Source organism: Frigidibacter albus (assembly GCF_009908165.1).
GTDB lineage: Bacteria > Pseudomonadota > Alphaproteobacteria > Rhodobacterales > Rhodobacteraceae > Frigidibacter > Frigidibacter albus.
The window spans coordinates 222,166-278,537 of sequence record NZ_JAAAUC010000003.1 but is presented as its reverse complement, the minus strand read 5'-3'; the positions used below and the strand labels follow the sequence as shown (position 1 = coordinate 278,537).

The window sequence follows — 56,372 nt, the reverse complement described above, 5'->3', positions numbered from 1 at the left end:
CATCCACAGCCGCATCGACGGGCGCGTGCAGGAGGTGACGGCGGCGCTGCAGGTCGGCAACCTCTATGTCAACCGCAACCAGATCGGCGCCGTGGTCGGCAGCCAGCCCTTTGGCGGCGAGGGGATGTCGGGCACCGGGCCCAAGGCCGGCGGGCCGGACTACCTGCCCCGCTTCACCGCCGCGCCGCGGATCGAGGTGGCGGCCGAGCCCGAGATGAATTTGGTCGCCCCCGAAGCCGAGCCCGCCCTGCAAGCCCGCCTGACCGCCGCCGCCGCCCCGGCTGCCGCGGTCGAGACCCACGCCCTCCCCGGCCCCACCGGCGAGTCCAACCGCCTCTCGCTCCACCCCCGCGCCCCCCTGCTCTGCGCCGGCCCGGGGCCCGAGGCCGCCGCCGCCCAGGCCGCCGCCATCCGCGCCCTCGGCGGCACGGCGGTCGAGGCCCCCGGCACCCTCCCCGAGGCCCTGACCCGGCTGCAAGGCTTCTCCGGCGTGCTCTACTGGGGCCCCGATGCGCAGGCCCGGACGATGACGGAAGCCCTCGCCACCCGCCCCGGCCCGATCCTGCCGCTGATTACCAGCGCCCCCGACCGGGCCCATGCGCTGCTGGAGCGGCATGTGTGCATCGACACGACAGCCTCGGGGGGGAACGCGGAGTTGCTGGTGCAGGCGGGGTGAGGGTGCAACGCAGGCCCCTTCCAAAGTGCTTTTTTGGGCATGAGCCAAACATTTAACTGGCGCGACCCAAGATCACCTTGAAAGCCTCAGCAACTTGGGCAAAAGTTCAGCAGTGAAGTAGTCAAACGACGCTCGACACATCAATAAAACACCACCAGATCGAGGGTTTACATGAAGATTTTGACCGTCTTTAATAACAAGGGTGGCGTCGGGAAAACTACACTCACCTATCACATGGCTCACGCCTTGGCCGAAATAGGTCAGAGAGTGTTGATGATCGATCTCGATCCTCAGTGCAATCTGACTGTCTACTCTTTAAACGAAGGCGTGATTGCAGATATTTGGCTTCCAGAAGATCCATTCATCGATGACTTCAAGACCGCCCGTGAAAAAAGCACGGACAACGCCTTTAGAAACCTAATCTCCAATCCGAGATCAATCCACTTCTCACTCAAGCCCATTGAGGATGGGACGGAGGAGTTGAAATCTCTTCCGCCACCCATTACCCTTAAACGCAATCTTGACCTAATCCCCGGACGGCTCACACTACACACCTTCGAATCTAAGGTTGCGGAAAGGTTCAGCAGCGTCTATTCTGGAGATCCACTTGCAATCCGCACCGCGACGAGTGTTCGCGCGATGGCCGAGGACTACTCTAAAAGTCACGGCTACGACATTGTCATAATAGACACATCACCATCCCTGGGCGCACTCAACAGAAACATTCTCAGCCAAGCAGACGCATTCATTATCCCAGGCAATCCTGATTTATTTTCAGTGTATGGAATACGCAACATTGGGGCCGCGCTCTCACTATGGAAGCGGCAGTACGAAAGCATATTTGCACTCCTCTCTGACGCCAAACGCCACAGCTTCGCCGGCCAATTCGTGCAGTTTCTTGGGTTCACGCTTTACAACGCAAAGCGACTGCAAGGCTCAAAAACCACAAATGATATGGGAATTGCGCAGGCGCACTACAATTACGCAAAGCAAATACCGGATATCATATTCTCAGCCATACCTCCCGGTCAAATGGCCAAAATTTCAGAAAGCAGACTGAGGGAGAGCATTGGAGGAGGCTCGGTAATTCACGGGCATAACACGTTGCCAAGCATGGCACAAAAGTACCATCTACCGATGTGGAGCCTACCTTCTAGCGATCTTCTGGATTCCGAAGATGCCTCCACCATCAGAGGTAATCGAAAGATATACGAAGCCACCCAAGCTTCGTACCAGAAATTTGCAAGTGATGTTGTTGACCGCCTGAGGGCAGTGTAATGACCGATGAGCAGTGGCTGGAATTTTTAAGGGCTTATACCGAAGGAATAGACGATACTGAAATTTTCATGGATGGCATCCATCGTTTCTTTTCGAGTCATCCCAGCGTTCAAGTGAACCGCATTCGCGTAATTCATTCTATTAAGAAGAGGCTAAAGGACAGGGACAGCCTCAGGAAAAAGATCGACAGAAAGAACGAGGAAGGAAGGGGAATAACGCCAGAGAATCTGTTCACTACAGTGACGGATTTGGCGGGTGTGCGCCTGCTCCTTATCTTTCAAGGTGACTTCTCAGTAATTGACGCGGCAATCCGCGCAAAAGTTGCCGCCGGAGATTGGGCTCTGAACGAGACCCCCAAAGCGTTTACTTGGGACCCAGAAGCGTCTCGTTTTTTTGCTGGTTTTGATCTTGAAGTGGTACAAAGAGACACCAGTTATACGAGCGTTCATTACCTAATCAAACCCAGACCCGACGCGTTGGCTTGCTGTGAACTCCAAGTAAGGACCCTTTTCGAGGAAATTTGGGGCGAAATAGATCATCGCATAAACTACCCCGATCCGACAGACGACATTGCTTGCAAAGAGCAACTCATGGTGCTCTCGAAAATCGTTGGCGCCGGAAGCCGCCTTGCCGATTCGATCCAGAGGACACTCCCCAAGGAGAAATAGACCCCAGATAGTGGTCGCTGCGGGTGAAACGATGCGACGGCCAAGCCACCCCTCCCCCCACCCATACGCCTCCCATATCCTTTCCATACGCTTTCCAGCCCCCCTCCCCGACCTTGACGCGGCCCTCCGGACTCGCCACCCTCCCGCCATGTTCCCGATCCGAGACCACAACCCCTCGCGCCATCCGGCCTACGTCACCTGGGCGCTGATCGCGGTGAACGGGACGGTGTTCCTGCAATCCTGGCCGCTGTTTTCCGACGAGGCGGCGCTGCTGGCCTATTGGTCCGACTGGGCGCTGGTCCCCGGATTCATCGCCGAGGGCTATGGCTGGTCCGGCCTCGTGACCTCGATGTTCCTGCATGGCGGGTTGATGCATCTGGCCGGTAACATGCTGTTTCTATGGATATTCGGCGACAATCTGGAAGACGAGATGGGCCATGCCCGCTTCCTCGGCTTCTACCTCGCCTGCGGCATCGCGGCCGGGCTGGCGCATCTGCTGGCCGACCCCTACAGCTACATCCCCACCGTCGGCGCGTCCGGAGCCATCGCCGGGGTGATGGGCGGGTACCTGCTGATGTTCCCCCGCGCCCGCGTCGATGTGCTGGTGATTTTCATCATCTTCTTCAGGGTCTTCCCTGTCCCCGCCTGGGTCATGCTCGGCCTCTGGTTCACCCTGCAGCTCTTCAACGGCACCGCCACCGACCCCGCCACCGGCGGCGTCGCCTACTGGGCCCATGCCGGCGGTTTCGTCGCCGGCCTCGCGCTGGCCCTGCCGCTCTGGCTGCGCCGCGGCGGCCCCCGCTTCTGGTCGCGCACCCGGGGCCTGCCGCCGCACCCCGGCACCGCCTACGCCCCCTCCCGCATCCCAACCGTCAGGCGCCGCAGATGACCCTTCCGCAGATCCGTCCGAACCACCCCGCCAGCTGCCATTGCGGAGCCATCCAGTTCACGGTGACGCTGGTGCCGGAGGGGCTGGCAACCGCCCGCCGCTGCGATTGCTCCTTCTGCCGCCGCCGCGGTGCCATCGCCGTGACCGCGCCGCTGGATGGGGTGAAGATATTGACAGGGCATGACAAACTGACGCTCTACCAGTTCGGCACCAACACCGCGCAGCACCATTTCTGCGCGGTCTGCGGCATCTACATCTACCACCGCCGCCGGTCCAACCCCAATGAGCTGGGGGTGAACGTGGCCTGCCTCGAAGGCCTGAACCCCCGCGATCTGGGCGATGTGGAATGGAGCGACGGGATCAACCACCCGTCGGATGCGCGGCCTTAGGCAGGCTCGCGCAGGATCTTGCACAGCGGCTCATACAGCTCGCCATTGCCGGCGATGATAGAGCCGGATTCGAGCATGTCGCGCCCCTCGCGCACCGGGCCGACAAAGCCGCCCGCTTCCTTGACCAGCAGCAGCCCCGCCGCCATGTCCCAGGAGTTCAGCCCGCGCTCCCAATAGCCATCGTAGCGGCCCGCCGCCACATAGGCGAGGTCCAGCGCCGCCGCGCCCCAGCGGCGCACCCCGGCGCAGACCGGCATCAGGCGGGCCAGATCCTGCAGCGTGGCGGGCAGGGTCGGACGGCCGCCGAAGGGCACGCCGGTGGCAAAGATCGCCTCGATCATGTGCCGGCGCCCCGAAACCCGGATCCGGCTTTCGTTCATCCAGGCGCCCTGGCCCTTCTCGGCCCGGTACATCTCGTCCTTGGCCGGATCGAAGACCACGGCCGACACGATCTCGCCCTTGTGCTCCAGCGCGATCGACACGCACCAATGCGGCAGCCCGTGCAGGAAGTTGGTGGTGCCGTCCAAGGGGTCGACCAGCCAGCGCCGGGTCGGATCCTCGCCCGCCTCCTCGCCGGTCTCCTCGCCGACCCAGCCATAGGAGGGGCGCGCGCCGCGCAGCTCTTCCTTGATGATCCGCTCCGCCTCGCGGTCGGCCTTGGTGACGAAGTCGCCCGGCCCCTTGGCCGAGACCTGCAGGTTCTCGACCTCGCGGAAGTCCTTCACCAGGCTGCGGCCTGCCTTGCGGGCGGCCTTGATCATCAGGTTGAGATTTGCGCTGCCCTGCATGCCGGAAGGCTCCTTTGTTCAAGCGCGGTCCTATACAAGCCGGCGCGGCGAAAGGAAAGGGGCCTCTGCCTTATCCCGCCCGCACAAAGGCACTGCGCCGCGGCAGCAGGATGGTCATCACCCCAAGCGCCGGCAGGCCCGAGCAGATCAGGTAGACGAAGCGGATGCCATGGCTGTCGGCCAGCACCCCCAGCACCGCGGCGGCAATGCCGCCCATGCCGAAGGCGAAGCCAAAGAAGATCCCCGCCACCATCCCCACCCGGCCCGGCACCAGCTCCTGCGCGAACACCACGATGGCGGAAAAGGCCGAGGCGAGGATCAGCCCGATGAAGATCGACAGAACACCGCTGCCGACCAGCCCGACATGCGGCAGCGCCAGCGTGAAGGGCAGCACGCCGAGGATCGACACCCAGATCACCGGCATCGGCCCGAACCGGTCGGCAGCCGGGCCGCCGAGGATCGTGCCCGCTGCAGCGGCGCCCAGGAACAGGAACAGCATCAGCTGCGATTGCTGGGTCCCCAGCCCGAAACTCTCGATCAGGTAGAAGGTGTAATAGCTCGAGATGCTGGCCATGTAGATGTTCTTGGTGAAGGTCAGGAAGGCCAGCACCACCAGCGCCACGATCACCGTCTTGCGCGGCAGGGGCAGCGTGCGGTCGGCCGCGCGCCGGCTTGCCGCCGCCAGCGTGCGCCCGTACCAGCGCCCGACGCGGCCCAGGATGATCATCCCGGCAGCCGCAAGCACGCAAAACAGCGCCACGCTCGGCCGGCCAAGCGGCACCACGATGAACGCCGCCAGCAGCGGCCCCAGCGAGGTTCCGAAATTGCCACCTACCTGAAACACCGATTGCGCCATCCCGAACCGCCCGCCCGAGGCCATCCGCGCCACGCGCGAGGATTCCGGGTGGAAGATCGCCGAGCCGATCCCGATCAGCGCCGCGCCGCAGATCAGCAGCGGGTAGCTGGGCGCGAAGGCCAGCAGCAAGAGGCCGCAGAACGTCAATGCCATTGCCACCGGCAGCGACCAGGGCTGCGGATGCTTGTCGGTGTAGATGCCGATGGCCGGCTGCAGCAGGGATGCCGTCACCTGAAACGCCATCGTCAGCAGCCCGATCTGCCAGTAATCCAGCGCGAAGTCTTCCTTCAGCATCGGATAGAGCGCCGCCAGCAACGACTGCATGATGTCGTTGAGCATGTGGCACAGGCTGATCGCCAGCAGGATCGGGAATACCGTGGCCCCCGCCGCGCCGGGCTGCGGCAAGGGGGGAGCAGAGGGGGAAGCAGCAGTCATGGGATCTCTCGCGGTTCGCGGCGCCCGCAAGGCTTAGACCTCCGCGCCACCCCCGTCACCCGCGCAATTGTACCCGTCACAGCCGGCCAGGCCCCGCTCGGCGCGCCCCTCCCCTTTGCCTTTTCCAAATATCCTCGGGGGGCGCGGGGGGCAGAAGGCCCCCCGCTTCTGGTCAATGGCGCGGGGCAGACGGCCCCCCGGCGCCGGCCACAAGCACACCTGCCGGGTCACCCCCGCTGCAGCTTCAACGGCTCCGTCCGCGCCAGCCGCAGCACATGCGCCATGAACGGCAGCGGCGCATCCACCGCCCGCGTCGCCGCATAGAGCCGCTTGGTCAGCCCGGCCTCCGTCACCTTCCGCGTCACATAATCCGGCTGATACTTCGCCTCGCGCAGCACCCAGTCTGGCAGCACCGCCACCCCGCGGTTCGACGCGACCAGCATCAGGATCACCGCCGTCAGCTCCACCTGCCGCACCGCCCGCGGCTCCACCTTCGCGGGGGTCAGCAGTTGCGCGAACACGTCCAGCCGGCCGCGGTCGACGGGATAGGTGATCAGCGTCTGGTCGCGGAAATCCTCGGCGACCACGAAAGGCTTTTCGGCCAAGGGGTTCTGGGCCGAAGCTATGAAAGTGGGTGAATAGTCGAACAGCGGGTGGAACACCGCCCCCGGCAGATCCTCGGGGTCCGACGAGATCACCAGATCCACCTCTTCCCGCATCAGCGCCGGCAGCGCGCCGAAGGCGAGGCCGGGGCGGATATCGACATCCACCTCGGGCCAGGCGCGGCGGAACTGTTCAAGCACCGGGAACAGCCAGTCGAAGCAGGCATGGCATTCGATGGCGATGTGCAGCCGCCCGGCCCGGCCGGAGCGGAGCCCGCGGAATTCCTCCTCCAGCGCCTCGATCTCGGGCAGGATCCGCTCGGCGGCGCGCAGCATCCGCAGCCCGGCCGCCGACAGCTTCAAGGGCTTGGAGCGGCGCACGAACAGCTCCACCCCCGCCTGCTCCTCGATGCCCTTCACCTGATGGCTGAGGGCCGACTGGGTGATGTTCAGCGTGTCGGCGGCCCGGGCCAGCCCGCCGGTGTCATGGATCGCCTTCAGCGAGCGGAGGTGGCGAAGTTCAAGGTGCATATTGCAATCAAACTCATGTTGATCATTAGGATTATGAATTTGTCTCACTTTGGCGTTCGTGGCACAAGGGGGGCAACAAGAGGATTCCGCACCATGACCACGCCGCGTATCTCGTTCGAATTTTTCCCGCCGCAATCGCTCGACGCCTCGTTCCGGCTGTGGGAGACGGTGCAGGTGCTGGCACCGCTGAAACCGTCTTTCGTTTCGGTGACTTACGGGGCCGGCGGCACCACCCGCAAGCTGACGCATGAGGCGGTGACGACCATCGGCAAGAATTACGGCCTGAACGTCGCCGCGCACCTGACCTGCGTCGATGCCACCCGCGCCGAGACGCTGGAGATCGCGCAATCCTATGCCGATGCCGGCGTGACGGAAATCGTCGCCCTGCGCGGCGACGCGCCCAAGGGTCAGGCCCGCTTCACCCCGCATCCCGAAGGCTTCGCCGATTCGGTGGAGCTGATCGCGGCGCTGGCGGAGACCGGCCGCTTCACCCTGCGCGTCGGCGCCTATCCCGAGCCGCATCCCGAGGCGGCGAACACCGCCGCCGATGTCGCCTGGCTCAAGCGCAAGATCGACGCCGGCGCCAGCAGCGCCGTCACCCAGTTCTTCTTCGAGGCAGAGACCTTCCTGCGCTTCCGCGACGCCTGCGCCGCCGCCGGCATCAATGCCCCGATCATCCCCGGCATCCTGCCGATCGAGAACTGGGATGGTACCAGGCGCTTCGCCGCCCGCTGCGGCACGCAGGTGCCGGCCTGGCTCGACGAGGCCTTCGGCGCCGCCAAGCGCGACGGCCGCGAGGCGCTGCTGTCCACCGCGATCTGCACAGAGCTTTGCGACACGCTGCTGCGCGAGGGGGTAGAGGACCTGCACTTCTATACGCTGAACCGCCCGCAACTGACCCGCGACGTCTGCCACGCGCTTGGGGTGGTGCCGGAGGTGAGCCTGGAGAAGGTGGCGTGAGAAAATAGGCGCACGGGGCGCTCCGCTGGCCCCCTTTTCCGGCTTTGATCCGATGTGATCGGGCGGAAAAAGGCGAGGCACCGCCTCGCCCCGCCCGTGCGGGACCTATCGCCTGGAGCCGCTGGCATCCCGAGACCGAATGAGGACAGCGCCGACCTGGCGGGCGAGAAGCGCCCGCCAGCGGCGGGGCGGGCGCTGGCCGGGCCTTTGAGGCCCGTCCGGTGCCAATTGACCCGGCACGGCGCGGCGAAGGCAATGGCCTTCGCCAAGGACATCGAAGCGACTGAGCTGGACAGAGCTGGACCCCGCCCCCACCCTGCGGCATCCTGAACTCCCCCGACCGGAGAGATGAATGGCGACCGAAGACCCCCCATCCGCCCGCCCCCTGCTCGCCGACATGTCCGGCATCGACCTTCTGCGCGCCATGACGCGGGGCGACGCCGACGCGGCACCGATGGCCGCCACCACCAACATCCGGCTCGATACCGTCGAGCCGGGCCGCGTCAGTTTTCGCGGCACAGCCGAACCTCGCCACTGCAACCCTTTCGGCGCGGTGCATGGCGGCTGGTTCGGGGTGCTGCTCGACAGTGCGCTTGGCTGCGCGGTGCTGAGCCTGGTGCCGCAGGGCCGCTGGTACACCACGCTCGACTATGGCGTGAACCTGACCCGGGCGCTGGCCTCCGGGACCGAGGTGATCTGCACCGCAGAAGTGATGCACTCCGGCCGCACCACCGCCGTCGCCCGCGGCGAGATCCGCGGCGCCCGGGATGGCAAACTTTACGCCACCGGCCAGACCACCTGCCTGATCATGGACCTTAAGGGCTAATGCGCCATCGGCGTCACCCCGCCCGGCAGCCGCAACCGGCGGGCGCGGGGCGACAGCTGCGCGGTCGGGTGCAGCCGCTCTGACGGATCGCTGCCCACCCGGCGCGGGCCGCGTAGCATGAACATCTTGCCGATCCCGCGCCAGCAGCCGACGCTGGGGGCCTCGGCATCCACATCGAAGCGGGAGCGCCACCCCTCGGGCAGCAGCAGGCCGCAGCGTTCCGCCTCGCCCAGCATCCACACCAGCGGGATGTTCGACAGGGGCCGCGCCTTGTGAAATCCGCCCAGTTGGCCGCCAATATCGCCATGGGCGCCGCGGAACCACACCTGCTCCACCCGGCCCGTCCAGCCCTCGGGGCAGTCCCACATCACCGGCTCGAACACCGCGCGGGTTTCATCCAGCGCCAGCGCGTGAAAGCCGTGCCGGATCGCCGGGCCAAGCCGGTGGTTGTGAAAGGCGTGCTGCGGTTCTGTCAGCATCCACAGCAACGGCAGCCGCAGCCCCAGCGCCTTGACCGTATCGAAGGCGCCAACCATCTCGATCTCGGCCGAGGCGTGGCAATAGAGGCTGGCGAAGGTCCGCGACGCAGGGCTGTCGCCGGGCAATTCGTAGTGGCGGAAGGCCTGGCGGATATTGCGCTCTGTCGCCTCGTCATGGCGCAGCAGCCCGACCTGGTCGATGACCCCGGCCAGCGAGCGCACGGCATAGGCACCGCGGGAATAGCCGATCAGGAAGATCCGGTCACCCGGGCGGTAGCGGGTGGCAAGCCAGCCATAGGCGCGGCGGATCTGCCGGTCGATGCCGCGCCCCAGCGCCACATCGCCGACATGCCGCCAGCTGCGCCATTGCACGCCGGCCTCGTAATAGACCATCTGCCGGGCGGGATCGCGCGGCATGTCGCGCAGCAGCTTCCAGATCAGGCCGACATTCGTCTCATCCCCCGTCTCGAGCGAGGACATGGTGCCGTCGAGCAGGATCACATGGTCATAGCGGGGACGGATCGGGCCCGACGGTGCCGCGGGGCCCGTGCTTTCGACGCGCGGACCAAGCCCGAAGAGGTTGAGAAGCCCGTCACGAAGCCATTTCACCTTGACCCTTCGCCTCCATCATCCGCGCCGCAGTTCCAGCAAGGATGGCACAAGGGTGCCGACCCTGCCGCGGTCCATCAAGGATATAGTCGCGGAAGATGGTGTAGGTTCGGTGCCTGCGCGCACAAATCTGGGGCAAATGCGGAGGGTGCCGCGCGGCAGCGAACATGACAAAGGCGGGCGACTACGCGCCCGCCTCTCTGGTCTTGCAGTGCCTTGCTCAGCGCAGGGTCAGCGTCGTCGCCAGCAGCACGTCGCCAAACCCGTTGAAGCGGGTGTTGGTGGCGGTGGAATAGGCGCCCATGCCGTGGAACACGAGGTAGTCGCCTTCTTGCAGGTCGCAGGGCAGCGACAGCTCGCCCGGCAGACGGTCCACCGAATCGCAGGTGGGGCCGAAGACGATGCGCTCGCGCGTGATACCGTCGCGCTTCTGGCCCTCGGTCGAGATCACCTCGGTGCGGTCGATCACGCCGATCATCGGCAGCTCGGTCAGCGCGCCATAGACGCCATCGTTGATGAACACATGCGTATCATCGCGCACCGCCTTGACCTTAGCCGCCAGCGTGAAGGCATCGGCCACCAGCCCGCGCCCCGGCTCGCAGATCAGCGCGGGGCGGTCGGCACCAAACGCCTCGGTCGCCACGCGGTCGATCAGCGCGAAGGTGGCTTCCAGCTGCGGCGTCACCTCGTTCAGCCGGTGCGACGGGAAGCCGCCGCCGACGTTCAGCCGCACGGCCTTGACGCCGGCCTGCGCACAGATCTCGGCGCCCGCACGGATATACGCATCCCAGGCCATCGGATCGGTGCATTGCGTGCCCGGGTGGAAGGTCAGCGACGGCACGAAACCGGCTTCCGCGACCTTTGCCAGCAGCTCCGCCGCAACCTCGACCGTGGCGCCGAACTTGGCACCGAAGTTGTAGGCAGCGCCGGCGACCGGCAGCTTGTAGCGCACCGAAATCTCGCAGCCCGCGGCCGGGACCATCTCGATCAGCTTGGCCAGCTCGGAATGGCTGTCCACCGACCAGGATTTCACATCTGCGCCCACCGCATGGGCAATCTCGGCCCGCGCGCGCACCGGGTTGTTGTAGTGCAGCGCCGCGGTCGGCGCGAGCCGGCGGATCATGTCGATCTCATGCGGCGAGGCGACGTCGAAGCCGCGGATCCCGGCGGCAACGAGGTTCTGCACCACCATCTCATCGGGGTTGGACTTGACCGCATAGGTCACCAGCCCGGGAAAGCCCGCGATGAAGCGCCGCGCGGTCGCTTGCAGGACCGTCGGAGCGAAGAACATGACCGGATTTTCCGGCTTTTGTGCGCGAAGCAGTTCGGACGGATTCGCCCAGATCGTTTTCGAGAGCCCCATCAGCGTGTGCCTTTCTGTGCCAACAGAGCGCAGCCTTCCCCTGCCCTGGAATACCAGTTCGGGACGCTTACGCGTTCAACCAAACCAGGCCAGGTGCGTATGAGCCGCCCTTTTCCTGAAAACGAAGTCTGCGCGATATGGGGCACAGTTTCACCGATCAAAAGAGTAGATTTGTTGTGCATGGTCGTTACAATTCCACATCGTTCGGTCAAAGTGAAGGATGGACCCATGGATGACCTCGATCGCAGCATTCTGGGGCTGCTCAGCGCCGATGCGCGGATTTCTGTGGCGACGCTGGCGCGGCGGCTGAAGGTCGCACGCTCGACCATCCAGGCGCGGCTGGAGCGGCTGGAGACTTCCGGCATCATCGCCGGATACACCGTCAAGCTGGGCGAGGCCGCGCGGCAGGGCCGGATTCGCGCCACCGTGCTGCTGACGATCGAGCCGCGCGCGCAGCCGGCGATCCTGACCCGGCTGAAGGCGATCCCCGAGATCGAGCGGGTCCACACCACCTCTGGCCGGGTCGATCTGCTGCTGCAGATCGCCGCGCCCTCGACCGCGGTTCTGGATGCGGTGCTGGACCAGATCGGCGAGATGAGCGGCGTGAAATCCTCGGAGAGCCTGATCCATCTTTCAACAAAAATGGACCGAGCCGTCTGATTGTTTTCGCAAGGGAACCCTATTCACCACAATTCCGTTACTTTTGCAGACCTCCCTGCAAGACTTTGCAGAGGTTATCCGTCACGATGGTGTGGGGAGAATCATCATGAAGGTCATTGAGGCGGAACCGTCTTCTGCAGAGAAGCGCGTCGACCTGTCGCCTCCGCTCTGCGGCCGGCGCGGGGCGGCAGACAGCAACGCATCCCGCGCGCGCAGGCAGACCCACGAGGAGCAAGACGCGCCCTCGGGGTGGTGGCTGGTGCCCGCGGTGATCGGTGGCCTCCTGTTCTGGGTCTGGCTGATCCGGCTGGTGGTCGGCTGGGTCGCGGACCTGTTCTGACGGCGAAGCGGCGCAGCTGCGGCTCTGGCCTTTCCCTTGCGGCGATGGACGGCTAAACACCACGTCAAGTTATACGGGGGGTGCAGCCGATGCCGATGGAAAAGACGTTCAACGCCGCCGAGGCCGAGCCGCGGCTTTATGCCGAATGGGAACGGGTGGGTGCCTTCCGCGCCGGGGCCAATGCCAAGCCCAATGCAGACCCGTTCTGCATCATGATCCCGCCGCCGAACGTCACCGGCAGCCTGCATATGGGCCATGCCTTCAACAACACCCTGCAGGACATCCTTGTCCGCTGGCACCGGATGCGCGGCTTCGACACCCTCTGGCAGCCCGGGCAGGACCATGCCGGCATCGCGACGCAAATGGTGGTGGAACGCGAGCTGGCGAAATCCCAGCAGCCCGGCCGCCGCGAAATGGGCCGCGAGGCGTTCCTCGACAAGGTCTGGGAGTGGAAAGAGCAGTCCGGCGGCACCATCATCAACCAGCTCAAGCGCCTTGGCGCGTCCTGCGACTGGGACCGCAACGCCTTCACCATGGACGCGCATTTCCAGCAGGCCGTCATCAAAGTCTTCGTGGACCTCTACCACAAGGGCCTGATCTACCGCGGCAAGCGGCTGGTGAACTGGGACCCGCATTTCGAAACCGCCATCTCGGACCTCGAGGTCGAGAATACCGAGGTCGCGGGCCATATGTGGCACTTCAAGTATCCGCTCGCGGGCGGCGAGACCTATGAGTACGTCGAACGCGACGCCGAGGGCGAAGTGACCCTGCGCGAAGTGCGCGACTACATTTCCATCGCCACAACCCGGCCCGAGACCATGCTGGGTGACGGCGCCGTGGCGGTGCATCCCTCCGATGCGCGCTATGCGCCCATCGTCGGCAAGCTCTGCGAGATCCCGGTGGGGCCCAAGGAACACCGCCGCCTGATCCCGATCATCACCGACGAGTATCCCGACGCCGCCTTCGGCTCGGGCGCGGTCAAGATCACCGGCGCGCATGATTTCAACGACTATGGCGTCGCCAAGCGCAACGGCATCCCCTGCTACCGGCTGATGGACACACGCGCCACGCTGCGCGCCGACGGCGCCCCCTATGCCGAAGAGGCCGCGAAGGCGCAGGCCATCGTCGAGGGAAAGGCCTTCACCGAGGCGGAAATCGACGCGATCAACCTTGTCCCTGATGCCTATCGCGGGCTCGACCGTTTCGAGGCGCGCAAGGCCGTGGTTGCCGACATCACTGCCGAGGGCCTTGCGGTCATGGTGCCCGTCACCACCCCCGATCCCGAAACCGGCGAGCCGGTGACCAGCCATGTGCCCTACGTGGAAAACAAGCCGATCATGCAGCCCTTCGGCGACCGCTCGAAAGTGGTCATCGAACCGATGCTGACCGACCAGTGGTTCGTCGATACCGCCAAGATCGTGCAGCCCGCCATCGACGCGGTGCGCGACGGCCGCACCGTGATCCTGCCCGAACAGCATGAGAAGGTGTATTTCCACTGGCTGGAGAACATCGAGCCCTGGTGCATCAGCCGCCAGCTGTGGTGGGGCCACCAGATCCCGGTCTGGTACGGGCTCGACCTGTTCCAGACCGGCTTTGCCGATGATGAGGGCGACAATGCGCTGGACGAGGTGGAGATCTTCCGCCTGCTGAACGAGGGCGCCTTCAACCACGGCGATCCGCGCCACCATTGCGCTGCCGATCTGGACGCCGTCTGCGAAGCGTTCAAGGCCTACCTCGCCGCCCTGCCCGCCCCCCTCCACGCCGCCCGCGTGGTCGAGGTCGCCGACCAGCACGCCGCCATCGAAGCGCTTGCCACCTGCCTTGCCGAATACAACCTCAGCCAGGACCCGACGCATCTGGTCTACCCGGTCTGGCGCGATCCCGATGTGCTCGACACCTGGTTCTCCTCCGGCCTCTGGCCCATCGGCACGCTTGGCTGGCCCACCGACACGCCCGAGCTGGAGCGCTACTTCCCCACCTCGACCCTCATCACCGGCTTTGACATCATCTTCTTCTGGGTCGCCCGGATGATGATGATGCAGCTGGCCGTGGTGGATCAGGTGCCGTTCCGCACCGTCTATGTCCATGCCCTCGTCCGCGACGAGAAGGGCAAGAAGATGTCCAAATCGCTCGGCAACGTGCTCGACCCGCTGGAGCTGATCGACGAATATGGCGCCGATGCGGTGCGCTTTACCGTCACCGCGATGGCGGCGATGGGGCGCGACCTGAAGCTGTCGACCGCGCGCATCGCCGGCTACCGGAACTTCACCACCAAGATCTGGAACGCCACCCGCTTTGCAGAGATGAACGGCGTGTTCATCGGCCCGCGCCCGACAGGCATCCCGCAGCCCAGGCATACCGTGAACCGCTGGATCATCGGCGAAACCGCCCGTGTGCGCGAGGCGGTGGACGAGGCACTGGCCGGCTACCGCTTCAACGACGCTGCCAACGCGCTCTATGCCTTCGTCTGGGGCAAGGTCTGCGACTGGTATGTGGAATTTGCCAAGCCGCTGTTCGATGGCGAGGATGCCGAGGAAACCCGCGACACGATGGCCTGGGTGCTGGACCAGTGCTATATCCTGTGCCACCCGATCATGCCCTTCCTGACCGAAGAGCTGTGGGAGCTGACCGCCCCCCCCATCGGCCGCGCCAAGCCGCTGGTCCATGCCGACTGGCCGACCTACCGCGCCTCGGGCCTGCTGGACCCGGCCGCCGACCGCGAGATGACCTGGGTCATCTCGCTGATCGAGGAAATCCGCTCGGCCCGCAGCCAGATGCATGTGCCGGTGGGCCTCAGGCTGCCGATGGTACTGGTGGAGGCCGATGGCGCCGCCCGCACGGCATGGCAGCGCAATGAATCGCTGATCCAGCGCCTCGCCCGCATCGACAGCCTGACCGAGGCCGCAGCCCCCAAGGGCGCGATCACCATCGCCGCCGAGGGCGCGACCTTCGCCCTGCCGCTGGATGGGGTGATCGACGTGGCCGAGGAACAGGCCCGCCTGACCAAGGCGCTGGAGAAGCTGGAGAAAGACCTGAACGGCCTGCGCAGCCGGCTCGACAACCCCAAATTCGTCGCCAGCGCCCCCGAGGAGATCGTCGAGGAGAACCGCGAGAAACTGGCGCTTGGCGATGAGGAGGCCGGCAAGATCCGCACCGCCCTCGCCCGCCTCGCCGACATGGGCTGACGGCACAGCCGCCCGGCATCAATGGTGGATATCGGGCGGCGGCTTCAGCGCCATATCGTCATAGAGCGGCACGGTCTGCCGTTCGATCAACCGGTGCACGCGCGGCCGCTCGGGCCCGCGATGCAGCGCCAAAAGCACCTCATAGCTGTCAAGGTCGGCCTTGGTGCGGCGTTCGTTGTGGCGCAGGTAGTCCACCCAGGTCGGCACGTGATAGGACTCGGTCCAGCTCTCCGGATCTTCCAGATCGCGCAGCAGCGCCCATTGCCGCGCGCCGTCGCGGATGCGGACCCGGCGGCGGATCTGCATCGCAGCCAGGAAGGCATCGGTATCCTCCGGCGCAATGCGGTAGTCGACCATCACCATGATCGGCCCGCTGCGGCCCCGTAGGTCCAGCCGCAGCTCGGGCTCGCGGAACCGCCCCAAAGGGTCGAGGTCCAGCGCCCCGAACTCCGCCAGCGGCAGCCAGCGCCCCGCCGCGGCCCCCAGCAGCAGCAGGGCCGAGGCCGCCAGCAGCGCCTGATCCGGCCCGCGCGCGTCGGCCAGCAGGCCCCAGCACCAGCTGCCCGCCGCCATGCCGCCGAAGACCGATGTCTGGTAGAAGGACAGCGCCCGCCCTACCACCCAGCGGGGCGTCGACAGCTGCACCGACACGTTGAACAGCGACAAGGCCAGCACCCAGCAGGCCCCCGCCACCATCAGCGCCGCACCGGCAACCACCAGATGCGGCGCAAAGGCCAGCCCCGCCACCCCCAGCGCAAAGCCGAAGAAGGCCCCGACCACCACCTTCTCATTGTCGAACCGCGCACGGATCTTGCTGTTCGCCGCCACCCCGCCGATCGCGCCGAGGCCAAAGAACCCCAGCAGCATCCCATAGGTCAGCGCCGTGCCCCCCAGCATGTCGCGCGCCACCGTCGGCAGCAGCGCCAGCACCGAGGAGGCGGCGAACCCGAACAAGGCCGAGCGGCCCATCACCCGCATCAGGTTGGGCGACATCGACACGTAACGCAAACCTGCCCCCAGCGCCTGCCCCAGAGGCTCGCGCGGCAGCCGCGCCGGCTGCCTCTCGGGCTGCCAGCGGATCAGCGACCAGATCGTCGGCAGATAGCTCAGCGCGTTTACGCCAAACGCCGCCGCCGCCCCCGCCAGCGCCACCAGCGCCCCGCCCAGCGCCGGCCCCACGCTGCGCATCAGGTTGAAGCCCATGCTGTTCAGGCTGACCGCGGCGGACAGGTCGCTCCGCGGCACGATATCGCCCATCGAGGCCTGCCAGGACGGGTTGTAGAGCGCGACGCCGCTGCCCAGCAGGAAGGTGAAGGCCAGCAGGCCCCAGGGCGAGAGCACCCCCAGCCACGCGGTCAGCGCCAGCGCCACCGACACCGTCAGCATGAACACCTGCGCCGCGATCAGGATGCGGCGGCGGTCGAAACTGTCGGCCAGCGCCCCCGCGACCAGCGAGAACACCATGATCGGCAGCGTGTTCGACGCCTGCACCAGCGCCACCATCCCGTGCGATGTGGTCAGCGAGGTCATCAGCCAGCCGGCGCCCACCGCCTGGATCAATCCGCCAAGGTTCGAGACTTGCGAGCTGACCCAGAGCCGGCGGAAGGTCGGGATGCCCAGCGGGGCAAAGGTCGGATGGCGTGCGATGGTCCTGCTCCTCGGGCGGCCGCGGCAAGCGGGGGCGGTGCGGCGGGCCAGTCCTCAATGCCCGGCGCGCCCGGATCGTTCCCTCCAGTTATCATGCCGAACCCGGCCCGGGTGCAACCCCTGCCGCCCGCCCCCTTGCCCTTTGCCTTTTGCAAATATCCTGCAGGGGGAGCCCGCAGGGCGTGGGGGACGCAAAGTCCCCCGGCGCCGGCCACGGGGGCCAACGCCCGCCATCCCCCTTGCCCGCCGCCGCGATTTCGGCTTCTGATGCCCGCCATGACCGCGCCCCGCCCCACACCGCCCCACCTCACTTCCCTTGTGGCCTCGCTGCCCGCCACCGTGCCCTTCGTCGGGCCCGAGACGCAGGAGCGCGCCCGCGGCCGCCGCTTCGCCGCCCGGCTTGGCGCGAATGAAAGCGTGTTCGGCCCCTCGCCCCGCGCCATCGAGGCGATGGCGGCCGCGGCGCGCGATGTGTGGATGTATGGCGACCCCGAAAATCACGACCTGCGCGCCGCGCTTGCCGCCCATCACGGCACCACGCCCGCGCATGTGATGGTCGGCGAGGGGATCGACGGCCTTCTGGGATACCTCGTGCGGATGCTGATCGCGCCGGGGGATGCCGTCGTCACCTCGGACGGCGCCTACCCCACCTTCAACTTCCATGTCGCGGGCTTCGGCGGCGCGCTCTACAAGGTGCCCTATCACGGCAACCATGAGGACCCGGGCGCGCTGCTGGCCCGCGCCGCAGAAACCGGGGCGCGGCTCCTCTACATCGCCAACCCCGACAACCCGATGGGCTCGCATCACCCCGCGACAACGCTGGAGCGGATGGTGGAGCGGCTGCCCGAGGGCTGCCTGATGGTGCTCGACGAGGCCTATGTGGAGCTGGCCCCCGAGGGCACCGCGCCCAGGATCGCGCCCGAGGATCCGAGGGTGATCCGGATGCGCACCTTCTCCAAGGGCTACGGCATGGCGGGCGCGCGGGTGGGCTATGCCATCGGCGCCGCGCCGTTGATCGCCGCCTTCGACCGGGTGCGCAACCATTTCGGGATGGGCCGCATCGCGCAGGCCGGCGCGCTGGCGGCGCTGCAGGATCAAGGCTGGCTGGCGGCAGTGCAGGCGCAGGTCGCCGCGGCCCGGGACGGCCTTGCCGCCATCGCCCGCCAGAACGGGCTGGTCCCCCTGCCCTCGGCCACCAACTTCGTCACCATGGATTGCGGCGCGGAGGGCAGGCTCGCCCGTGCGGTGCTGGCCGGGCTGATCGCCCGCGACATCTTCGTGCGCATGCCCTTTGTGGCCCCGCATGACCGCTGCATCCGCGTCAGCTGCGGCACCCCGGCCGATCTCGCCGCCTTCGAAGCCGCCCTGCCCGATGCCCTGGCCGAGGCGCAGGCGGCTTTGCGCTGAGGCTCACCCATTGGTGAGTGGACGGGATGCACAGGGCCGGGGCAGTCTGCCCCCAACAACAGTGAGGACAGTCCGATGACCCGCCAAAATACCGCCCGCACCCTTCTGCGCGCCGCGCGCCTCAGCCCGCTGGCCTTCGCGCTGGCCTTCGGCGCCTATGCCCAGACGATGGACCACAGCAGCCACGGCGCCCCCGCCGCCAGCCAGACCGAGGCTGGACCGGCGCCCTGGGATGCAGGCTATGCAGCGGCGAATGCGAAGATGCATGAAGGGATGGCAGTCGCCCCCAGCGGCGATGCCGATGTGGATTTCATCCGCGGCATGATCCCCCACCACCAGGGCGCCATCGACATGGCCCGCGTGGTGCTGGAGCATGGCAGCGACCCCGAGGTGCGCAAGCTGGCGGAAGAGGTGATCGCGGCACAGGAAGCCGAGATCGCCTGGATGACAGAGTGGCTGGCGGCGCACGGCCAGTAGCGGCGCCCCAGGGCCGAGCGTGGGGGCAGTCCGCCCCCTTCCCCCTCATTTCTTGCGCATTGCATCCAGCAGCGCGGCGCCGAGGCCGCCTACCTCGCCGCCCCCCGCCTTCGACTCCGCCGCCTTCGGCCCACGCGGGACGGGCTTGGCGGATTGCGCCGGGCGCGGCTCCACCTGTGCCACCTCCTTGCGCATGGTCAGGCCGATGCGCTTCCTTGCCACATCCACCTCGGTCACCCGAACCTTGACCACGTCGCCGGCCTTGACCACCTCATGCGGGTCCTTGACGAAACGGTCGGCAAGCTGGCTGACATGCACCAGCCCATCCTGATGCACGCCGATATCGACGAAGGCGCCGAAGGCCGCGACATTGGTCACCGTGCCTTCCAGCAGCATTCCGGGCTTCAGGTCCTTGATGTCATCGACCCCGTCCGCAAAGGTCGCGGTCTTGAAGCCGGGGCGCGGGTCGCGGCCGGGCTTTTCCAGCTCGGCGAGGATGTCCTTCACAGTGGGCAGGCCGAAGCGGTCATCGACGAATTCCGCCGGCTCAAGCCGTTTCAAGGCGCTTGCATCCTTCATCACCTCGCTCAGACCCGTCCCACAGGCGGCGACGATGCGGCGGGCAAGGTCATAGGCCTCGGGGTGGACCGAGGAGGCATCGAGCGGCTCCTTGCCGTTCGGGATCCGCAGGAAGCCCGCCGCCTGCTCGAAAGCCTTCGCCCCCAGCCGCGCCACCTTCAGCAGGGCGCGGCGGGTGGCGAAGGGTCCGTTGGCGTCGCGGTGCCCGACGATGGCCTCGGCCAGCGAGGCGCCAAGGCCCGAGACCCGCGCCAGCAGCGGCGCCGAGGCGGTGTTCACGTCCACCCCCACCGCGTTCACCGCATCCTCCACCACCGCCTCCAGTGACCGGCCAAGGCGGTGCTGGTCCACGTCATGCTGGTATTGGCCGACGCCGATGCTTTTGGGCTCGATCTTCACCAGCTCGGCCAGCGGGTCCTGCAAGCGCCGGGCGATGGAGACCGCGCCGCGCAGCGACACGTCCAGATCCGGGAACTCCTTGGCCGCCAGCTCGGAGGCGGAATAAACCGAGGCGCCGGCTTCGGACACGATCACCTTGGTCGGCTTCGGGCCCGAGGGCAGCTTTGCCAGCAGGTCCGCCACCAGCTTTTCGCTCTCGCGGCTGGCAGTGCCGTTGCCGATGGCGATCAGTTCCACCCCATGCTTGCGGATCAGCATGGCAAGCTCGGCCTGTGCGCCGCGCAGGTCGTTCTTCGGCTGAAACGGATAGACGGTCGAGGTCGCCAGCACCTTGCCGGTGGCGTCGATCACCGCGATCTTGCAGCCGGTGCGGATGCCCGGATCGAGGCCAAGCACCGCCTTGCCGCCCGCCGGGGCCGCCAGCAGCAGGTCCTTGAGGTTGCGGGCGAAGACGCGGATCGCCTCGGCCTCGGACCGCTCGCGCAGGTCGGTCATCAGGTCGAGCGACAGCGAGGTGCGCAGCTTGACCCGCCAGGCCCAGCCCGCCACCTGCCCCAGCCACAGATCGCCGGGCAGCTGGCCGCCCGCGTTCAGCGCGCCGCGCACGATGGCCTCGGCCGGGCTGGTGCCGGGGGCGGCATCGGCGTCGATCTCCAGATCCAGCGACAGCACACCCTCGTTGCGCCCGCGCAGCATCGCCAGCGCCCGGTGGCTAGGGGCGGTGGCCCAGCTTTCGGAATGGGCGAAGTAGTCCGAGAACTTGGCGCCTTCGGTCTGCTTGCCCTCCACCACCCGCGCCGACAGCACCGCGACCTTCTGCATATGGGCGCGCAGCCGGCCCAGAAGGCCCGCATCCTCGGCCAGCCCCTCGGCGATGATGTCGCGCGCGCCCTCCAGCGCGGCCTTGGTGTCGGGCACCGCCTCGGTCACATAGCCCGCCGCCAGCGCGGCCGGATCGGCGCGCCGGTCCTGCAAGATCGCCTCGGCCAGCGGACCGAGCCCGTTCTCGCGGGCGATCATCGCGCGGGTGCGGCGCTTGGGCTTGTAAGGCAGGTAGAGGTCTTCCAGCTCGGCCTTGGTCACGGCGCCGGCGATGCCCTTTTCCAGATCGGCCGTCAGTTTGCCCTGACCGCTGATCGATTCGCGGATCGCGGCGCGGCGGGCCTCCAGCTCACGCAGATAGACCAGCCGCTCGGCCAGGGTGCGCAGCTGCGTGTCATCCAGCCCGCCGGTCACTTCCTTGCGGTAGCGGGCGATGAACGGCACCGTCGCGCCGCCATCCAGCAGGGTGATGGCCTGCGCCACCTGATCGGCGCGGGCGCCGATTTCACCGGCGATGAGAAGCGGAATGCGGCGGGTCGGGTCGGGTGCGGTCATGGCGGTCAGCTTCCTGTCTGCGGGACCCGGACCATAGCGGCCCGGGCGCCGCGCGCCAATGGGGTGCGCCTGTCGTCTAGCTTGCGAGCAAGAGCGCGCCGACAGCGAAGCTGAGCGCGAACATCGGCAGCGACCATAGGTGGAACTGCCGCCACAGCCCCGGCTCGCGCACCAGCCGCAGGGCGATCAGGTTGGCGAGCGAGCCGATGGCGAGGCCGAAGCCGCCGACGCTGACGCCCCAGGCCAGCGCGCGCCAATCGTCGGTGAAGGGCGCGAGAAAGATCGCGGCGGGCACGTTCGACATGGCTTGCGACAGCAGCGCGCCCACCGCAAAGACCCCGCCGGGCAGCGCCATCGCCGCGGGCATCGCGGCGGCGATGGCGGGCAGCTGGCCCAGCAGGCCAAGATTGACGAACATCAGCACGAAGACCAGCAGCAGCGGCCAGTCCAGCCAGCGCAGAACCGACCGGAAGGCGATGGCGTAGAGCGCGATGACAGCCCCGGCGGCGGGGATGGCCAGCCCAGCATTCACCAGTAGCAGGAACACGGGGTAGGCGGCCAGCGAGACGCCCATCAACCGCGGCCGCAGCGGCATCGACGCGGTCGGCTCGGCCAGGGTCAGCCGCCGCGCGCCCACGGCCACGGGGACCAGCGCCAGCAAGATCGCCAGCATGGCCGCGCCAAGCGGCAGCATCGCCAGCACGAACTCGCCGAACCCCGCGCCCGAGACCTGCCAAAGGAACAGGTTCTGCGGGTTGCCCACCGGCGAGACGGCGGAGCCCGCGTTGACCGCCAGCGCCTGCAGGATCACCAGCCGCCCCAGCGGCAGCGGCACCAGCCGCGACAGCGCCAGTGTCAGCGGCACGGTGACGAACAGCGCCACGTCATTGGTCACGATGGCCGACAGCACCGCGGCGAACAGCACCAGCGCCGCCGCCAGCCCCCTCTCTGTCCGCAGCCCGCGCAGGGCGGCGCGGCCGGCGCGGTCGATCACCCCGCTGACCTCCAGCCCGCGGCTGAGCACCATCAGACCGGCCAGCGCGCCGATGGTCTTCCAGTCCACCAGCGCTGCGAGGGCGGACGGGCGCGTGGGCACCTGCCAGAGCAGTAGCGGCAAGAGGGCGAGCAGGAGCAGCAGCAGCCACTCCTCGCGCATCCAACGAACGAGATTTGATTGGGTTCTGCCGTCTGGCGAGGTGGTGGGGCTGGTCAAGATGCGGGATCCTCAAGGCAGTGAGCGCTGACTAGCACAGGCGCGTGGCATGCAAAATGCATCCGCAGCTTGTGGCGGCAGGGCACATCACTCTTTTGCGACTAATTTGCAGTTGCATTTCTGCGCAAGCAGCCTACCTTGTTGAGAACGACTCTCAACAAAGGGGATGACGATGCCGGGACGGACGCAAGATGCACGGATCAGAAGGCGCAGGGTGGCCGGGGCGCTGACTGCGCTGATGCTGCTGGCGGCCCCGGCGCTTGCCCAAGACAAGTTCAAGGCCGTCACCACCTTCACCGTCATTGCCGACATTGCCGCCAACGTGGCGGGGGACGCGGCCGAGGTCACCTCGATCACCAAGCCGGGGGCCGAGATCCACAATTACCAGCCCACCCCTGGCGACATCATCGCGGCGCAGGATGCCGACCTGATCCTGTGGAACGGGCTGAACCTTGAACAATGGTTCGAGCGATTCTTCCGCAACCTGCCCGACGTGCCCGGAATCGTCGTGTCCGAGGGCGTGGAGCCGATGGGCATCGCCGACGGCCCCTACGAGGGCAAGCCCAACCCCCATGCCTGGATGAGCCCGGACGGCGCGATGATCTACGTCGACAATATCCGCGATGCCTTCATGGAACATGACCCGGCGAATGCCGAGATCTACAAGGCCAATGCCGAGGCCTACAAGGCCGAGATCATGGCCGCGGTCGGGCCGATCCGCGCGCAGCTGGAAGCCATCCCCGAAGACCGGCGCTGGCTGGTCACCAGCGAAGGCGCGTTCAGCTATCTTGCCCGCGATTTCGGGCTGCAGGAGCTGTATCTGTGGCCGATCAACTCCGACCAGCAGGGCACGCCCCAGCAGGTGCGCCGGGTGATCGACGCGGTGAGGGAGCACGACATCCCGGCGGTGTTCAGCGAAAGCACGGTCCCGGCCGATGGCGCAGAACAGGTGGCGCGGGAAACCGGGGCGGCCTATGGCGGGGTGCTGTATGTCGACTCGCTCAGCGGGCCTGACGGGCCGGTGCCGACCTATATCGACCTGCTGCGGGTCACGTCCGAAACCATTGCCAAGGGGCTTGCCCGATGACCGCACCGGCGCTCAGCCTTGCCGGCAGCGCGCCGGTGACCTCCACCCCCGGCATTTCCGTGCGCGGCCTGACGGTGACCTATCGCAATGGCCATACCGCGCTGCGGGGTGCCGCCTTCACCCTGCCGACCGGCAGCATCACCGGGCTTCTGGGGGTGAACGGCGGTGGCAAATCCACGATGTTCAAGGCGATCATGGGCTTCGTGCGCCCCTCGGCGGGTGAGGTGAAGATCCTCGGCCTGCCCGCCCCGCAGGCGCTGAAGCGCAACCTTGTCGCCTATGTCCCGCAGGCCGAAGAGGTGGACTGGACCTTCCCGGTGCTGGTCGAGGATGTGGTGATGATGGGCCGCTTTGGCCATATGGGCTTCTTCCGCCGCTCCCGTCCTGCCGACCGCGAGGCGGTGTCTGCGGCGCTGGCGCGGGTGGGAATGGAGGATTTCCGGTTGCGGCAGATCGGCGAGCTGTCGGGCGGCCAGCGCAAGCGGGTGTTCCTCGCGCGGGCGCTGGCGCAGGAGGCGCGGGTGATCTTGCTCGACGAGCCCTTCACCGGCGTCGATGTGCAGACCGAAGCCGCCATCGTGACGCTGCTGAAAGAGCTACGCGCCGAGGGGCGGGTGATGCTGGTCGCCACCCATGACCTTGCCGCGGTGCCCGAGTTCTGCGACCGCATCGTGCTGGTGCGCGGCACGGTGCTGGCCGAGGGGCCGACGGAACAGGTCTTCACCCGCGCCAACCTCGAGGACACCTTCGGCGGCGCGCTGCGCAATCTGGCCTTTGCCGCCGATATACCCGCCAAGACCGGGGCGCGCGCATGAGCGTTCTGCTTGAACCCTTCAGCTATGGCTACATGGTCAACGCCATCTGGGTCTCCGCTCTGGTCGGGGGCCTTTGCGCGTTCCTGTCGGCTTTCCTGATGCTGCGCGGCTGGTCGCTGATCGGGGACGCGCTGTCGCACGCCATCGTGCCGGGCGTGGCGGGGGCCTGGATGCTGGGCCTGCCCTTCGCCTTTGGCGCCTTCCTGTCAGGCGGGCTGGCGGCGGCGGCGATGCTGGTGCTGAACCAGCGCACCCGGCTGAAGGAGGATGCGATCATCGGGCTGATCTTCTCCAGCTTCTTCGGGCTGGGGCTGTTCATGATTTCCGTCTCGCCGGTGCCGGTGAATGTGCAGACGATCATCATGGGCAATGTGCTGGCGATCACCCCCGCAGATACGGCGCAGCTGGCGATCATCGGCGTGGTGTCGCTGGCGATCCTCGGCGCCAAGTGGAAGGACCTGATGGTGACCTTCTTCGACGAGGCCCATGCCCGAAGCGTCGGCCTGAACCCGGTCCTGCTGCGGGGCGTCTTCTTCACGCTGCTGGCGGCGGCGACGGTGGCGGCGATGCAGACGGTGGGGGCGTTCCTGGTGATCGCGCTGGTGGTGACGCCGGGGGCGACCGCGTACCTTTTGACCGACCGCTTTGCGGTGCTGCTGCGCCTCTCGGTCGCCATCGGCACGCTGACCTGCGCGGCGGGCGCCTATGCCAGCTACTTCCTCGATGCGGCCACCGGCGGCATCATCGTGCTGGCGCAGACAGGGCTGTTTCTGCTGGCCTTCGTCTTCGGCCCCAAGCACGGGCTGATCGCCGCCCGGCGGCGCAGTGCGGAGGCCGCGGCATGATGGACCTGATCGCCGCCTTCCAGTTGCCCTTCTTGCAAAACGCCCTGCTGGGTGCCGTGCTGGTCGCGGTGCCGACGGCGCTGCTGTCGTGCTTTCTGGTGCTCAAGGGCTGGTCGCTGATGGGCGATGCCGTCTCCCATGCGGTCTTCCCCGGCGTGGTGCTCGCCTGGATGGCGGGGCTGCCGCTGGCCGTTGGCGCGTTCACCGCCGGCATGGCCTGCGCGCTGGCGACCGGGTTCATCAAAGAGCGCAGCCGGGTCAAGCAGGACACGGTGATGGGCGTGGTCTTCTCGGGCATGTTCGCTTTGGGGCTGGTGCTCTACTCGCAGGTGCAGACGGAATTGCACCTCGACCACATCCTCTTCGGCGACATTCAGGGCCTTGCCGCCGCCGACCTGTGGCAGACCGGGATCATCGGTCTGGTGGTCACACTGATCCTGCTGGCGAAATGGCGCGAGTTCCTGCTGCATGCCTTTGATCCCGCCCAGGCGCGGGCGGTGGGGCTGCGGGTGGGGCTGCTGCATTACGGGCTGCTGGCGCTGCTGTCGGCCACCATCGTCGGCGCGCTGTCGGCGGCGGGGGTGATCCTGGCCGTGGCGCTGCTGATCGCGCCGGGGGCGACGGCCTTCCTGCTGACGCGCAGCTTTGGCGCCATGATGGTGGTCTCGGTCGCGGTGGCGCTGGTGTCCTCCATCGGCGGGGTGGTGCTGAGCGTGGCGCTGGACAGTGCCCCCGCCCCGACCATCGTGCTGTTGATGACGGCCGCCTTTGCCGGCGCCTTTGCCCATGCCACGCTGAAGGCCCGCCGCCTCGGCGCGGCCTGACGCTCAGATGTCGCGCAGGTCCGTCACCGGCGACGCGCCAAAGGCCGGTCCGATGAGATGCGCCACCAGCCGGCGGGCGCAGTCCTCGGGGCTCGCCAGCCCGCCGCTTTCCTTCAGCCCCACGAACCTCTCGCGCAGCGTGAACTGCGCCTCGGTGGTGGCGCGGATCGCGGCCTGCATGTCGGTGTCGATCACTCCGGGCGCGAGGCTTTCGATTCGCAGGCCGGGGCGCTTGTCCTCGGCCACGGCGCGGCCGTGATGGTCGAGCGCGGCCTTGGTGGCACAGTAGAGGCTCCACCCGGCATAGGCGTTGCGGGCGGCCCCGCTGGAGACATGGAGGATGCGGCGGTCGTCAGCGCCTTCGGTTACAGCAATCAGCGCATCGGCGAGCATCAACGGCGCGGTCACGTTCAGCGCGACGGCACGGGCAATGGCGGAGGGGTCGAGCGTGCCTGCCGGGCCGATCGGCTCTACCATGCCGGCATTGTTGACCAGCAGCACCGGCCCCGCCCCGCCCAGATGCGCCCCGAGGCCGGGCAGCCATTCCGCCAGCGCCACCGGATCCGCCAGATCCAGCGCCACCTCGGTCAATCTACCCGGATGGGCCGCAGCCAGCGCCGGATTGCCCTTCCGCGCCAGCCCCAGAACCTTCGCGCCCCGCGTCAGAAGCTCTGCGGCAATGGCCGCGCCGAGGCCACGCGAGTGGCCGGTGACGATGGCGGTGATCTGCTCGGGCATGGGCGCTGTCCTGTACGGTTCGCGCCCAGACCGCCAGCAAACCCCGCTGAGGTCAATCCTTGCCGGAACGCATCACCGCCGCCCCGCGTTGGCCCGCAAGGCACAGCGCGAGGCACAGGACGATGAAGACTGGCGACGAGACCCGGCAGCGTGAGGATACCCCCTTCTACGACCATCCCACCGGCGGCTGGGGCTCGCTGGTCAGCGTCGCGCGCTGGCTGCTGGACGGGCGCCCCACGCCCGGGGTCATCGACACCCTGCGGGTGCAGAACAAGCCCGGCGGCCATATGTGCACCTCTTGCGCCTGGGCCAAGCCGCCGAACCCGCATCTGGCCGAGTTCTGCGAGAACGGCGCCAAGGCCACGATCTGGGACCTGACCCGCGACCGCTGCACGCCCGAGTTCTTTGCGCAGCACAGCGTCACCGAATTGCAGGGCTGGTCCGACCACGACCTCGAGCGCACCGGCCGCCTGACCCACCCGATGCGCTATGACGCCTCCACCGACCATTATGTGCCGACCACTTGGGACGAGGCCTTCGCGGGCATCGGCACAAGCCTGAATGCGCTCGACCCCAAGTCCGTCGCCTTCTACGCCTCGGGCCGGGCGAGCCTCGAGACCTCATACCTCTACCAGCTGTTCGCCCGGGTCTATGGCCACAACAACCTGCCCGACAGTTCCAACATGTGCCATGAGACCACCAGCGTGGCGCTGAAATCCGCCATCGGCTCGCCGGTTGGCACCTGCGTGCTGTCCGACTTCGAGCATTGCGAGATGATCCTGTTCTTCGGCCAGAACACCGGGTCCAACAGCCCGCGCTTCCTGCACCCGCTGCAAGAGGCGGTGCGGCGCGGCTGCAAGATAGTCACCTTCAATCCCGTGCGCGAGCGCGGGCTGATCGAGTTCACCAGCCCGCAGGAAGCCATCCCGATGCTGACCGGCGGCAGCACCCCGATTTCCAGCACCTACCTGCAGGTCCGCCCCGGCGGCGACATCGCGGCTATTGCCGGCCTGTGCAAGCACTTGTTTGCGCTGGACGACACGGCCGGGAACGTCATCGACCGCGGCTTCGTCGCCGAGCATACCGACGGTTTCGCCAGCTTCGAGGCACGGGTCCGCGCCACCGGCTGGGACGAGATCGAGGCGACCTCGGGCCTGATCCGAGCCGATCTGGAGGCGGTTGCCCGGATGTATGCCCGAAGCCCGCGCAGCATCGGCATCTATGGCATGGGGCTGACGCAGCATGTGCATGGCTCGCAAAGCGTGCAGATGCTGGTGAACCTTCTGCTGATGCGCGGCAATATCGGGCGGCCGGGCACCGGCATCTCGCCGGTGCGCGGGCACTCCAACGTGCAGGGCCAGCGCACCGTGGGCATATCGGAAAAGCCGGATCTGGTGCCGCTGGACCGGCTGGCCGATCTGTTCGGGTTCGAGCCGCCGCGGGACGAGGGCCGCACCACGGTGAAGGTCGTCGAAGGGCTGCTGGACGGGTCGGTCCGCGGCTTCGTCAGCCTTGGCGGCAACTTCGCCCGCGCGATCCCCGATCAGGGGCGCAGCGACGGCACGTGGGCGGGGCTGGCACTGAACGTGCAGATCGCGACCAAGCTCAACCGCTCGCATGTGCTGGTGGGCGATGGGGCCTGGCTGCTGCCCTGCCTTGTACGGGCCGAGGAAGACCTGCAGGCCAGCGGGCCGCAGACAGTGACGATGGAGGACAGCCTGAGCCATATCCATGGGTCGGTCGGGCGGCGGGCGCCGGCATCGGATCAGCTGCTGTCGGAAACCGCCATCGTGGCGGGGCTGGCCAAGGCGACGCTGGCGCCGAATCCGCGGCTGGCCTGGGACGACTGGGTGGGCGACTATGCCCTGATCCGGGACCTGATCGAGGCGACCTATCCCGAAGAGTTCAAGGATTTCAACGCCCGCATGTTCACCCCGGGCGGTTTCTACCGCGGCAATCCGGCGCGCGAGCGGCAGTGGAAGACCAAATCCGGCAAGGCCGAATTCACGACTCCCACCGTGCTGAGCGCGCTAGGTGCCGAACCCGGCGAGGCGGTGTTCACGCTTGTCACCCTGCGCTCCAACGACCAGTTCAACACCACGATCTACGGCTTCCGCGACCGGCTGCGCAGGCTGGAGGGCGACCGGATGATCGTGCTGATGAACCCCGGCGAGATGGCCCGCGCCGGGCTGCATGAGGGCCAGCGCGTCACGCTGGTCTCGGCGGTCGAGGATGGGACGACCCGTGCCCTGCCCGGACTGCGCGTCACCGGCTATGACCTGCCCGATGGCTGCGTCGGTGCCTATTATCCCGAGGCCAACCCGCTTGTGCCGCTCGATTGGCATGACGTCGAGTCCCTGACCCCCGCCTACAAGGGCGCGCCGGTGCGGGTCATCGCATAGGCTCTCGGGCGCCGCGTTCCTCCGCTGCCGAAGCTTCGGGCAGTCCGGCGCGGCTTCCCCGACGGCGCGGCGGATTGCCGCAAAATGCGGCAGATCGCCGGGCCGCGGGTCTTGACTTCGTTTTTTACCAAGCGGTTAATCGTCCCTGTGCCGCCCGACGTCCTGAAGGTCGCGGGGACGAGCCAGTCCAACAGAGGATGCATCCATGTTCCATAAGACGAAGTGGCTCGCCGCCACGGTTGCGAGCTTTACCGCCGTCGCCGCGCCGACAGCCTGGGCAGAGACGCCTGCCGATACGCTGATCATGGCCTGGTCGATCGATGACGTCATCTCGCTCGACCCCGCCGAACTTTTCGAATTCACCGCCGGCGAGATCGCTGGGAACAGCTATGAAACGCTGATCGGCTATGATCCGATGAACGTGTCGGACATTAGCGGCAAGATCGCGGAGAGCTGGGAGGTTTCCGAGGACGGCAAGACGCTGACCTTCAAGATCAAGGAAGGCCGCAGCTTCGCCAGCGGCAACCCGATCACCGCCGCCGATGCCGTCTATTCGCTGACCCGCGCCGTGAAGATGGACATGTCGCCCGCGTTCATCCTCACGCAGTTCGGCTTCACCGCCGACAACGTCGACCAGATGATCCGCCAGACCGGCGACTATACCTTCGAATTCGAGATGGATCAGGCCTATGCGCCCACTCTGGTGCTGTATTGCCTGACCGCCAACGTCGCGTCGGTCGTCGACATGAAGCTGGTGCAGGAGAATGAGGTCGATGGCGATTTCGGCTATAACTGGCTGAAGACCGGCTATGCCGGGTCGGGCCCGTTCAGCATCCGTGAATGGCGCGCCAACGAAGTTGTGGTGATGGAGCGCAACGCGAACTATTCGGGCGATGCGCCGGCCATGGCCCGCGTCATCTACCGCCACATCCCCGAACCTGCCACCCAGCGGATCTTGCTGGAGCAGGGCGATATCGACATTGCCCGCGACCTTGGCCCCGATGAAATCACCGCGATGTCGTCGAACCCCGATCTGGTGGTCGAGGATGGCGTCAAGGGCTCGATCTACTACATGGGCCTGAACCAGAAGAACGAGTTCCTCTCCAAGCCTGAAGTGGCCGAGGCGATGAAATGGCTGGTGGATTACGAGACCATCGCCGACACGCTGATGAAGGGCCGCGTCACCGTTCACCAGGCCTTCCTGCCCAAGGGCTTCCTGGGTGTGCTGGAAGACAACCCCTACAGCCTGAACGTCGAGAAGGCCAAGGAACTGCTGGCCGAGGCCGGGCTGCCCGACGGGTTCACCGTCACCATGGACACCCGCAACACCCCCGAGGTCACCAGCCTTGCCGAGGCGATCCAGGGCACGATGGCGCAAGCCGGCATCACGCTGGAACTGATCCCGGGCGACGGTGGCCAGACCCTGACCAAGTACCGCGCCCGCAGCCATGACATCTATATCGGCCAGTGGGGCCCGGACTATCAGGACCCCCATACCAACGCCGATACCTTCGCGCGCAACCCCGACAACTCGGATGATGCCGCGTCCAAGCCGCTGGCCTGGCGCAATTCGTGGGACATCCCGGAAATGACCGCCAAGGCCGATGCCGCCGTGCTGGAAGCAGACGCGGACAAGCGCGCCGAGATGTATATCGAGCTGCAGAAGGAACATCAGGCCACCTCGCCCTTCGTCATCATGTTCCAGGAGATCGAGGTGATGGCGCATCGCAACAACGTCAGCGGCTTCGTGATCGGGCCGTCGTTCAGCGACAACTCCTACGCCATGGTCACCAAAGACTGATGGCGACCGCAATCAAGACCGGAGGGCGCAGCCGCGCCCTCCCCTTCGCATGGAAGGCCGCCAAGCTGCTTGCTTCGGTCGCGCTGACCTTTCTGGGCCTGCTGTTCGTCACCTTCCTGATCGGGCGCGTCGTGCCCGTCGATCCGGTGCTGTCGGTGGTGGGCGACCGCGCCAGCCAGAGCGTCTATGACCGGGTCTATATCGAACTGGGGCTCGACAAGCCGCTGATCCAGCAATTCTGGATCTACCTGCAAAAGGTCTTCACCGGCGATTTTGGCGACAGCTTCCTGACCAAGCGTCCGATCATGGACGATATCCTGCGCGTGTTCCCGGCGACGCTGGAGCTGGCCACCTTCGGCGTGATCCTCGGCACCATCCTTGGCGTGCCGCTGGGGGTGCTGGCGGCCGTCAAGCAGGGCCGGCTGGCCGATCAGGTGGTGCGCGTCGTCGGCCTCATCGGCTATTCCGCGCCGATCTTCTGGCTGGGCCTGCTGGGCCTTCTGATCTTCTACGCCAAGCTGGGCTGGGTCGCCGGGCCGGGCCGCATCGACATCAGCTTCGAATATGACATCACCCCCGCCACCGGCCTTCTGCTGCTCGACTCTGCGATGCAGGGCAAATGGGCGGCATTCCGCAACATCTTCTCGCATATCATCCTGCCCGCCTCGCTTCTGGGCTATTTCTCGATGGCCTATATCAGCCGGATGACCCGCAGCTTCATGCTGAACGAACTGGCGCAGGAATATGTCATCGCCGCCCGCGTCAAGGGCGTGCCGGAATGGCGGATCATCTGGGTCCATGCGCTGCGCAATGCCGCGGTGCCGCTGGTGACGGTGATTGCCCTGTCCTACGCCGGGCTGCTGGAAGGCTCGGTGCTGACCGAGACCGTCTTTGCCTGGCCCGGCCTTGGCCAATACCTGACCAACAGCCTGCAGAACGCCGACATGAACGCCGTGCTTGGCGGCACGCTGGTGATCGGCGTGGTCTTTGTCGGGCTGAACCTGCTGTCCGACCTTCTCTACACCCTCCTCGACCCTCGTGTGAGGCGTCGCGGATGAGGCCCAGAATCCGGAGGCGCGCATGACCGCCACACTCTCCCGCCGCGAATGGCTGCTGTCCGAACAGCCCGCCTCGCGCCGTCAGGCCCGTCTGGGCCAAACCTACCGCACCTGGCTGGCACTGCGCGCCAACCCGCTGGCGATGATCGGGCTTGCCATCGTGGTGGTGCTGATCGTCGTCGCGCTGCTGGCCAATGTGATCGCGCCCTATGACCCGATCGTCGGTGGTGATCTGCGCACGGAACGGCTGCTGCCGCCCTCGCTGACCCATCTGATGGGCACCGATGAACAGGCGCGCGACATCTTCTCGCGCATCGTCCACGGCTCGCGGATCACGCTGATGGTGGTGGCGCTGGTCGCGGTGATCGCCACGCCCATCGGGCTCTTGGTCGGCACCACCGCGGGCTATTTCGGCGGCTGGGTCGATACCGTGCTGATGCGCGTGACCGACATCTTCCTGGCCTTCCCGCGGCTGATCCTGGCGCTGGCCTTCGTGGCGGCGCTTGGGCCGGGGATCGAGAATGCGATCATCGCCATCGCGATCACCTCCTGGCCGCCCTATGCGCGCCTTGCCCGGGCCGAGACGCTGACGATCCGTGACACCGATTACATCAACGCGATCCGCCTGCAGGGCGCCCGCCCGGTGCGGATCATCTGGGGGCATGTGGTGCCGCTGTGCCTGTCCTCGGTCATCATCCGGGTGACGCTGGACATGGCCGGCATCATCCTGACCGCGGCAGGCCTTGGCTTCCTGGGCCTTGGCGCGCAGCCGCCCCAGCCCGAATGGGGCGCGATGATTGCCGGCGGCCGGCGGTTCATCATCGACCAGTGGTGGGTGGTGACGATGCCGGGCCTTGCCATCTTCGTGGTTTCGCTGGGGTTCAACTTCCTTGGCGACGGCCTGCGCGACGTCCTTGACCCGAAAGCCCGCAAATGAGCGCCCTTCTGACCGTCGAAGACCTGCGCATCACCTTCCCGACGCGGCAGGGCCCGTCCGAGGTGGTGCGCGGCGTCAGCTTCACCCTGGGCCGCGAACGGCTTGGCATCGTCGGCGAAAGCGGATCGGGCAAGTCGCAGACCGGCCGCGCCCTGCTGGGCCTGACTCCGCCGCCCGGCACCGCCACCGCCAAACGGCTGGACTTCGACGGGATCGACCTGCGCAATGCCAGCCCGAAGCAATGGCGCGCCCTGCGCGGCGGGCGGATGTCGATGGTGATGCAGGATCCCAAGTTCAGCCTGAACCCGGTGATGACCATCGGCCGCCAGATCATGGAGGCGCTGGCCTTCCATGGCCGGTCCAGCCGCGCCGAGAAGAAGGCGCGCGCGATGGCGATGCTGGAGGCGGTGCAGATCCGCGACCCCGAACGGGTGTTCCGCGCCTATCCGCACGAGCTGTCGGGCGGCATGGGCCAGCGGGCGATGATCGCCATGATGCTGGTGACCGAGCCTGACCTGCTGATCGCCGACGAGCCGACCAGCGCGCTCGATGTGACCGTGCAGATCGAGGTGCTGCGCATCCTCGATGCGCTGGTGAAGGATCGCGGCATGGGGCTGATCTTCATCAGCCACGACCTGCGCCTTGTCGCCAGCTTCTGCGACCGGGTGCTGGTGATGTATGCCGGCCGGGTGGTCGAGGAGCTGAAAGCGTCCGAGCTGGACCGCGCCCAGCATCCCTATACGCAAGGATTGATGAACTGCCTGCCCAAGATCGACAACGACACGCGCCCCCTGCCCACCATGACCCGCGACGCGAGTTGGGCGCTATGAGCGCGCTGCTGGAGATCCGGAACCTGCATGTCACCTTCGGCGCGGGCCCCGATGCGGTGCAGGCGGTGCGCGGCGTCACGCTGCAGGTGGCCGAGGGCGAGAGCTATGGCATCGTCGGCGAAAGCGGCTCGGGCAAATCCACCGTGCTGCGGGCGATCTGCGGGCTGGCGCCGACCAGCTCGGGCAGCATCCTTTTGGGCGGCACCGAGCTGACAGCCCCGCGCCGGGCCGAGTTCTACCGCCGGGTGCAGATGGTGTTCCAGGACCCCTACGCCTCGCTCCATCCCCGCCACACCGTCGACCGGGTGCTGTCGGAGCCGCTGGCGATCCACGGGTTTACCGACCGCGAGGCGCGGGTGGAACGGGCGCTGACCGATGTCGGCCTTGGCCCCTCGTTCCGCTTCCGCTATCCGCATCAGCTGTCGGGCGGCCAGCGCCAGCGCGTCGCCGTGGCCCGGGCGCTGATCCTCGAACCCCGGGTGCTGCTGCTGGACGAGCCGACAAGCGCCCTCGACGCCTCGATCCAGGCCGAGGTGCTGAACCTCCTGGACCGGCTGCGCAGCGAACGCGGGCTGACCTATGTGATGGTCAGCCATGACCTCGCCGTCGTGGCGCATATGTGCGACCGGCTGATGGTGATGCAGCACGGCCAGGCGGTCGAGGAACTGACCCGGGAGGCGCTGCGCGCCCATGCCGCCACCACCGATTACACAAGCCAACTCCTCACCGCCTCGCACGGATACACGAAAGCCGCATCATGACCCTGACCCCCGTTTTCGATGGCCATAACGACTTCCTTCTGCGCCTGTTGCGCGACCCTGCGAACCGCGAGGCGATCTGGCTGACGGGGGAAGGCAAGGGCCATCTCGACCTGCCGCGGATGAAGGCGGGCGGGTTCGTGGGCGGGTTCTTTGCCGTCTACATCCCCTCGCCCAAGGCGCATGACTCGCCGGACTATGAGGCGGTGATGAACAATCCGCCCTATGACCTGCCGCTGCCGGACCTGATCGGCGATGCGGCGGCGCAGCCGGTGGCGATGGCGATGGCGGGGCATCTGATGTGGATGGAGCGGACGGGCGCGCTGGCGATCTGCCGCAGCACCGCCGATATCCGCGCCGCGATGGACGCGGGCAAGATCGCCGCGATCCTGCATATGGAGGGCGCCGAGGCGATCGGCGAGGATCTGGACGCGCTGCATGTCTGGCACGCGGCGGGGCTGCGCAGCCTCGGCCCGGTCTGGTCGCGCCCCACGGTCTTTGGCCATGGCGTGCCCTTCCGCTTTCCGGGGGCCCCCGATACCGGCCCGGGACTGACCGAGGCGGGCAAGCGGCTGGTGGCCGAGTGCAACGCCCTGAAGATCATGCTCGACCTCAGCCACCTGAACGAGGCCGGCTTCAACGATGTGGCGGCGCTGTCGGATGCGCCGCTGGTCGCCACCCATTCCAACGCCCATGCCGTCACCCGGTCCACCCGCAACCTGACCGACCGGCAGCTGCGGATGATTGCCGAGAGCCGCGGCATGGTCGGGCTGAACTACGCCACCTCGTTCCTGCGCGAGGATGGCAAGCAAAGCGCCGATATCGGCTGGGAGCCGGTGCTCAAGCACATGGACCATCTGCTGTCGGTGGTGGGGGAAGACCACCTCGGGCTCGGGTCGGATTTCGACGGCGCCACCATTCCGCAAGGGATCGGCGATGTGGCCGGCCTGCCGCATCTGCTGGAGGCGTTCCGCGCGCATGGCTATGGCGAGGCGCTGATCGAAAAGCTGGCCTGGAAGAACTGGCTGGCGGTGCTGGACCGGACCTGGGGCTGAGGCATGACGCCCGTCCTGCGCAACACGGATGCGCGGCGGCTGTTCCTGCACCGCCACGCGCTGGCGGACCCCGCCGCGGGCCCGGCCAAGGGCGACGACCTGCTGGCGCTGATCGAGCGACTGGGCTTCGTGCAGGTCGACAGCGTCAACACGGTGGAGCGGGCGCATCACATGATCCTGTGGTCGCGCCGCCCCGCCTACCGGCCGGAAAACCTGCGCCCCCTGCTGGAGAAGCGCCGCGACCTCTTCGAGCATTGGACCCATGACGCGGCGGTGATCCCGACGGCGTTCCTGCCCCACTGGCGGCTGCGCTTCCTGCGCGACGAGGCGCGGATACGTGAGCGGTATCGCAGCTGGCAAGGGCCGGAATTCGAGGCGCGGCTGGCGGATATTCTGGCGCATATCACCGCGAACGGCCCCGTCGCCAGCGGCGAGGTCAGCCTTGGCGAGGAGCGCCCCCAGGGCGAGGGGCCGGGCTGGTGGAACTGGCATCCCTCCAAGACCGCGCTGGAATTTCTGTGGCGGACCGGGCGGTTGGCCGTGTGCCGACGCGAGAATTTCGCCAAGGTCTATGATCTGGCCGAGCGGGTCTATCCCGAGGCGGCGGACCTGCCCGAGGCCGAGACCATCGACTGGGCCTGCAACGCCGCGCTGGACCGGCTGGGCTTTGCCACCTCGGGCGAGATCGCGGCGTTCTGGGCCAAGGTGACGCCGGCGGAGGCAAGGGCCTGGTGTGCGGCAGCGCTGGCGCGGGGGCAGATCGAGGAGATCGCGGTGGAGGGCGCGGACGGGGCACTGCGCCGCTGTTTCGCGCGGCCGGGGGTGGTGGGCGAGGCGGCGGGCCTGCCCGAGGCACCGGCGCGGCTGCGGGTGCTGTCACCCTTCGACCCGGCGTTGCGGGACCGGGCGCGGGCAGAGCGGCTGTTCGGCTTTCACTACCGGATCGAGATTTTCGTGCCCGAGGCGCAGCGGCGCTATGGATATTACGTGTTCCCGCTGCTGGAGGGAGACCGGCTGGTCGGGCGCATCGACGCGCGGGCGAAACGGGCCGAGGGGCAGTTGCAGGTGGCGGCCTTATGGCCTGAAACCGGGGTGCGGTTCGGGCGGCAGAGGCTGGCGCGGCTGGAGGCGGAGTTGGCGCGGCTGGCGCGGTTTTCCGGTTGCGACTCGGTGACTTACGCGCCCGGATGGCTGCGCGAGGGCTGATCCCGACATGGGCACGGCGCGGGCGGGATAGACGGGTTTTCCGGCGGCGTTAAGGCTGCCCGGAATGATCCCCTTGGAGTGCCCCGCAGATGCAGCCAGTGACCTACCGGGCCGGGATCGGCCTTGTCGTGCTGGCGGGGATCTTGTGGTCGCTGATGGGGCTGATCATCCGGCTGATCGACGAGGCGAATACCTGGCAGGTGCTGTTCTGGCGGTCCGCCGGAATGGTGCCGGTGCTGTTCTGGGTGCTGTCGCGCAGGTCGGGCGGGGCGCGGTTTGCGCGTTTGAAATCAAGCGGTTGGGCGGGGGCGATTGCGGCGGCGGGGCTGGTCGCGGCCTTTGCCGGGGCGATCTATGCGTTGCAGGCGACGACGGTGGCCAATGCCATTTTCCTCTATTCCGCGGCGTCCCTCTTCACCGCGATCCTGGCCTGGCCGGTGCTGAAAGAGCCTGTGCAGCCGGCGACCTGGGTGGCTATCGCCTTGGCATCTCTGGGTATTTTCGTGATGGTGCGCGAGGGGCTGGCGATTGGCGCAGGCGACGGCAACATCGCGGCGCTGGTGTCGGCGGCGGGGTTCTCGGCCTTCACGCTGGCGGTGCGCCATGCGCGGGCGCTGGACCTTGCCTCGGGCGTGTTTCTGGGCGGGCTGGCCTCGATGGCCGTTGCGGCAATTGTGCTGTGGGGCCAAGGGGATAGCGTGCTAGTTCCGGCGCGGGATGCGCTGATCGCGATGGCGATGGGGGCGCTGGTTCTGGGGTTCGGGATGGCCTGCTACACCGCCGGAAGCCGGGCGGTTCCGGCTGGCGAGCTGGCGTTGCTGGGGCTGATCGAGGTGCTGCTGGCACCGCTCTGGGTCTGGGCCCTGCTGGGGGAAACAGCGAGTGCGGGCACCTTTGCGGGCGGCGCGCTGCTGCTGGCGGCGATCACCGGCAATGCGCTGTGGCTGTCGCGGCGGCGGGGTGTGGGAGCCGTCCAGGCCTGATCCGGGCTATGCAGAACCCATACAGAATCCATGCGGATATCGTATGTAAAGTGAAGGACTCGGGAATTGCGCCCTCACCACGGCACCGTCGCGCCTGAGTAGTCGAAGAACCCGCCCGATTGGGCCGGGGTCAGCCCGTCCAGCACCGCCAGCAGATCGGCGGCGGCGCGGGCGGGGCTGTGCTTGTCATGGCCGTAGCCCTCGGTGAAGGGCGTGGCCACCGTGCCGGGGTGCAGGGCGGCGACGATGGCCTGCGGGTGGCTGCGCGCGATCTCTATCGCCGCGCCGTGCAGCAGCTGGTTCAGCGCGGCCTTGGAGGCGCGGTAGGAATGCCAGCCGCCGAGGGAATTGTCGCCGATGGAGCCGACCCGGGCCGAGAGCGCGGCAAAGACGCAGCGGCGGTCGCGTGGCATCAGGCGGAGGGCGTGTTTCAGCACCAGCGCCGGGCCGAGGGCGTTGATGGCCACTTGCGAGAGCAGTTCCCCGGCGGTCAGGCTGCGCAGGGCCTTTTCCGGCGTGCCGAGGGCGCCGGTGGCGGTGAAGATCAGGTCGAAGGTGCCACTGAGGGCGCCGAGGTGTTCGGCGACCGAGGCCTCGTCGGTGATCTCGAGTCCGTGGGTGGTGCGGGAGAGGGCGACGACCTCGCCGCGGGTGGCGAGGGATTTGGCGAGGGCGGCGCCGATACCGCCCGAGGCGCCGATGACCAGTGACCGCATGTGCTGTGCTCCCCGTTTGCAGGTTTTACGCGGGGGGGTGGGGCGTGGATCATTGCCGGAAGGGTCAGGTCGGGCGGGATCAGGCGAGGCACTGCCTCGCCCCGCCCGCTGCGGGACATATGCGCCCGGAGCCGCTGGCATCCCGAGACCGATTGAGGACAGCGCCCGACCTGGTGGGCGAGAAGCGCCCGCCAGAGGCGGGGCGGGCGCTGGCCGGGTCCTTTGGGGGCCCGTCCGGTGCAAGAGGCGAGGTCTGCGAGTGGCGAAGGCGCTGGCCTTCGCCAAGGCCAGCGGAGTGGGGGTGCCTGACCTGCGGCCCCGCCACGGAAAAGCCAGCCACGCAGAACCCCCCTTTTCCTTTCCCGAAATCCCCCTATAGTCCATCGCATGGCACGGGACATGCACATCACCTCGACCCCTTGCGCGATCCGCGCCCTGCTTCCCCGCGCCCTGCTGCTTCTTAGCCGCCTCTGAGCGTGCCTTTCGGCGCGACCGCTCGGAGGTGACAAGCGCCGGACCCAGAGACAGAAGCAGACTGATCCGAGAGAGATTTCCCATGACCGAGACCACCAATCCCCCCGCGCCGGGCGCTGTCGCCGCCGCTGACCGCGTCCTGATCTTCGACACCACCCTGCGCGATGGCGAGCAATCCCCCGGCGCCACCATGAGCCATGCCGAGAAGCTGGAGATCGCCACCCTGCTGGACGAGATGGGGGTGGATATTATCGAGGCCGGCTTCCCCATCGCCTCGGAAGGCGACTTCGCTGCCGTGTCCGAGATTGCCAAGGCCGCGAAAAACTCCGTCATCTGCGGTCTGGCCCGCGCCAATGACAAGGATATCGACCGCTGCTGGGAGGCGATCCGCCACGCCCGCCAGCCGCGCATCCATACCTTCATCGGCACCTCGCCGCTGCACCGCGACATCACCAAGCTGAGCCAGGACGACATGGTGACGCGGATCCATGAGACGGTGACCCGCGCCCGCAACCTGTGCGACAACGTGCAATGGTCGCCGATGGATGCGACGCGGACCGAGCATGACTATTTGTGCCGGGTGGTGGAGGCCGCGATCAAGGCCGGGGCCAGCACCATCAACATCCCCGACACGGTGGGTTACACCGCGCCCCGCGAAAGCGCCGCGCTGATCCGCATGTTGCTGGAACGGGTGCCGGGCGCCGATGGCGTGATCTTCGCCACCCATTGCCACAACGATCTGGGCATGGCGACGGCGAACAGTCTGGCGGCGGTGGAGGCCGGGGCGCGGCAGATCGAATGCACGATCAACGGCCTCGGGGAGCGCGCCGGCAATACCGCGCTGGAAGAGGTGGTGATGGCGCTGAAGGTGCGGCAGGACATCATGCCCTACAGCACCGGCATCGACACCACCAAGATCATGAACCTGTCGCGCCGCGTCAGCCAGGTGTCGGGCTTTGCGGTGCAGTTCAACAAGGCCATCGTCGGCAAGAATGCCTTCCTGCATGAAAGCGGCATCCATCAGGATGGGGTGCTGAAGAATGTCGAGACCTTCGAGATCATGCGCCCGGCCGATATCGGCATCACCGAGACCAATATCGCCATGGGCAAGCATTCGGGGCGCGCTGCCCTGCGCTCCAAGCTGTCGGATCTGGGGCATGAGCTGGCCGACAACCAGCTGAACGACGTGTTCGTGCGCTTCAAGGCGCTGGCCGACCGCAAGAAGGAGATCTACGACGAGGATCTGATCGCGCTGATGGCCGACAGTGCCGCCAATACCGACAGCGACTACCTGCAGGTGAAGTTCCTGCGCGTGGTCTGCGGCACCGAGGGCCCGCAAACGGCAGAGTTGCGGATGCTGGTCGGGGAGGAGGAGCTGTCCGCCGCCACCACCGGCGACGGGCCGGTCGATGCGGCGTTCAAGGCGGTGCGGACCCTCTTCCCGCATGAGGCGCGGTTGCAGCTGTACCAGGTCCATGCGGTGACCGAGGGCACCGACGCGCAGGCCACGGTCAGCGTGCGGATGGAGGAGAACGGCCGCATCGTCACCGGCTCGGCGGCCGATACCGACACGATTCTGGCCAGCGTCAAGGCCTATGTCGGCGCGCTGAACCGGCTGCGGGTGCGGCGCGAGAAGTCGGCGCCCGATGCCGATGTGAAGGCCGTCAGCTACCGTTCGGCGGGCTAAGGGCCCATCACAAGCGCGAATTGCCGCCGATGGGCGCGGCGGGGGGCCTTTCGCCCTGCGCCGCGCCTGCCTATAAGGGGCCTTGGTCCGCGCGCGGAACGCGAGTCGCGGGCCGGCGGGGCTGGCAGCAGGAAATACATATGGGATGGTTTGGGGGCTTGTTCTCGTCGGACATGGCAATTGACCTTGGGACCGCGAATACGCTGGTCTATGTCAAGGGACGGGGGATCATCCTGAATGAACCCTCGGTCGTGGCCTATCACGTCAAGGACGGCAAGAAGCAGGTTCTTGCGGTTGGCGAGGATGCCAAGCTGATGCTGGGCCGCACGCCGGGCAGCATCGAGGCGATCCGCCCGATGCGCGACGGGGTCATCGCAGACTTCGACGTGGCCGAGGAGATGATCAAGCATTTCATCCGCAAGGTCCACAAACGCACCACCTTTACCAAGCCCAAGGTCATCGTCTGCGTGCCGCATGGCGCGACGCCGGTGGAAAAGCGGGCGATCCGCCAGTCGGTGCTGTCGGCAGGCGCGCGCCGCGCCGGGCTGATTGCCGAACCGATTGCGGCCGCCATTGGCGCCGGGATGCCGATCACCGACCCGACCGGCAGCATGGTCGTCGATATCGGCGGCGGCACGACGGAAGTCGCGGTGCTGTCGCTGGGTGACATCGTCTATGCCCGCTCGGTCCGCGTTGGCGGCGACCGCATGGACGAGGCGATCATCAGCTATCTGCGCCGCAACCAGAACCTGCTGGTCGGCGAGGCCACGGCCGAGCGGATCAAGACCTCGATCGGCACGGCGCGGATGCCCGATGACGGGCGCGGCGCCAGCATGCTGATCCGCGGGCGCGACCTGCTGAACGGCGTGCCGAAAGAGATCGAGATCAACCAGGCGCAGATCGCCGAGGCGCTGGCCGAGCCGGTGCAGCAGATCTGCGAAGCGGTGATGATCGCGCTGGAGGCCACTCCGCCCGACCTCGCCGCCGATATCGTCGACCGCGGCGTGATGCTGACAGGCGGCGGCGCGCTGCTGGGAGACCTCGACCTTGCGCTGCGCGAGCAGACGGGGCTGTCGATCTCGATTGCCGAACAGTCACTCAATTGTGTGGCGCTCGGCACCGGCAAGGCGCTGGAATACGAGAAGCAGCTTCGGCATGTGATAGACTACGACAGCTGAGGCAGGCCCCCGCACAGGGCCGCGCCGGCACCTGACAAGACCGATCTGGGGACCATCCGTGGCACGAGACCGCAATGCCGACATCGACTTTGCCGGGCCGGTGCGCCGCATCCTGATCGTGGTGCTGGCACTGGCCCTGTCGGCGACCTTCCTTTTGTGGCGGATCGACAGCCCGCGGGTGGAACGCTTCCGCGCCGCGCTGGTGGACAAGGTGGTGCCCAACATGGATTGGGCGCTGCTGCCCGTCACCAAGGCGGTGGGCATGGTCGAGGGCTTCCGCTCCTATGCCCGGATCCATGAGCAGAACACCGAGCTGAAGCGCGAGCTGCAGCAGATGAAGGCCTGGAAAGAGGCCGCGGTGCAGTTGGAACAGCAAAACGCCAAGCTGCTGGCGCAGAATCAGGTGCGGCTGGATCCGCAGCTGACCTCCGTGTCAGGCGTGGTGCTGGCGGATTCGGGATCGCCCTTCCGCCAGTCGGTGCTGCTGAATGTCGGCAGCCGCGATGGCATCGTCGATGGCTGGGCCACGATGGACGGGCTGGGGCTGGTCGGGCGCATCTCGGGCGTGGGCAATACCACCAGCCGGGTGATCCTGCTGACCGACAGCACCAGCCGGATTCCGGTGACGGTGCAGCCCTCGGGGCAAAAGGCGCTGCTGGCGGGCGACAATTCCGCCGCGCCGCCGCTGGAGTTTCTGGAAAGCCCCGAACAGGTGCGCCCGGGTGACCGCGTGGTCAGTTCCGGCGATGGCGGGGTGTTCCCGGCCGGACTGCTGGTCGGCCAGGTGGCGCAGGGCGCCGACCGCCGGCTGCGGGTGCGGATGTCCGCCGATTATGAACGGCTCGATTTCCTGCGGGTGCTGCGCAGCCACCCGGCCGAACGGATCACCGATGCCGGCGTGCTGATCCCGCCCGAAGTGGCCCCTGCCCTGCCGGTGGAGCCCGGGGCCGAGACTGCGCCCGAGCCTGTGGCCGACACGCCCGCCGCGGCGGAAGCGGAGACCGGCGGATGATCGACCCGGTCACCACCCGCCGCTGGAGCTATCGGGCGCTGTTCGTGGCGCTGGCCGCCGCGCTGCTGTTCGTGCGGCTGCTGCCGCTGTCCACCCTGCCCGCGCATATTCCGGGGCCGGACCTGATGCTGTGCATCACCTGCGCCTGGGTGCTGCGGCGGCCCGATTTCGTGCCCGCCCTCGCCATTGTTGCGGTGTTCCTGATCGAGGACATGCTGGCGATGCGCCCGCCGGGCCTCTGGGCCCTGGTCGTGCTGCTGGGGTCGGAGTTCCTGCGCGACCGGGCCGGCGCGATGCGGGGGCTGCCCTTCCTTGCGGAATGGGCGACAGTCACCGCGGTGATGGCGATCATGCTGCTGGCCAACCGGCTGGTTCTGGCGCTGGTGGTGGTGCCGCAGACCGGGCTGGGGCTGACCTTGCTGCAATTCGTGATCACGGTGCTGGCCTATCCGCTGGTGGTGGCCGTGTCGCATCTGGCGCTGGGGCTGCGCGCGCCCAGCGAGATTGACGGAATGGGGAGCCGGGCATGAGACGCTCACCGAAGGACACGGCGGAAAGCGCCCGCAAGATCACCCGCCGGGCGCTGCTTCTGGGCACGGCGCAGACGGCGGTGATTGCCGTCCTCGGCCTGCGCATGCATGAGATGCAGGTCGATCAGGCCGACAACTTCCGGCTGCTGGCCGAGGAGAACCGCATCAACATCCGGCTGATCCCCCCGGCGCGCGGGCTGATCCATGACCGCAACGGCGCGCTGATCGCCGGGAACGAGCAGAACTACCGCGTGGTCATCACCCGCGAGGATGCCGGGGATGTGGAAGAGGTGCTGCACCGGCTGGCGCGGCTGATCCCGCTGACGCCCGAAGATATCGAACGGACCCTGGCAGAGGCCAGAAAGCACTCGGCCTTCGTGCCGATCACCGTCGCCGACCGGCTGGACTGGGAAGATTTCAGCCGCATTGCCGTGAACGCCCCCGCCCTGCCCGGCGTGACGCCCGAAGTGGGCCTGTCGCGCTTCTACCCGATGAAGGGCGATTTTACCCATGTGGTGGGCTATGTCGGCCCGGCCAGCGATTATGACCTGGCACGGATGGAAAACCCCGATCCGCTGCTGCTGATCCCGCGGTTCCAGATCGGCAAGCTGGGGCTGGAGGCAAAGCTGGAAGACCGGCTGCGCGGCAGCGCCGGCACCAAGCGCATCGAGGTGAATGCGGTGGGCCGGGTGATGCGCGAGCTGGACCGACAGGAGGGCCAGCAGGGCGCCCGGGTGCAGCTGACCTGCGACATGGGCCTGCAGAACTACATGCAGGCGCGTCTGGGGGAGGAAAGCGCCGCCGCGGTGGCGATGGATGTGGAAACCGGGGATATCCTCGGCATCGTGTCGTCCCCCAGCTACGACCCCAACATGTTCGTGCGCGGGATCAGCGGGCCGGAATACCGCGCGCTGATGGAGCATGACCACCGGCCGATGGCGAACAAGGCGGTGCAGGGCACCTATCCGCCGGGATCGACCTTCAAGATGGTGGTGGCGCTGGCCGCGCTCGAGGCGGGCGTGATCAGTCCCGAAGAGACCGTCTATTGCCGCGGCCATACCGAGCTTGGCAACCGCCGCTTCCACTGCTGGAAGCGCGGCGGGCATGGCAGCATGGGACTGATCGAAAGCCTGCAGCATTCGTGCGACGTGTATTACTACGAGATCGCGCAGCGGGTGGGCATCGAGAAGATCAGCGAAATGGGCCGCCGGCTGGGAATGGGCATCGCCCATGACCTGCCGATGTCGGCGGTGGCTGAAGGCCTGATGCCGACCAAGGACTGGAAGGTCACGAATCGCGGCGTCGACTGGCAGGTGGGTGACACCTTCAACTCCGGCATCGGGCAGGGCTTCGTGCTGGCCTCGCCGCTGCAGCTTGCGGTGATGACGGCGCGGGTGGCAACCGGGCGGGCCATCGTGCCGCGGCTGGTGCGCTCCATCGACGGGGTCGAGGAGCCGATCCTGGGCGGCGAGTCGCTGGGGCTGGACGAAAACCAGCTGCGTCTGGTGCGGCGCGGGATGCATGCGGTGGTCAACGCCCGCGGCGGCACCGCTTACGGCGCGCGTGTGGTGGATGACGCGATGGTCATGGCCGGCAAGTCGGGCACCAGCCAGGTGCGCAACATCACCGCCGCCGAACGCGCGGCGGGGGTCGTGTCGAACGACCAGCTGCCCTGGAACCGGCGCGACCATGCGCTGTTCGTCAGCTATGGCCCCTATGAGGCACCGCGGGTCGCGGTGTCTGTGGTGGTGGAGCATGGCTCGGGCGGATCGGGCGTCGCCGGGCCGATTGCCCGCGATGTGCTGCTGCAGGCGCTGTCGGGCGGGCTGCCGCCGCTGACCGCCTACCCCGAGAACCAGCGCGACAAGATCGAGGAGCAGCGCAGCCTGATGCCGCTGATCGCGCCCGATGCCGGCCCCGTCACATCGACACGGGCCTGAGGGGACGGCGGGCGGATGAGCTATCTGGAATACAACGTCAAGACCGTGCCGACCGGCATCCGCAAGGTGCTGTATGTGAACTGGCCGCTGGTGCTGCTGCTGACCGCCGTCGCCTCGGCCGGGTTCGTGATGCTGTATTCGGTGGCGGGCGGCAATCTGGACCGTTGGGCCGAACCGCAGATGAAGCGGTTTGGCGTGGGCCTTGCGCTGATGTTCATCGTCGGCTTCGTGCCGATCTGGTTCTGGCGCAACATGGCGGCGCTGGCCTATCTGATCTCGCTGGTGCTGCTGCTGGTGGTGGAGTTCTTCGGCCATGTCGGCATGGGCGCGCAGCGCTGGATCAACCTTGGCTTCATGATGCTGCAGCCGTCGGAGCTGATGAAGATCTCTATCGTGATGCTGCTGGCGGCCTATTACGACTGGCTCGACGTCAAGAAGGTGTCGCGCCCGCTGTGGGTGCTGATGCCCGCGGTGCTGATCCTGCTGCCCGTGGGGCTGGTGCTGACCCAGCCCGACCTTGGCACCGCGATCCAGGTGAGCCTCGGCGGCGCCATCGTGATGTTCGCGGCGGGGGTCAGCTGGATCTATTTCGGGGTGGTGATCGCGGCAGGCGTGGGGCTGGTGGCGGTGGTGCTGTCGTCCCGCGGGACACCCTGGCAGCTGCTGCACGACTATCAGTTCCGGCGGATCGACACCTTCCTCGACCCCTCGGCCGATCCGCTGGGGGCGGGTTATCACATCAGCCAGGCCAAGATTGCGCTCGGGTCCGGCGGCTGGGGCGGCAAGGGCTTCATGCAGGGCACCCAGTCGCGGCTGAACTTCCTGCCCGAAAAGCACACCGACTTCATCTTCACCACGCTGGCCGAGGAGTTCGGCTTCGTGGGGGCCTTCTCCTTGCTGCTGCTCTATGTGCTGATCGTCGGCTTCTGCCTGATCTCGGCGATCAACAACAAGGACCGTTTCGCCGCGCTGCTGACCATCGGCATTGCCGGCACCTTCTTCCTGTTCTTCTCGGTGAACATGCTGATGGTGATGGGGCTGGCGCCGGTGGTGGGGGTGCCGCTGCCGCTTGTGTCCTATGGCGGGTCGGCGATGATGGTGCTGCTGGTGGCCTTCGGGCTGGTGCAGAGCGCGCATATCCACAGACCGAGGTAGCCGATGATCCACGTGTATTTCGCCGCGGGCGCACAGATGTGGCCCCGCTATCAGGCGCCGCTGGCGCAGGCACTGGCGGCCGCCGGGGTGGAGGCTGTGGTGTCCGAGGTGGCACCTGCCGATCCGACTGCGGTGGATTACCTGATCGTGGCCAATGGCGGCATGGTCAGCGATTTCGCGCCCTTCACTGGCGCGCGGGCAGTGCTGAACCTCTGGGCCGGGGTGGAGAAGCTGGTGGGGAATGCGACCCTGACCCAGCCGCTGTGCCGGATGGTCGACCCGGCGATGACCGAGAGCATGGTGGAATATGTCACCGGCCATGTGCTGCGGCATCATCTGGGGATCGACCGGCATATCCTGAATGATCGCGCCGAGTGGCTGCCCGAGGGGCCCGGCCCGGCGCGGTCGCGCTCGGTAACGGTGCTGGGGCTGGGGGAGCTTGGCAGCGCCTGCGCCACGATGCTGGCGGCGCTGAACTTCCGGGTGACGGGGTGGAGCCGCACCCCCAAGTCGCTGCCCGGCATCCGCTGCCTGTCGGGCGAGGCGGGGCTGAGCCAGGCGCTGGCCGAGGCCGAGATCCTGGTGCTGCTGATGCCCTATACCGCCGAGACCGAGAACCTGCTGAACGCCGGGCGCATCGCCCTGATGCCCGCCGGCGCCGTGGTCATCAACCCCGGCCGCGGGCAGTTGATCGACGACGGCGCGCTGCTGGCGGCGCTGGACAGCGGCCATCTGGCGAACGCCACGCTGGACGTGTTCCGGGTGGAACCGCTGCCGGCGGAGCACCCGTTCTGGGCGCATCCGAAGGTGACGGTGACGCCGCATATCGCCGCCGAGACCTATCCCGAAACCGCCGCCGTGGTGGTGGCCGAAAACATCCGCCGCGCCGAGGCGGGGGAGCCGCTGATGTATTTGGTGGATCGCGGCCGGGGGTATTGAGGGAACCGCCTTGACATGAAGGAGCGGGGGGCCTTCTGCCCCCCGCGCCCCCCGAGGATATTTGGAAAAGGCAAAGGGGACGGCGCGGCGAGTACGGTGGCTGCGCCGCCTTGGTCAGCGGGCAGCGGAGTTTGGGGCGATCAGCGCAGGATCGGCGGCTTGGCGGGGTCCATCCCCGGCGCGGCGGGGGACAGCACCTGCTCGGTCTCCTCCGCCGGTTGCGGCAGGTCGAAGCGCAGCGCCACGGCGGCCATCTGGCGGGCGGCGGGGCTGGCGGGGTCGAGGAAGGTCACGTCGATCTCGCCCGCCTCCACGCCCGAGAAGGTCAGCGCCTCGGCCACCGCATGGGCCAGCGCCGGATGCGCCTCGGGCCGGGCCCCGAGGAAGGCCAGCATGTGCCCGCGCCGCCCGCCCGCGTAGCTGACCCCCGCCAGCAGCGCCTGCACCGCCAGCCCCGCGGCAAGCGCCAGCTTGGCGTCCAGCGCCGTCAGCAGCGCCTGCGGCAGCTGCGCCGGCGGGTGGAACCGCTCCGGCACCGCCTCCACAGCCTGCGGGCCGGCATCGAGCGTCTGCACCAGCCAGACCAGCGCCTCGGCCGGCAGCAGCATCTCGGACGGGGCGACGCCGAGGTTCAGGCCGAGGCCGATCCCCTGCCCCGCCAGCATCCGCACCACCACCCGGCCCGGCAGCGCGGCATAGGGAGCCGGGGCCTCGGTGAAGGCCGAGAGACGTTCCTCGAGGTCGAAGGCCAGCACGAACTGCCCGTCTTCCAGCGCAAACACCTGCGGGGTGATCTGGTCGCCGGCAGGATCCTCCTCCAGCAGCACGAACAGCTCGGCATCCGCGATACGCTCATAAAAGCGCAGGCGCGCGGCGTCATCCTCGGGCGCGGCACTCATCGCGGCATGGGCGAGGTCGAGAATGGTGGTGTCGGTCATGCCAAAGCCTCCTGAACCCGGGCGCGGAGGGCGGGAAGCACCTCGGCCGCGAACCAGGGATTGCGTTTCAGCCATCCCGTATTCCGCCAGGACGGATGCGGCAAGGGAAACACGGCGGGCGCATGGTCGCGCCAGCGGGCGACGGTGGCCCCCACCCCGCCGCGCGTCGCCGCCGCGCCCAGATGCCAGCGCTGCGCAGGACCCCCCACCAGCAGCATCAGCGGCACCGGGCCAAGCGCCGCCATCACTTCGGCCCGCCAGGTGGCGGCGCAGCGCGGCGGCGGCGGCAGGTCGGAGCCCGCGGCATCATAGCCCGGAAAGCAGAAGGCCATCGGCACGATCGCCACGCGGGCGCGGTCGTAGAACGTGGCGGGGTCAATCCCCAGCCAGTCGCGCAGCCGATCCCCCGAAGGGTCGGCAAAGGGCCGCCCGGCCAGATGCACCCGAATTCCCGGCGCCTGCCCGACGATCATCACGCCGGGCGTGGCGCCAGTGTCGAACCACGCCACCGGGCGCGGGGCATGGGCGGTGGCGGTGCGGGCGAACTCGGCGGCGCAGAGGCGGCAGGCGCCGATGCGATCCGGAAGCGAGAGGGGGCGGTCGGTCATCCGCCAGATCTAGGCACTGCGCAGCGGATAAACAGGGCCCCGGCGCGATCCAGCGGCTTGCCGGTGGCGGGCCGCCGCTCCCACGGTGCCCGGGCCTCGGATCCTGCTGCAGCTTGGGCCGAGAGCCCACTCGATCAAGATGACAAGGCGTGGGCTCTCTACAGAGGGGTCATGGCGCATCCGGCCAGCGCCAGCCAGGTCGGGAACTGGCCTCAGTCGGACTCTCGCTGCAGGCAGCTCTTGGGGATGCGTCCCGCATGGGCGGGGCGAGGGAGTGCCTCGGCTTTTTTCTGCCCGAATGGAGTGGTTCGGAGTCCGGTCAGGGTCCGAGGTCCCCTCACACCCTGACCGGATCCGCCTTCGCCACCGCATCAATCGCCATCAGCACCCGCAGCAGCGCCGGCATCTGGTCCAGCGGCACCATGTTCGGCCCGTCGGAGGGTGCGGTGTCGGGCGCCTCATGCGTCTCGATGAACACGCCGGCGATGCCGAGGCTGACGGCGGCGCGGGCCATCGCCGGGGCGAATTCGCGCTGGCCGCCGGTCGAGCCGCCCTGGCCGCCGGGCTGCTGCACCGAATGGGTCGCGTCCATGATCACCGGGTAGCCGGTCCTGGCCATGATCGGCAGGCTGCGCATGTCGGCCACCAGCGCGTTGTAGCCGAAGCTGACGCCGCGCTCGGTCAGCAGGATCTTCTGGTTCCCGGTCGAGGCGACCTTTTCCGCGACATTGGCCATGTCCCACGGGGCAAGGAACTGGCCCTTCTTGATGTTGATGACGCAGCCGGTCTGCCCGGCAGCCAGCAGGAGGTCGGTCTGGCGGCAGAGGAAGGCCGGGATCTGGATCACGTCGACCACCGCCGCCGCCTCGCGCGCCTGATCCGCGTCATGGATGTCGGTCAGCACCGGGCAGCCGAAGGCGGCGCGCACGCCTTGCAGGATCTTCAGCCCCTCGGCGATGCCAAGGCCGCGCTTGCCCGACAGCGAGGTGCGGTTGGCCTTGTCATAGCTGCCCTTGAAGATGAACTGGGCGCCGACGGCCGCGCAGGCCTCGGCCATCGCCCCGGCGATCATCTGGGCGTGGTCCGCGCTTTCCAGCTGGCAGGGGCCGGCGATCACGGTCAGCGGGCGGTCGTTGCCGGTGGTCAGCCCGCCGATCATCACGTCTTTCATGGTCTTCTCCTTGGGCCTGGTCTAGGCCGAAACCTGCTCTCGCAAGATCGAGGCCGTCAGCGACAACATAAGATAGAGTCCGCCGAAGATCAGCATCGCCACCAGCGTGTTTTCAAAGGCGCGCGGATAGGTCGGCTCGTCGGGCGGCAGCGGCTTGACGCCGGTGGACAGGTAGCGCGTCTGCTTGTTCGCCTCGATCCGCGCCACCTCCATCTGCTGGGCGGCCTGGCTGAGCATCAGCTGGCGCGTCTGCAGGTCGGCCTCGGCAATCCGCATCTGGCCCGAGATCATGGCGAGCGAGGTGGCCCCCCCGGTGCTTTGCGTCAGCTGCGAGCGCAGGCTGCCGATCATGTTCTGCAGGCGGGCGATATCGCCCTCGGCCCCCGCGACGCGGGCGGCGTTGGGCTGGCTGTTGTCGTTGAGCTGCTGCAGCTCCAGCCGCTTTTGCGCCAGCTGCACCTCGAAGGTGCCGATCTGCTGCATCACCACCTGGTTTTCGCTGATCGGGTCCAGCACGCCCAGCTGTTCTTGCATCTCCAGCACCCGGGCCTGCGCGGCCAGCACCTTGGCCTCGGCATCGGCATAGCTTTCACGGGCGCCCTGCATCTGGTCTTCGCGCAGACGCTGGGTGAGGTGGTCGACCTGTTCCTCGGCATAGCCGATCAGCGCCTCGGCGAAGGCAGTCGAGACAGCGGGATCGGTGGCGATCACCTCCATCTTGATGATGCCCTCGGTCGGGTCATAGCCGATCTTCACGTTGCGCTTGTAGGTGCGATAGGTCGCCTCCTCGGTCGCATCGGGGGCAAGCCTTTGCAGCGGGTCGATGCCCGGCTGGCTCCAGTGGTCGCGGAAGCCAAGGTCGGCGTCCAGCCGCTGCATCGCCTCGCGCGATTGCATGTAGCCCTGCACGGTGATCGAATCCTGGCTGGTGGCGAATTGCGTGCCCGAGAACATCGAGCCGATGCTGGTGGCGCTTTCGGCCTGCTGGATGACGAATTCCGAGCGGGTGGAATAAAGCGGCGTGGCGATCATGTAGTAATACCACCCGGCGATCAGCGTCGGCAGCAGCACGAAAAACGCCAGCCGGGTCATCAGCAGCGCCAGCTTGCGGCGGCGGCGCTTGGCGATGCCGCGCTGGACCTTGAGGATCTCGGCGGCGCGGCGCTCGGGCGTCAGCGGTTGATTGGAGGGCAGCTGCGGAGTCTGGCGCGTGGTCTGCGGCAGCTGGATCTTGCTTTCCTGCGCCTCGGACACCACGAGGTCGAGCATGTTGGAGCGCTGGAAAGGGTCGATGCCGCGGCGGCGCAGGACGCGCACCGCCTCGAAATCCGAGGTGACCTCGATCCCGTGGCGCTGCGCGACGCGGCGGGCCATGCGCAGCTGGCGCCCGGTCAGCCCTTCAGCGCGGATGGCGGCGATCTCTTCCTCGGGGGTGCGCTCGGAGGGGCCAAGCACGCTGTCTTGCGCCGCAGTGGGATAGCGGTCGGGGCCGAAGCCGTCATCATCCGCGGTGCCCGGCACCATCAGCATCGGCGCCTCGTCCGGGTGCTGGCGCGGCATCGGGGCCAGCACCGGCGTGCTGCGCGGCGGGCGCTGCGCCTCGGGCGGCATCTCGGTGGCGGGCATCGGCGCCGGTTCCGCCGCGGCGGGCGGGGCGGGGGACGGCGTAGCCCGGCGGATGCGGAATTTCTTAGCCTTGGTGGGAGTAATCATAAAGCTGTTTGGCCTCTTCCAAGGTGTCGAACATATGCAACTGGCCGCCCTGCAGCACGGCTGCGGAGCGGCAGAACTTTTCCAGCGTCTGCGCCTGGTGTGACACCACGATCACCGTGGCGCTTTGCAGGCGGTCGCGCAGGATGGTGCCGGCCTTGCGGTTGAACTCGGCATCGGTGGTCGCCGGCATCCCTTCATCGATCAGATAGATGTCAAACTCCAGCGCCAGCAACAGCGAAAAGCTGAAGCGGGCGCGCATCCCGGAACTGAAGGTGCCGACCGGCATGTCGAAATACTCGTCGATCCCGCAAAGCCAGCGGCTGAACGCCTCGACATAATCGGGGTCGAGCCCGTAGATCCGGGCGATATAGCGGCAGTTCTCGGTGGCGGTATGCTTGTTGACGACGCCGCCCATGAACCCCAGCGGGAAGGACACCCGGCTGGTGCGGGTGATCTTGCCCTCGTCGGGCTTCTCCAGCCCGGCCATCATGTTGATGATCGTGGTCTTGCCGGTGCCGTTCGGCGCGAGGATTCCCAGCGAGTTGCCCAGTTCCACGCGGAACGTGGCGCGGTCAAGGATCACCTTGCGCTGCTTGCCGGTCCAGAAGGACTTGCTCACGTTCTCGAATTCCAGCATCCGCCTTGTGCCCCGTCCTGCTCTCGCAGTTCCGTTCTGCCGCCCGCTGGCTTGCGGGCTGTGGTTGAGGGGGCAGCATAGCCCCCCATTCTGCCCGCATTATGGCGGAGCGGCCGCAAAAAATCCAATGGCTTGCGCGCCGCAGGGTGCAGCGCGGCGCGCAAGGCCCGGGTCAGTAATCGACCTTCTGCACGCGCAGCAGCTTGCCGGCCAGCAGGGCGATGCCCGCGGCGGCAAAGCTGAACAGCGCGCCCATCTTGGCCGCGTCCTGCACCGGCCCGGCCTCGAAGGCGACCGAGGCCACGAACAGCGCCACGGTGAAGCCGATGGCGGCGACGCAGCCCAGAACGAACACGTCGCGCATCGTCATGCCTTCGGGCAGGCCAAAGCCCAGCAGACGCGCGCCGACCCAGCCCATGAGCAAAATCCCCAGCGGCTTGCCGATCAGCAGGCCCGCCATCACCAACCAGGTCGGTTCGGAAATGGCGCTGAACTCCACCCCCGCATTCAGCAGGCCGAAGAACAGCAAGATGATCTCCACCGGGTATTTCAGGTGGTGTTCCATGGTGTTGAGCAGGTCATGCAGATGCTCCTCCGCCTCGGCGAAGATCCCGAAGCCGCGGTCGGCATGGGGGATGGTCGGCACGATCGGCAGCAGGCCAAGCGCGGGGTGGATGCCGGCCTGCTGGAACCCGTACCAGCTGAGGCAGCCGGCGATGAGGTAGGGCCAGAAGGACAGCACCTTGCGCGCGAAGGTCGAGTTCGGGCGCAGCTGGTTGCCCCTGTCCAGGTAGCGCGGCAGCCAGTTGGCCAGCACGAAGACGGTGGCGGCCGCGCCGAAGGACAGCAGCAGCCATTCCGGCGCCAGCTCGCCCGAGGGGTAGAAGATCGCCAGGATCAGCAGCCCGCCCGCATCATCGGCAATCGCCAGCAGCAGAAGGAAGCGGATCGCCGGGTGCCCGGCGCCAAAGACCATGCGGCCCACGAGGTAGGAAAAGGCGATGTCGGTGGCGGTGGGGATCGCCCATCCTTGGCTGACCGTGGCATAGACCCCCAGCACCGCCGCGAGGCCGAGGTAGACCGCGACCGGCCCCACCATCCCGCCCACGGTGGCGATCAGCGGCGTGACCGCCTTGGACCCCCGCAAGGAGCCTTCCTCCAGTACGATGGCTTCCCAGACTTCCTTGGCCGCCATCGCGAAGAACAGCGCCATCAGCACGTCATTGACCAGATAATGCAGGGTCAGCGTGCGGTGGATCTCGCCGTTCACCTCATGCGCGTGGCCGATGATGAAGTTGTCGATCAGCACGAATTCCACGACATCGTGGTAGCTGTTGGGCGAGGTATTGGCCCAGAGCAGGGCCACCAGCGCGCCCCCGAGCAGCAGCAGCGAATAGGTGGTGACAAAATTCCAGACGCGATACATCTCTGCCCCTTGTCCCTGTTTCGCATTGGCATAAGCGATAGATTCCAGCGGAGCAACGACCGCGTACAGGGCCTTGTGAATTGGCCGCAGGCCCCTTGTAGGGGGTGTGGCGGGCCAGAGGCGTCTTGCAGAATTTCAGCTGCCGGCGGAGGGCTGTGCCCGCCTTGCGCGGGGCCATCAGGCTTTGCCAGCAGGAGGGTCGCTGCCCCGGCCCCTGCCCTACGGCTCATGCCGCCGGGCGAGCGGCCAAGTGGTCAGAGCCTGCGCCCCGTTTCCGGCTTTTTTCCTATGCATATGGAATACATATCGCTTCCGCATGGGTTCCACATAGGGGTTTCAACGGACTCAAAGGCTTGCGGCGCGGTCAGGCCACCTGCCCCGCCGCCCAGCCCGAGGACCAGGCCCACTGGAAGTTGTACCCGCCCAGCCAGCCGGTCACGTCCACCACCTCGCCGACGAAATAGAGCCCCGGCACCGGCTTCGCCTCCATCGTCCGGGCGTCCAGCGCGTCGGTTTCCACCCCGCCCAAGGTCACCTCGGCCGTGCGGTAACCCTCGGTTCCCACCGGCCGCAACACCCACGCATGGATGCCCGCCGCCAGCCGTTCCAGAACCGGATTTCCCTGATCTGCCAAGCGGTTGCCTCCGTCCAGCCCCGCCTCAGCCAGCGCCAGCGCCGCCACCTTCTCGGGCAGCAACCGCGCCAGCGCGCTTTGCAGCGCCACCCGTCCCGCAGCCCCCCGCGCCGCCTTCAGCGCCGCCGCCACATCCTGCCCCCGCGCCAGATCGACCGTGATCGGCAGCCCCTCGCGCCAGTAGCTGGACACCTGCAGCACCGCCGGCCCCGACAACCCGCGATGCGTGAACAGCAGCGCCTCATCAAACCCGGTCTTGCCGGACATCACCCGCGCGCTCACCGACACCCCCGCCAGCGGCCGCAGCCGCTCCAGCTCCTGCTCCGCAAACGTCAAGGGAACAAGGCCCGGACGTGTTTCCAGCACCGGCAAACCGAACTGTTCCGCGACCTTGTACCCCAGCCCGGACGCCCCGATTTTCGGGATCGACTTGCCCCCCGTCGCCACGATCAGGCTGTCCCCGGCAAAGCTCCCGCGCGAGGACTCCACGGTGAACCGCCCGCCCTCCCGCCGCACCGCGCCGATTTCTGCCCCGGTCACCAGCTGCGCCCCGGCCCGGGCTGCGCCGGTCAGCAGCATGTCCACGATCTGCGTGGCCTTGCCGTCGCAGAACAGCTGGCCGAGGGTTTTCTCATGCCAGGCGATCCCGGCGGCATCGATGCGCGCGATGAAATCCTGCGGGGTGAACCGCCGCAGGGCAGAAAGTGCAAACCTCGGATTTTTCGACAGGAATCGTTCGGGCGCCGTGGACAGGTTGGTGAAATTGCAGCGTCCGCCGCCGGAAATCCGGATCTTTTCGCCCGGCCGCACGGCATGATCAAGCACGATGACGCGCCGCCCGCGCCGCCCGGCCTCGGCTGCGGCAAAGAGGCCGGCCGCGCCGGCTCCGAGGATCAGGACGTCTGCAGTTTCCATCCCCTGCCCTTAGCCCCGGCGCGCCCGGCGTGCAATGTGACAGAAGAATGTGCCACCAGCCTCGCCCGCCGATTTTTAGGCTTGCGGCCCCCCGGCGGCTTGAGTAAACAGCGCGCCAGTTGGGGCGTCGCCAAGTGGTAAGGCATCGGTTTTTGGTACCGACATACCCAGGTTCGAATCCTGGCGCCCCAGCCAACTTCCTAGTGTCAATGGACGTGAAAAAGGCGGACCCTTCGGCCCGCCCCGTCAGTTCAGAAGATCAGCATCAGCAGGCCGACGACAACGGCCAGCCCGATCAGGAAGATGATACCGATGGTGCCACCGATGAATTTCAGCATGGTCGTCTCCTAGCTCCAGGTCTGTTGCATGGGACAAGCGCCCCTCTGCGAACCCAACCCCTGCCGGCGCCCGATGTTCCGGAAAATTGGGCCGGGCTGGCAGTCACGCCCGCTCCCGTTCCAGATAGTCGTCGACATAAAGTGCGCCGATCAGCGTCATGCCGACGGCCGCCAAGGGCGTCGCCATCGCGAGGCCGAGGATGCCGAACAGCACCCCCAGCAGCAGCTGCGCGGTGATGATCAGCGCGGGAGGCAGCGAGACTTTTTCCTGCTGGATCAGCGGGGTGAGGATGTAGCTCTCCAGCGCCTGCACCGCGACATAGACGCCGAGCACCATCAGCACGGTGCTTTGCCCCTCGGGGAAGGCCAGCAAGATCCCGGGCACCGCC

At 67.4% G+C, this 56,372-nt stretch carries 51 protein-coding genes and 1 tRNA gene (2 of these 52 only partly in view); 33 read left to right on the top strand and 19 right to left on the bottom strand.

Going from position 1 to position 56,372, the window contains the following annotated elements:
* The 5 genes from putA to GVY41_RS06280 all read left to right on the top strand — a co-directional run.
* A protein-coding gene (gene putA, locus GVY41_RS06300; RefSeq protein ID WP_161344304.1) for a bifunctional proline dehydrogenase/L-glutamate gamma-semialdehyde dehydrogenase PutA crosses the window boundary here: on the top strand, positions 1–676 show its end. It extends 2,771 nt beyond the left edge of the window; the window shows 676 of its 3,447 coding nt (coding positions 2,772–3,447); its start codon lies off the left edge, out of view; it ends in the stop codon at positions 674–676.
* 171 nt (positions 677–847) lie between these two features.
* The gene (locus GVY41_RS06295) at positions 848–1,954 is read left to right on the top strand and encodes a ParA family protein (protein ID WP_161344306.1); all 1,107 of its coding nucleotides are present in this window, start codon (positions 848–850) and stop codon (positions 1,952–1,954) included.
* On the top strand, positions 1,954–2,622 hold the full coding sequence (locus GVY41_RS06290) for a RelA/SpoT domain-containing protein (RefSeq protein ID WP_161344308.1): 669 nt from the start codon (positions 1,954–1,956) through the stop codon (positions 2,620–2,622). The genes GVY41_RS06295 and GVY41_RS06290 overlap by 1 nt, the downstream gene beginning before the upstream one ends.
* 148 nt (positions 2,623–2,770) lie before the next feature.
* Positions 2,771–3,511: a rhomboid family intramembrane serine protease gene (locus GVY41_RS06285; RefSeq protein WP_161344310.1), complete on the top strand. Its 741-nt coding sequence runs from the start codon at positions 2,771–2,773 to the stop codon at positions 3,509–3,511.
* Positions 3,508–3,900, top strand: a complete 393-nt coding sequence (locus GVY41_RS06280; RefSeq protein WP_161344312.1) for a GFA family protein — start codon at positions 3,508–3,510, stop codon at positions 3,898–3,900. The genes GVY41_RS06285 and GVY41_RS06280 overlap by 4 nt, the downstream gene beginning before the upstream one ends.
* On the opposite strand, the gene GVY41_RS06275 is transcribed toward GVY41_RS06280, so the two are convergent.
* The 3 genes from GVY41_RS06275 to GVY41_RS06265 form a co-directional block, all read right to left on the bottom strand.
* Positions 3,897–4,688, bottom strand: a complete 792-nt coding sequence (locus GVY41_RS06275) for an inositol monophosphatase family protein (protein ID WP_161344314.1) — start codon at positions 4,686–4,688, stop codon at positions 3,897–3,899. The two genes, GVY41_RS06280 and GVY41_RS06275, sit on opposite strands and share 4 nt — an antisense overlap.
* 70 nt (positions 4,689–4,758) lie before the next feature.
* Positions 4,759–5,979, bottom strand: a complete 1,221-nt coding sequence (locus tag GVY41_RS06270; RefSeq protein WP_161344316.1) for an MFS transporter — start codon at positions 5,977–5,979, stop codon at positions 4,759–4,761.
* 227 nt (positions 5,980–6,206) lie between these two features.
* A complete protein-coding gene (locus GVY41_RS06265; RefSeq protein ID WP_161344318.1) occupies positions 6,207–7,112 on the bottom strand; it encodes a LysR family transcriptional regulator in 906 nt (301 codons plus the stop codon).
* A gap of 93 nt (positions 7,113–7,205) precedes the next feature.
* Here GVY41_RS06265 and metF point away from each other — a divergent pair, with 93 nt between their 5' ends.
* Both metF and GVY41_RS06255 read left to right on the top strand, forming a co-directional pair.
* Positions 7,206–8,072, top strand: coding sequence for a methylenetetrahydrofolate reductase [NAD(P)H] (gene metF, locus GVY41_RS06260; RefSeq protein WP_161344320.1), 867 nt, complete (start codon positions 7,206–7,208; stop codon positions 8,070–8,072).
* Between the two features lie 352 nt (positions 8,073–8,424).
* Positions 8,425–8,898: a PaaI family thioesterase gene (locus GVY41_RS06255; protein WP_161344322.1), complete on the top strand. Its 474-nt coding sequence runs from the start codon at positions 8,425–8,427 to the stop codon at positions 8,896–8,898.
* Here the strand turns inward: GVY41_RS06255 and GVY41_RS06250 are convergent.
* Both GVY41_RS06250 and GVY41_RS06245 read right to left on the bottom strand, forming a co-directional pair.
* Entirely contained in the window at positions 8,895–9,986 is a 1,092-nt protein-coding gene (locus GVY41_RS06250; protein ID WP_161344324.1) for a DUF2235 domain-containing protein, read from the bottom strand. The two genes, GVY41_RS06255 and GVY41_RS06250, sit on opposite strands and share 4 nt — an antisense overlap.
* A 220-nt stretch (positions 9,987–10,206) precedes the next feature.
* Positions 10,207–11,349 (bottom strand): type III PLP-dependent enzyme, encoded by a 1,143-nt coding sequence (locus tag GVY41_RS06245; RefSeq protein ID WP_161344326.1) that lies wholly within the window; start codon positions 11,347–11,349, stop codon positions 10,207–10,209.
* A 228-nt stretch (positions 11,350–11,577) separates the two neighbouring features.
* Here GVY41_RS06245 and GVY41_RS06240 point away from each other — a divergent pair, with 228 nt between their 5' ends.
* From GVY41_RS06240 to GVY41_RS06230, 3 genes are all read left to right on the top strand, one after another.
* The gene (locus tag GVY41_RS06240) at positions 11,578–12,009 is read left to right on the top strand and encodes an Lrp/AsnC family transcriptional regulator (RefSeq protein ID WP_161344328.1); all 432 of its coding nucleotides are present in this window, start codon (positions 11,578–11,580) and stop codon (positions 12,007–12,009) included.
* 106 nt (positions 12,010–12,115) lie between these two features.
* Positions 12,116–12,349, top strand: coding sequence for a hypothetical protein (locus tag GVY41_RS06235; protein ID WP_161344330.1), 234 nt, complete (start codon positions 12,116–12,118; stop codon positions 12,347–12,349).
* Between the two features lie 89 nt (positions 12,350–12,438).
* The gene (locus GVY41_RS06230) at positions 12,439–15,534 is read left to right on the top strand and encodes a valine--tRNA ligase (RefSeq protein ID WP_161344341.1); all 3,096 of its coding nucleotides are present in this window, start codon (positions 12,439–12,441) and stop codon (positions 15,532–15,534) included.
* 18 nt (positions 15,535–15,552) lie between these two features.
* Here GVY41_RS06230 and GVY41_RS06225 read toward each other — a convergent pair whose 3' ends face one another.
* Positions 15,553–17,181: an MFS transporter gene (locus tag GVY41_RS06225; RefSeq protein WP_161344819.1), complete on the bottom strand. Its 1,629-nt coding sequence runs from the start codon at positions 17,179–17,181 to the stop codon at positions 15,553–15,555.
* A 276-nt stretch (positions 17,182–17,457) separates the two neighbouring features.
* On the opposite strand from GVY41_RS06225, the gene GVY41_RS06220 reads away from it, so the two are divergent.
* Both GVY41_RS06220 and copM read left to right on the top strand, forming a co-directional pair.
* A complete protein-coding gene (locus tag GVY41_RS06220) occupies positions 17,458–18,588 on the top strand; it encodes a pyridoxal phosphate-dependent aminotransferase (RefSeq protein WP_161344343.1) in 1,131 nt (376 codons plus the stop codon).
* 75 nt (positions 18,589–18,663) lie between these two features.
* A complete protein-coding gene (gene copM / locus GVY41_RS06215) occupies positions 18,664–19,065 on the top strand; it encodes a CopM family metallochaperone (RefSeq protein ID WP_202456074.1) in 402 nt (133 codons plus the stop codon).
* 45 nt (positions 19,066–19,110) lie between these two features.
* Here copM and GVY41_RS06210 read toward each other — a convergent pair whose 3' ends face one another.
* Together GVY41_RS06210 and GVY41_RS06205 are read right to left on the bottom strand one after the other, a co-directional pair.
* Positions 19,111–21,420 (bottom strand): Tex family protein, encoded by a 2,310-nt coding sequence (locus GVY41_RS06210; protein WP_161344345.1) that lies wholly within the window; start codon positions 21,418–21,420, stop codon positions 19,111–19,113.
* Between the two features lie 76 nt (positions 21,421–21,496).
* A complete protein-coding gene (locus GVY41_RS06205) occupies positions 21,497–22,633 on the bottom strand; it encodes an SLC13 family permease (RefSeq protein ID WP_202456075.1) in 1,137 nt (378 codons plus the stop codon).
* Positions 22,634–22,871: 238 nt separating this feature from the next.
* Here GVY41_RS06205 and GVY41_RS06200 point away from each other — a divergent pair, with 238 nt between their 5' ends.
* The 4 genes from GVY41_RS06200 to GVY41_RS06185 are packed head-to-tail and all read left to right on the top strand — an operon-like array spanning position 22,872 to position 26,204.
* Complete coding sequence (locus GVY41_RS06200) at positions 22,872–23,720, top strand: metal ABC transporter substrate-binding protein (RefSeq protein ID WP_229725970.1); 849 nt, start codon at positions 22,872–22,874, stop codon at positions 23,718–23,720.
* The gene (locus GVY41_RS06195; RefSeq protein WP_161344349.1) at positions 23,717–24,535 is read left to right on the top strand and encodes a manganese/iron ABC transporter ATP-binding protein; all 819 of its coding nucleotides are present in this window, start codon (positions 23,717–23,719) and stop codon (positions 24,533–24,535) included. Before GVY41_RS06200 ends, GVY41_RS06195 begins: the two co-directional genes overlap by 4 nt.
* On the top strand, positions 24,532–25,380 hold the full coding sequence (locus GVY41_RS06190; protein WP_161344351.1) for a metal ABC transporter permease: 849 nt from the start codon (positions 24,532–24,534) through the stop codon (positions 25,378–25,380). Before GVY41_RS06195 ends, GVY41_RS06190 begins: the two co-directional genes overlap by 4 nt.
* Positions 25,377–26,204 (top strand): metal ABC transporter permease, encoded by an 828-nt coding sequence (locus GVY41_RS06185; protein WP_161344353.1) that lies wholly within the window; start codon positions 25,377–25,379, stop codon positions 26,202–26,204. Before GVY41_RS06190 ends, GVY41_RS06185 begins: the two co-directional genes overlap by 4 nt.
* Positions 26,205–26,207: 3 nt before the next feature.
* On the opposite strand, the gene GVY41_RS06180 is transcribed toward GVY41_RS06185, so the two are convergent.
* Positions 26,208–26,942: an SDR family oxidoreductase gene (locus GVY41_RS06180; RefSeq protein WP_161344355.1), complete on the bottom strand. Its 735-nt coding sequence runs from the start codon at positions 26,940–26,942 to the stop codon at positions 26,208–26,210.
* Positions 26,943–27,064: 122 nt separating this feature from the next.
* On the opposite strand from GVY41_RS06180, the gene GVY41_RS06175 reads away from it, so the two are divergent.
* The 9 genes from GVY41_RS06175 to GVY41_RS06135 all read left to right on the top strand — a co-directional run bounded on the left by GVY41_RS06175 (position 27,065) and on the right by GVY41_RS06135 (position 37,972).
* Positions 27,065–29,344 (top strand): FdhF/YdeP family oxidoreductase, encoded by a 2,280-nt coding sequence (locus GVY41_RS06175; protein WP_161344357.1) that lies wholly within the window; start codon positions 27,065–27,067, stop codon positions 29,342–29,344.
* Between the two features lie 205 nt (positions 29,345–29,549).
* Positions 29,550–31,145: an ABC transporter substrate-binding protein gene (locus GVY41_RS06170; RefSeq protein ID WP_161344359.1), complete on the top strand. Its 1,596-nt coding sequence runs from the start codon at positions 29,550–29,552 to the stop codon at positions 31,143–31,145.
* Positions 31,145–32,203 carry an ABC transporter permease gene (locus tag GVY41_RS06165; protein ID WP_161344361.1) on the top strand — a complete coding sequence of 353 codons (1,059 nt, stop codon included), beginning with the start codon at positions 31,145–31,147 and terminating at the stop codon, positions 32,201–32,203. The genes GVY41_RS06170 and GVY41_RS06165 overlap by 1 nt, the downstream gene beginning before the upstream one ends.
* A 22-nt stretch (positions 32,204–32,225) precedes the next feature.
* Positions 32,226–33,140: an ABC transporter permease gene (locus GVY41_RS06160; protein WP_161344363.1), complete on the top strand. Its 915-nt coding sequence runs from the start codon at positions 32,226–32,228 to the stop codon at positions 33,138–33,140.
* Positions 33,137–33,970: an ABC transporter ATP-binding protein gene (locus GVY41_RS06155; RefSeq protein ID WP_161344365.1), complete on the top strand. Its 834-nt coding sequence runs from the start codon at positions 33,137–33,139 to the stop codon at positions 33,968–33,970. Before GVY41_RS06160 ends, GVY41_RS06155 begins: the two co-directional genes overlap by 4 nt.
* Positions 33,967–34,731, top strand: a complete 765-nt coding sequence (locus GVY41_RS06150) for an ABC transporter ATP-binding protein (protein ID WP_161344367.1) — start codon at positions 33,967–33,969, stop codon at positions 34,729–34,731. Before GVY41_RS06155 ends, GVY41_RS06150 begins: the two co-directional genes overlap by 4 nt.
* Positions 34,728–35,783 (top strand): dipeptidase, encoded by a 1,056-nt coding sequence (locus GVY41_RS06145; protein WP_161344369.1) that lies wholly within the window; start codon positions 34,728–34,730, stop codon positions 35,781–35,783. Before GVY41_RS06150 ends, GVY41_RS06145 begins: the two co-directional genes overlap by 4 nt.
* Positions 35,784–35,786: 3 nt before the next feature.
* Positions 35,787–36,989: a winged helix-turn-helix domain-containing protein gene (locus tag GVY41_RS06140; protein ID WP_161344371.1), complete on the top strand. Its 1,203-nt coding sequence runs from the start codon at positions 35,787–35,789 to the stop codon at positions 36,987–36,989.
* An 89-nt stretch (positions 36,990–37,078) separates the two neighbouring features.
* Positions 37,079–37,972, top strand: coding sequence for a DMT family transporter (locus GVY41_RS06135; RefSeq protein ID WP_170301124.1), 894 nt, complete (start codon positions 37,079–37,081; stop codon positions 37,970–37,972).
* A 74-nt stretch (positions 37,973–38,046) separates the two neighbouring features.
* Here the strand turns inward: GVY41_RS06135 and GVY41_RS06130 are convergent, their stop codons facing one another.
* Positions 38,047–38,688 (bottom strand): SDR family NAD(P)-dependent oxidoreductase, encoded by a 642-nt coding sequence (locus tag GVY41_RS06130; RefSeq protein WP_161344374.1) that lies wholly within the window; start codon positions 38,686–38,688, stop codon positions 38,047–38,049.
* A gap of 556 nt (positions 38,689–39,244) precedes the next feature.
* Here GVY41_RS06130 and GVY41_RS06125 point away from each other — a divergent pair.
* The 7 genes from GVY41_RS06125 (at position 39,245) to GVY41_RS06095 (ending at position 47,603) form a co-directional block, all read left to right on the top strand.
* Positions 39,245–40,849 carry a 2-isopropylmalate synthase gene (locus tag GVY41_RS06125; protein WP_161344376.1) on the top strand — a complete coding sequence of 535 codons (1,605 nt, stop codon included), beginning with the start codon at positions 39,245–39,247 and terminating at the stop codon, positions 40,847–40,849.
* 140 nt (positions 40,850–40,989) lie between these two features.
* Positions 40,990–42,027, top strand: coding sequence for a rod shape-determining protein (locus tag GVY41_RS06120; protein ID WP_161344378.1), 1,038 nt, complete (start codon positions 40,990–40,992; stop codon positions 42,025–42,027).
* A 58-nt stretch (positions 42,028–42,085) separates the two neighbouring features.
* On the top strand, positions 42,086–43,039 hold the full coding sequence (gene mreC / locus GVY41_RS06115) for a rod shape-determining protein MreC (protein ID WP_161344380.1): 954 nt from the start codon (positions 42,086–42,088) through the stop codon (positions 43,037–43,039).
* Positions 43,036–43,569 carry a rod shape-determining protein MreD gene (locus tag GVY41_RS06110; RefSeq protein WP_161344382.1) on the top strand — a complete coding sequence of 178 codons (534 nt, stop codon included), beginning with the start codon at positions 43,036–43,038 and terminating at the stop codon, positions 43,567–43,569. Before mreC ends, GVY41_RS06110 begins: the two co-directional genes overlap by 4 nt.
* Complete coding sequence (gene mrdA / locus GVY41_RS06105; RefSeq protein ID WP_161344384.1) at positions 43,566–45,509, top strand: penicillin-binding protein 2; 1,944 nt, start codon at positions 43,566–43,568, stop codon at positions 45,507–45,509. The genes GVY41_RS06110 and mrdA overlap by 4 nt, the downstream gene beginning before the upstream one ends.
* 15 nt (positions 45,510–45,524) lie before the next feature.
* Positions 45,525–46,664, top strand: coding sequence for a rod shape-determining protein RodA (gene rodA, locus GVY41_RS06100; protein WP_161344387.1), 1,140 nt, complete (start codon positions 45,525–45,527; stop codon positions 46,662–46,664).
* Between the two features lie 3 nt (positions 46,665–46,667).
* A complete protein-coding gene (locus GVY41_RS06095; protein WP_161344389.1) occupies positions 46,668–47,603 on the top strand; it encodes a 2-hydroxyacid dehydrogenase in 936 nt (311 codons plus the stop codon).
* A 140-nt stretch (positions 47,604–47,743) separates the two neighbouring features.
* On the opposite strand, the gene GVY41_RS06090 is transcribed toward GVY41_RS06095, so the two are convergent.
* The 7 genes from GVY41_RS06090 to GVY41_RS06060 all read right to left on the bottom strand — a co-directional run bounded on the left by GVY41_RS06090 (position 47,744) and on the right by GVY41_RS06060 (position 55,645).
* Positions 47,744–48,541 carry an SseB family protein gene (locus GVY41_RS06090; RefSeq protein ID WP_161344391.1) on the bottom strand — a complete coding sequence of 266 codons (798 nt, stop codon included), beginning with the start codon at positions 48,539–48,541 and terminating at the stop codon, positions 47,744–47,746.
* Entirely contained in the window at positions 48,538–49,149 is a 612-nt protein-coding gene (locus tag GVY41_RS06085; protein ID WP_161344393.1) for a uracil-DNA glycosylase family protein, read from the bottom strand. The genes GVY41_RS06090 and GVY41_RS06085 overlap by 4 nt, the downstream gene beginning before the upstream one ends.
* A 337-nt stretch (positions 49,150–49,486) precedes the next feature.
* Positions 49,487–50,320: a 3-deoxy-8-phosphooctulonate synthase gene (kdsA, locus tag GVY41_RS06080; RefSeq protein ID WP_161344396.1), complete on the bottom strand. Its 834-nt coding sequence runs from the start codon at positions 50,318–50,320 to the stop codon at positions 49,487–49,489.
* A gap of 21 nt (positions 50,321–50,341) precedes the next feature.
* Positions 50,342–51,946 carry a KpsE/RkpR family capsule polysaccharide export protein gene (locus tag GVY41_RS06075; RefSeq protein WP_308421079.1) on the bottom strand — a complete coding sequence of 535 codons (1,605 nt, stop codon included), beginning with the start codon at positions 51,944–51,946 and terminating at the stop codon, positions 50,342–50,344.
* Positions 51,947–52,010: 64 nt separating this feature from the next.
* A complete protein-coding gene (locus GVY41_RS06070; protein ID WP_161344400.1) occupies positions 52,011–52,670 on the bottom strand; it encodes an ABC transporter ATP-binding protein in 660 nt (219 codons plus the stop codon).
* Positions 52,671–52,842: 172 nt separating this feature from the next.
* Complete coding sequence (locus GVY41_RS06065) at positions 52,843–54,096, bottom strand: Na+/H+ antiporter NhaA (RefSeq protein ID WP_161344402.1); 1,254 nt, start codon at positions 54,094–54,096, stop codon at positions 52,843–52,845.
* 364 nt (positions 54,097–54,460) lie between these two features.
* Positions 54,461–55,645 carry a BaiN/RdsA family NAD(P)/FAD-dependent oxidoreductase gene (locus GVY41_RS06060; RefSeq protein WP_161344403.1) on the bottom strand — a complete coding sequence of 395 codons (1,185 nt, stop codon included), beginning with the start codon at positions 55,643–55,645 and terminating at the stop codon, positions 54,461–54,463.
* Between the two features lie 120 nt (positions 55,646–55,765).
* Between GVY41_RS06060 and GVY41_RS06055 the strand changes: the two genes are divergently transcribed.
* Positions 55,766–55,840 (top strand) — tRNA-Gln (locus GVY41_RS06055).
* A gap of 56 nt (positions 55,841–55,896) precedes the next feature.
* On the opposite strand, the gene GVY41_RS20730 is transcribed toward GVY41_RS06055, so the two are convergent.
* Positions 55,897–55,983, bottom strand: a complete 87-nt coding sequence (locus tag GVY41_RS20730; protein WP_161656873.1) for a small membrane protein YohP — start codon at positions 55,981–55,983, stop codon at positions 55,897–55,899.
* Between the two features lie 103 nt (positions 55,984–56,086).
* Positions 56,087–56,372: the final stretch of an AI-2E family transporter gene (locus GVY41_RS06045; protein ID WP_161344405.1), read on the bottom strand. 728 nt of this gene lie beyond the right edge of the window; the window shows 286 of its 1,014 coding nt (coding positions 729–1,014); its start codon lies beyond the right edge, outside the window; the stop codon is at positions 56,087–56,089.

Excerpts from the sequence above, each read along its gene's own strand:
- GVY41_RS06295 (WP_161344306.1), top strand. The coding sequence starts at position 848 with ATGAAGATTTTGACCGTCTTTAATAACAAGGGTGGCGTCGGGAAAACT.
- GVY41_RS06290 (WP_161344308.1), top strand. The coding sequence starts at position 1,954 with ATGACCGATGAGCAGTGGCTGGAATTTTTAAGGGCTTATACCGAAGGA.
- GVY41_RS06285 (WP_161344310.1), top strand. The coding sequence starts at position 2,771 with ATGTTCCCGATCCGAGACCACAACCCCTCGCGCCATCCGGCCTACGTC.
- GVY41_RS06280 (WP_161344312.1), top strand. The coding sequence starts at position 3,508 with ATGACCCTTCCGCAGATCCGTCCGAACCACCCCGCCAGCTGCCATTGC.
- GVY41_RS06275 (WP_161344314.1), bottom strand. The coding sequence starts at position 4,688 with ATGCAGGGCAGCGCAAATCTCAACCTGATGATCAAGGCCGCCCGCAAG.
- GVY41_RS06270 (WP_161344316.1), bottom strand. The coding sequence starts at position 5,979 with ATGACTGCTGCTTCCCCCTCTGCTCCCCCCTTGCCGCAGCCCGGCGCG.
- GVY41_RS06265 (WP_161344318.1), bottom strand. The coding sequence starts at position 7,112 with ATGCACCTTGAACTTCGCCACCTCCGCTCGCTGAAGGCGATCCATGAC.
- metF (WP_161344320.1), top strand. The coding sequence starts at position 7,206 with ATGACCACGCCGCGTATCTCGTTCGAATTTTTCCCGCCGCAATCGCTC.
- GVY41_RS06255 (WP_161344322.1), top strand. The coding sequence starts at position 8,425 with ATGGCGACCGAAGACCCCCCATCCGCCCGCCCCCTGCTCGCCGACATG.
- GVY41_RS06245 (WP_161344326.1), bottom strand. The coding sequence starts at position 11,349 with ATGGGGCTCTCGAAAACGATCTGGGCGAATCCGTCCGAACTGCTTCGC.
- GVY41_RS06240 (WP_161344328.1), top strand. The coding sequence starts at position 11,578 with ATGGATGACCTCGATCGCAGCATTCTGGGGCTGCTCAGCGCCGATGCG.
- GVY41_RS06235 (WP_161344330.1), top strand. The coding sequence starts at position 12,116 with ATGAAGGTCATTGAGGCGGAACCGTCTTCTGCAGAGAAGCGCGTCGAC.
- GVY41_RS06230 (WP_161344341.1), top strand. The coding sequence starts at position 12,439 with ATGCCGATGGAAAAGACGTTCAACGCCGCCGAGGCCGAGCCGCGGCTT.
- GVY41_RS06220 (WP_161344343.1), top strand. The coding sequence starts at position 17,458 with ATGACCGCGCCCCGCCCCACACCGCCCCACCTCACTTCCCTTGTGGCC.
- copM (WP_202456074.1), top strand. The coding sequence starts at position 18,664 with ATGACCCGCCAAAATACCGCCCGCACCCTTCTGCGCGCCGCGCGCCTC.
- GVY41_RS06210 (WP_161344345.1), bottom strand. The coding sequence starts at position 21,420 with ATGACCGCACCCGACCCGACCCGCCGCATTCCGCTTCTCATCGCCGGT.
- GVY41_RS06200 (WP_229725970.1), top strand. The coding sequence starts at position 22,872 with ATGCTGCTGGCGGCCCCGGCGCTTGCCCAAGACAAGTTCAAGGCCGTC.
- GVY41_RS06195 (WP_161344349.1), top strand. The coding sequence starts at position 23,717 with ATGACCGCACCGGCGCTCAGCCTTGCCGGCAGCGCGCCGGTGACCTCC.
- GVY41_RS06190 (WP_161344351.1), top strand. The coding sequence starts at position 24,532 with ATGAGCGTTCTGCTTGAACCCTTCAGCTATGGCTACATGGTCAACGCC.
- GVY41_RS06185 (WP_161344353.1), top strand. The coding sequence starts at position 25,377 with ATGATGGACCTGATCGCCGCCTTCCAGTTGCCCTTCTTGCAAAACGCC.
- GVY41_RS06180 (WP_161344355.1), bottom strand. The coding sequence starts at position 26,942 with ATGCCCGAGCAGATCACCGCCATCGTCACCGGCCACTCGCGTGGCCTC.
- GVY41_RS06175 (WP_161344357.1), top strand. The coding sequence starts at position 27,065 with ATGAAGACTGGCGACGAGACCCGGCAGCGTGAGGATACCCCCTTCTAC.
- GVY41_RS06170 (WP_161344359.1), top strand. The coding sequence starts at position 29,550 with ATGTTCCATAAGACGAAGTGGCTCGCCGCCACGGTTGCGAGCTTTACC.
- GVY41_RS06165 (WP_161344361.1), top strand. The coding sequence starts at position 31,145 with ATGGCGACCGCAATCAAGACCGGAGGGCGCAGCCGCGCCCTCCCCTTC.
- GVY41_RS06160 (WP_161344363.1), top strand. The coding sequence starts at position 32,226 with ATGACCGCCACACTCTCCCGCCGCGAATGGCTGCTGTCCGAACAGCCC.
- GVY41_RS06155 (WP_161344365.1), top strand. The coding sequence starts at position 33,137 with ATGAGCGCCCTTCTGACCGTCGAAGACCTGCGCATCACCTTCCCGACG.
- GVY41_RS06150 (WP_161344367.1), top strand. The coding sequence starts at position 33,967 with ATGAGCGCGCTGCTGGAGATCCGGAACCTGCATGTCACCTTCGGCGCG.
- GVY41_RS06145 (WP_161344369.1), top strand. The coding sequence starts at position 34,728 with ATGACCCTGACCCCCGTTTTCGATGGCCATAACGACTTCCTTCTGCGC.
- GVY41_RS06140 (WP_161344371.1), top strand. The coding sequence starts at position 35,787 with ATGACGCCCGTCCTGCGCAACACGGATGCGCGGCGGCTGTTCCTGCAC.
- GVY41_RS06135 (WP_170301124.1), top strand. The coding sequence starts at position 37,079 with ATGCAGCCAGTGACCTACCGGGCCGGGATCGGCCTTGTCGTGCTGGCG.
- GVY41_RS06130 (WP_161344374.1), bottom strand. The coding sequence starts at position 38,688 with ATGCGGTCACTGGTCATCGGCGCCTCGGGCGGTATCGGCGCCGCCCTC.
- GVY41_RS06125 (WP_161344376.1), top strand. The coding sequence starts at position 39,245 with ATGACCGAGACCACCAATCCCCCCGCGCCGGGCGCTGTCGCCGCCGCT.
- GVY41_RS06120 (WP_161344378.1), top strand. The coding sequence starts at position 40,990 with ATGGGATGGTTTGGGGGCTTGTTCTCGTCGGACATGGCAATTGACCTT.
- GVY41_RS06110 (WP_161344382.1), top strand. The coding sequence starts at position 43,036 with ATGATCGACCCGGTCACCACCCGCCGCTGGAGCTATCGGGCGCTGTTC.
- mrdA (WP_161344384.1), top strand. The coding sequence starts at position 43,566 with ATGAGACGCTCACCGAAGGACACGGCGGAAAGCGCCCGCAAGATCACC.
- rodA (WP_161344387.1), top strand. The coding sequence starts at position 45,525 with ATGAGCTATCTGGAATACAACGTCAAGACCGTGCCGACCGGCATCCGC.
- GVY41_RS06095 (WP_161344389.1), top strand. The coding sequence starts at position 46,668 with ATGATCCACGTGTATTTCGCCGCGGGCGCACAGATGTGGCCCCGCTAT.
- GVY41_RS06090 (WP_161344391.1), bottom strand. The coding sequence starts at position 48,541 with ATGACCGACACCACCATTCTCGACCTCGCCCATGCCGCGATGAGTGCC.
- GVY41_RS06085 (WP_161344393.1), bottom strand. The coding sequence starts at position 49,149 with ATGACCGACCGCCCCCTCTCGCTTCCGGATCGCATCGGCGCCTGCCGC.
- kdsA (WP_161344396.1), bottom strand. The coding sequence starts at position 50,320 with ATGAAAGACGTGATGATCGGCGGGCTGACCACCGGCAACGACCGCCCG.
- GVY41_RS06075 (WP_308421079.1), bottom strand. The coding sequence starts at position 51,946 with ATGCCCGCCACCGAGATGCCGCCCGAGGCGCAGCGCCCGCCGCGCAGC.
- GVY41_RS06070 (WP_161344400.1), bottom strand. The coding sequence starts at position 52,670 with ATGCTGGAATTCGAGAACGTGAGCAAGTCCTTCTGGACCGGCAAGCAG.
- GVY41_RS06065 (WP_161344402.1), bottom strand. The coding sequence starts at position 54,096 with ATGTATCGCGTCTGGAATTTTGTCACCACCTATTCGCTGCTGCTGCTC.
- GVY41_RS06060 (WP_161344403.1), bottom strand. The coding sequence starts at position 55,645 with ATGGAAACTGCAGACGTCCTGATCCTCGGAGCCGGCGCGGCCGGCCTC.
- GVY41_RS20730 (WP_161656873.1), bottom strand. The coding sequence starts at position 55,983 with ATGCTGAAATTCATCGGTGGCACCATCGGTATCATCTTCCTGATCGGG.